This window comes from Dactylosporangium sp. NPDC049140, assembly GCF_040648435.1.
In genome coordinates, this window is sequence record NZ_JBEZDS010000010.1 from 109,190 (window position 1) to 165,532 (window position 56,343).

General features: G+C 73.6%; 48 protein-coding genes (1 of these 48 running past the window's edge). 21 read left to right on the forward strand and 27 right to left on the reverse strand.

Going from position 1 to position 56,343, the window contains the following annotated elements; genetic code table 11:
- On the forward strand, positions 1 to 677 hold the final stretch of the coding sequence (locus AB0B76_RS18820; RefSeq protein WP_360376375.1) for an ABC transporter permease. Its footprint begins 907 nt before the window's first position; only the last 677 of its 1,584 coding nucleotides appear in the window; its start codon lies off the left edge, out of view; the stop codon is at positions 675 to 677.
- 73 nt (positions 678 to 750) lie between these two features.
- Entirely contained in the window at positions 751 to 1,464 is a 714-nt protein-coding gene (locus AB0B76_RS18825; RefSeq protein WP_360376378.1) for an LPXTG cell wall anchor domain-containing protein, read from the forward strand.
- Between the two features lie 68 nt (positions 1,465 to 1,532).
- Here the strand turns inward: AB0B76_RS18825 and AB0B76_RS18830 are convergent, their stop codons facing one another.
- Positions 1,533 to 2,279, reverse strand: coding sequence for a phosphotransferase (locus AB0B76_RS18830; protein WP_360376381.1), 747 nt, complete (start codon positions 2,277 to 2,279; stop codon positions 1,533 to 1,535).
- Between the two features lie 255 nt (positions 2,280 to 2,534).
- Here AB0B76_RS18830 and AB0B76_RS18835 point away from each other — a divergent pair, with 255 nt between their 5' ends.
- Both AB0B76_RS18835 and AB0B76_RS18840 read left to right on the forward strand, forming a co-directional pair.
- A complete protein-coding gene (locus AB0B76_RS18835) occupies positions 2,535 to 3,833 on the forward strand; it encodes a ricin-type beta-trefoil lectin domain protein (RefSeq protein ID WP_360376384.1) in 1,299 nt (432 codons plus the stop codon).
- 135 nt (positions 3,834 to 3,968) lie between these two features.
- Positions 3,969 to 5,348: a cellulose binding domain-containing protein gene (locus AB0B76_RS18840; protein WP_360376386.1), complete on the forward strand. Its 1,380-nt coding sequence runs from the start codon at positions 3,969 to 3,971 to the stop codon at positions 5,346 to 5,348.
- Here the strand turns inward: AB0B76_RS18840 and AB0B76_RS18845 are convergent.
- Positions 5,320 to 5,895 (reverse strand): hypothetical protein, encoded by a 576-nt coding sequence (locus tag AB0B76_RS18845; RefSeq protein WP_360376753.1) that lies wholly within the window; start codon positions 5,893 to 5,895, stop codon positions 5,320 to 5,322. The genes AB0B76_RS18840 and AB0B76_RS18845 overlap by 29 nt on opposite strands.
- 180 nt (positions 5,896 to 6,075) lie before the next feature.
- Between AB0B76_RS18845 and AB0B76_RS18850 the strand changes: the two genes are divergently transcribed.
- Positions 6,076 to 6,966, forward strand: a complete 891-nt coding sequence (locus tag AB0B76_RS18850) for a hypothetical protein (protein ID WP_360376389.1) — start codon at positions 6,076 to 6,078, stop codon at positions 6,964 to 6,966.
- Here the strand turns inward: AB0B76_RS18850 and AB0B76_RS18855 are convergent.
- Positions 6,926 to 7,540 (reverse strand): hypothetical protein, encoded by a 615-nt coding sequence (locus AB0B76_RS18855; protein ID WP_360376392.1) that lies wholly within the window; start codon positions 7,538 to 7,540, stop codon positions 6,926 to 6,928. The genes AB0B76_RS18850 and AB0B76_RS18855 overlap by 41 nt on opposite strands.
- A 194-nt stretch (positions 7,541 to 7,734) precedes the next feature.
- Between AB0B76_RS18855 and AB0B76_RS18860 the strand changes: the two genes are divergently transcribed.
- Positions 7,735 to 8,682 carry an ATP-binding cassette domain-containing protein gene (locus AB0B76_RS18860; protein ID WP_360376394.1) on the forward strand — a complete coding sequence of 316 codons (948 nt, stop codon included), beginning with the start codon at positions 7,735 to 7,737 and terminating at the stop codon, positions 8,680 to 8,682.
- Entirely contained in the window at positions 8,679 to 9,440 is a 762-nt protein-coding gene (locus AB0B76_RS18865) for an ABC transporter permease (RefSeq protein WP_360376397.1), read from the forward strand. The genes AB0B76_RS18860 and AB0B76_RS18865 overlap by 4 nt, the downstream gene beginning before the upstream one ends.
- Here AB0B76_RS18865 and AB0B76_RS18870 read toward each other — a convergent pair.
- From AB0B76_RS18870 to AB0B76_RS18880, 3 genes are read right to left on the reverse strand one after another with little or no spacing between them, the layout of a single operon-like run.
- Positions 9,422 to 12,547, reverse strand: a complete 3,126-nt coding sequence (locus AB0B76_RS18870) for a BTAD domain-containing putative transcriptional regulator (RefSeq protein ID WP_360376400.1) — start codon at positions 12,545 to 12,547, stop codon at positions 9,422 to 9,424. The two genes, AB0B76_RS18865 and AB0B76_RS18870, sit on opposite strands and share 19 nt — an antisense overlap.
- Positions 12,544 to 13,179 carry an isochorismatase family cysteine hydrolase gene (locus AB0B76_RS18875; RefSeq protein ID WP_360376756.1) on the reverse strand — a complete coding sequence of 212 codons (636 nt, stop codon included), beginning with the start codon at positions 13,177 to 13,179 and terminating at the stop codon, positions 12,544 to 12,546. The genes AB0B76_RS18870 and AB0B76_RS18875 overlap by 4 nt, the downstream gene beginning before the upstream one ends.
- Complete coding sequence (locus tag AB0B76_RS18880; RefSeq protein ID WP_360376402.1) at positions 13,179 to 14,162, reverse strand: aldo/keto reductase; 984 nt, start codon at positions 14,160 to 14,162, stop codon at positions 13,179 to 13,181. The genes AB0B76_RS18875 and AB0B76_RS18880 overlap by 1 nt, the downstream gene beginning before the upstream one ends.
- A 46-nt stretch (positions 14,163 to 14,208) precedes the next feature.
- On the opposite strand from AB0B76_RS18880, the gene AB0B76_RS18885 reads away from it, so the two are divergent.
- The 3 genes from AB0B76_RS18885 (at position 14,209) to AB0B76_RS18895 (ending at position 18,072) form a co-directional block, all read left to right on the forward strand.
- Complete coding sequence (locus AB0B76_RS18885; RefSeq protein WP_360376404.1) at positions 14,209 to 16,098, forward strand: hypothetical protein; 1,890 nt, start codon at positions 14,209 to 14,211, stop codon at positions 16,096 to 16,098.
- A gap of 139 nt (positions 16,099 to 16,237) precedes the next feature.
- The gene (locus AB0B76_RS18890; protein WP_360376406.1) at positions 16,238 to 16,528 is read left to right on the forward strand and encodes a metalloregulator ArsR/SmtB family transcription factor; all 291 of its coding nucleotides are present in this window, start codon (positions 16,238 to 16,240) and stop codon (positions 16,526 to 16,528) included.
- A 95-nt stretch (positions 16,529 to 16,623) separates the two neighbouring features.
- Positions 16,624 to 18,072 carry an NCS2 family permease gene (locus tag AB0B76_RS18895; protein WP_360376408.1) on the forward strand — a complete coding sequence of 483 codons (1,449 nt, stop codon included), beginning with the start codon at positions 16,624 to 16,626 and terminating at the stop codon, positions 18,070 to 18,072.
- Here the strand turns inward: AB0B76_RS18895 and AB0B76_RS18900 are convergent.
- From AB0B76_RS18900 to AB0B76_RS18910, 3 genes are read right to left on the reverse strand one after another with little or no spacing between them, the layout of a single operon-like run.
- On the reverse strand, positions 18,036 to 20,921 hold the full coding sequence (locus tag AB0B76_RS18900) for a BTAD domain-containing putative transcriptional regulator (protein ID WP_360376411.1): 2,886 nt from the start codon (positions 20,919 to 20,921) through the stop codon (positions 18,036 to 18,038). The genes AB0B76_RS18895 and AB0B76_RS18900 overlap by 37 nt on opposite strands.
- 27 nt (positions 20,922 to 20,948) lie before the next feature.
- Positions 20,949 to 22,409: a M1 family metallopeptidase gene (locus tag AB0B76_RS18905; RefSeq protein ID WP_360376413.1), complete on the reverse strand. Its 1,461-nt coding sequence runs from the start codon at positions 22,407 to 22,409 to the stop codon at positions 20,949 to 20,951.
- Positions 22,406 to 22,780, reverse strand: coding sequence for a nuclear transport factor 2 family protein (locus AB0B76_RS18910; protein WP_360376415.1), 375 nt, complete (start codon positions 22,778 to 22,780; stop codon positions 22,406 to 22,408). Before AB0B76_RS18910 ends, AB0B76_RS18905 begins: the two co-directional genes overlap by 4 nt.
- Before the next feature lie 56 nt (positions 22,781 to 22,836).
- Here AB0B76_RS18910 and AB0B76_RS18915 point away from each other — a divergent pair, with 56 nt between their 5' ends.
- Together AB0B76_RS18915 and AB0B76_RS18920 are read left to right on the forward strand one after the other, a co-directional pair.
- The gene (locus AB0B76_RS18915; protein WP_360376418.1) at positions 22,837 to 23,295 is read left to right on the forward strand and encodes a metalloregulator ArsR/SmtB family transcription factor; all 459 of its coding nucleotides are present in this window, start codon (positions 22,837 to 22,839) and stop codon (positions 23,293 to 23,295) included.
- Positions 23,292 to 23,777 (forward strand): SRPBCC family protein, encoded by a 486-nt coding sequence (locus AB0B76_RS18920; RefSeq protein WP_360376422.1) that lies wholly within the window; start codon positions 23,292 to 23,294, stop codon positions 23,775 to 23,777. Before AB0B76_RS18915 ends, AB0B76_RS18920 begins: the two co-directional genes overlap by 4 nt.
- Here the strand turns inward: AB0B76_RS18920 and AB0B76_RS18925 are convergent.
- From AB0B76_RS18925 to AB0B76_RS18935, 3 genes are read right to left on the reverse strand one after another with little or no spacing between them, the layout of a single operon-like run.
- Positions 23,764 to 24,171, reverse strand: coding sequence for a VOC family protein (locus AB0B76_RS18925; protein WP_360376425.1), 408 nt, complete (start codon positions 24,169 to 24,171; stop codon positions 23,764 to 23,766). The two genes, AB0B76_RS18920 and AB0B76_RS18925, sit on opposite strands and share 14 nt — an antisense overlap.
- Before the next feature lie 9 nt (positions 24,172 to 24,180).
- Positions 24,181 to 24,612 carry a helix-turn-helix transcriptional regulator gene (locus AB0B76_RS18930; protein ID WP_360376428.1) on the reverse strand — a complete coding sequence of 144 codons (432 nt, stop codon included), beginning with the start codon at positions 24,610 to 24,612 and terminating at the stop codon, positions 24,181 to 24,183.
- A gap of 25 nt (positions 24,613 to 24,637) precedes the next feature.
- Complete coding sequence (locus AB0B76_RS18935) at positions 24,638 to 25,123, reverse strand: hypothetical protein (RefSeq protein WP_360376430.1); 486 nt, start codon at positions 25,121 to 25,123, stop codon at positions 24,638 to 24,640.
- Positions 25,124 to 25,307: 184 nt separating this feature from the next.
- Between AB0B76_RS18935 and AB0B76_RS18940 the strand changes: the two genes are divergently transcribed.
- Entirely contained in the window at positions 25,308 to 26,639 is a 1,332-nt protein-coding gene (locus AB0B76_RS18940; protein WP_360376759.1) for an ABC transporter substrate-binding protein, read from the forward strand.
- A gap of 4 nt (positions 26,640 to 26,643) precedes the next feature.
- Here AB0B76_RS18940 and AB0B76_RS18945 read toward each other — a convergent pair whose 3' ends face one another.
- The 3 genes from AB0B76_RS18945 to AB0B76_RS18955 are packed head-to-tail and all read right to left on the reverse strand — an operon-like array spanning position 26,644 to position 27,876.
- Positions 26,644 to 27,120 carry an SRPBCC domain-containing protein gene (locus AB0B76_RS18945; RefSeq protein WP_360376432.1) on the reverse strand — a complete coding sequence of 159 codons (477 nt, stop codon included), beginning with the start codon at positions 27,118 to 27,120 and terminating at the stop codon, positions 26,644 to 26,646.
- Positions 27,117 to 27,455, reverse strand: coding sequence for a metalloregulator ArsR/SmtB family transcription factor (locus tag AB0B76_RS18950; protein WP_360376434.1), 339 nt, complete (start codon positions 27,453 to 27,455; stop codon positions 27,117 to 27,119). Before AB0B76_RS18950 ends, AB0B76_RS18945 begins: the two co-directional genes overlap by 4 nt.
- Positions 27,445 to 27,876: an SRPBCC domain-containing protein gene (locus tag AB0B76_RS18955; protein WP_360376437.1), complete on the reverse strand. Its 432-nt coding sequence runs from the start codon at positions 27,874 to 27,876 to the stop codon at positions 27,445 to 27,447. Before AB0B76_RS18955 ends, AB0B76_RS18950 begins: the two co-directional genes overlap by 11 nt.
- A 106-nt stretch (positions 27,877 to 27,982) precedes the next feature.
- Between AB0B76_RS18955 and AB0B76_RS18960 the strand changes: the two genes are divergently transcribed.
- Positions 27,983 to 28,288 (forward strand): hypothetical protein, encoded by a 306-nt coding sequence (locus tag AB0B76_RS18960; RefSeq protein WP_360376440.1) that lies wholly within the window; start codon positions 27,983 to 27,985, stop codon positions 28,286 to 28,288.
- Between the two features lie 36 nt (positions 28,289 to 28,324).
- Here the strand turns inward: AB0B76_RS18960 and AB0B76_RS18965 are convergent, their stop codons facing one another.
- The 4 genes from AB0B76_RS18965 to AB0B76_RS18980 form a co-directional block, all read right to left on the reverse strand.
- On the reverse strand, positions 28,325 to 28,690 hold the full coding sequence (locus AB0B76_RS18965; protein ID WP_360376443.1) for a hypothetical protein: 366 nt from the start codon (positions 28,688 to 28,690) through the stop codon (positions 28,325 to 28,327).
- 4 nt (positions 28,691 to 28,694) lie between these two features.
- Positions 28,695 to 30,764 (reverse strand): MMPL family transporter, encoded by a 2,070-nt coding sequence (locus AB0B76_RS18970; protein ID WP_360376445.1) that lies wholly within the window; start codon positions 30,762 to 30,764, stop codon positions 28,695 to 28,697.
- Positions 30,754 to 31,638: an RNA polymerase sigma factor SigJ gene (gene sigJ, locus AB0B76_RS18975; RefSeq protein WP_360376447.1), complete on the reverse strand. Its 885-nt coding sequence runs from the start codon at positions 31,636 to 31,638 to the stop codon at positions 30,754 to 30,756. The genes AB0B76_RS18970 and sigJ overlap by 11 nt, the downstream gene beginning before the upstream one ends.
- Positions 31,639 to 31,724: 86 nt before the next feature.
- Positions 31,725 to 33,392: a DUF6461 domain-containing protein gene (locus tag AB0B76_RS18980; RefSeq protein WP_360376449.1), complete on the reverse strand. Its 1,668-nt coding sequence runs from the start codon at positions 33,390 to 33,392 to the stop codon at positions 31,725 to 31,727.
- 48 nt (positions 33,393 to 33,440) lie between these two features.
- Between AB0B76_RS18980 and AB0B76_RS18985 the strand changes: the two genes are divergently transcribed.
- The 3 genes from AB0B76_RS18985 (at position 33,441) to AB0B76_RS18995 (ending at position 35,515) form a co-directional block, all read left to right on the forward strand.
- Complete coding sequence (locus tag AB0B76_RS18985; RefSeq protein ID WP_360376451.1) at positions 33,441 to 33,782, forward strand: alpha/beta hydrolase; 342 nt, start codon at positions 33,441 to 33,443, stop codon at positions 33,780 to 33,782.
- Between the two features lie 101 nt (positions 33,783 to 33,883).
- On the forward strand, positions 33,884 to 34,657 hold the full coding sequence (locus AB0B76_RS18990; RefSeq protein ID WP_360376453.1) for an endonuclease/exonuclease/phosphatase family protein: 774 nt from the start codon (positions 33,884 to 33,886) through the stop codon (positions 34,655 to 34,657).
- 33 nt (positions 34,658 to 34,690) lie between these two features.
- Entirely contained in the window at positions 34,691 to 35,515 is an 825-nt protein-coding gene (locus tag AB0B76_RS18995; protein WP_360376455.1) for a MerR family transcriptional regulator, read from the forward strand.
- A 42-nt stretch (positions 35,516 to 35,557) separates the two neighbouring features.
- Here AB0B76_RS18995 and fxsT read toward each other — a convergent pair whose 3' ends face one another.
- From fxsT to AB0B76_RS19025, 6 genes are read right to left on the reverse strand one after another with little or no spacing between them, the layout of a single operon-like run.
- Positions 35,558 to 39,361 (reverse strand): FxSxx-COOH system tetratricopeptide repeat protein, encoded by a 3,804-nt coding sequence (fxsT, locus tag AB0B76_RS19000; RefSeq protein WP_360376458.1) that lies wholly within the window; start codon positions 39,359 to 39,361, stop codon positions 35,558 to 35,560.
- Positions 39,358 to 40,485, reverse strand: a complete 1,128-nt coding sequence (locus AB0B76_RS19005) for a hypothetical protein (protein WP_360376460.1) — start codon at positions 40,483 to 40,485, stop codon at positions 39,358 to 39,360. The genes fxsT and AB0B76_RS19005 overlap by 4 nt, the downstream gene beginning before the upstream one ends.
- Complete coding sequence (locus AB0B76_RS19010) at positions 40,482 to 42,659, reverse strand: SAV_2336 N-terminal domain-related protein (protein ID WP_360376462.1); 2,178 nt, start codon at positions 42,657 to 42,659, stop codon at positions 40,482 to 40,484. Before AB0B76_RS19010 ends, AB0B76_RS19005 begins: the two co-directional genes overlap by 4 nt.
- Positions 42,649 to 43,617 (reverse strand): MoxR family ATPase, encoded by a 969-nt coding sequence (locus AB0B76_RS19015; RefSeq protein ID WP_360376464.1) that lies wholly within the window; start codon positions 43,615 to 43,617, stop codon positions 42,649 to 42,651. The genes AB0B76_RS19010 and AB0B76_RS19015 overlap by 11 nt, the downstream gene beginning before the upstream one ends.
- A gap of 34 nt (positions 43,618 to 43,651) precedes the next feature.
- Positions 43,652 to 45,670, reverse strand: a complete 2,019-nt coding sequence (locus tag AB0B76_RS19020) for a hypothetical protein (protein ID WP_360376466.1) — start codon at positions 45,668 to 45,670, stop codon at positions 43,652 to 43,654.
- A 3-nt stretch (positions 45,671 to 45,673) separates the two neighbouring features.
- Entirely contained in the window at positions 45,674 to 47,101 is a 1,428-nt protein-coding gene (locus AB0B76_RS19025) for a hypothetical protein (RefSeq protein WP_360376468.1), read from the reverse strand.
- Positions 47,102 to 47,472: 371 nt separating this feature from the next.
- Here AB0B76_RS19025 and AB0B76_RS19030 point away from each other — a divergent pair, with 371 nt between their 5' ends.
- From AB0B76_RS19030 to AB0B76_RS19045, 4 genes are all read left to right on the forward strand, one after another.
- Positions 47,473 to 48,954 (forward strand): arabinofuranosidase catalytic domain-containing protein, encoded by a 1,482-nt coding sequence (locus AB0B76_RS19030; protein ID WP_360376471.1) that lies wholly within the window; start codon positions 47,473 to 47,475, stop codon positions 48,952 to 48,954.
- Between the two features lie 18 nt (positions 48,955 to 48,972).
- A complete protein-coding gene (locus AB0B76_RS19035) occupies positions 48,973 to 49,404 on the forward strand; it encodes a PPOX class F420-dependent oxidoreductase (protein WP_360376762.1) in 432 nt (143 codons plus the stop codon).
- Between the two features lie 214 nt (positions 49,405 to 49,618).
- Positions 49,619 to 51,034 carry a glycine hydroxymethyltransferase gene (locus AB0B76_RS19040; protein WP_360376474.1) on the forward strand — a complete coding sequence of 472 codons (1,416 nt, stop codon included), beginning with the start codon at positions 49,619 to 49,621 and terminating at the stop codon, positions 51,032 to 51,034.
- Between the two features lie 15 nt (positions 51,035 to 51,049).
- Positions 51,050 to 52,147, forward strand: coding sequence for a hypothetical protein (locus tag AB0B76_RS19045; protein ID WP_360376476.1), 1,098 nt, complete (start codon positions 51,050 to 51,052; stop codon positions 52,145 to 52,147).
- Positions 52,148 to 52,165: 18 nt separating this feature from the next.
- Here the strand turns inward: AB0B76_RS19045 and AB0B76_RS19050 are convergent, their stop codons facing one another.
- Together AB0B76_RS19050 and AB0B76_RS19055 are read right to left on the reverse strand one after the other, a co-directional pair.
- Entirely contained in the window at positions 52,166 to 56,002 is a 3,837-nt protein-coding gene (locus AB0B76_RS19050) for a hypothetical protein (RefSeq protein ID WP_360376478.1), read from the reverse strand.
- Positions 55,999 to 56,295 (reverse strand): hypothetical protein, encoded by a 297-nt coding sequence (locus AB0B76_RS19055; protein WP_360376480.1) that lies wholly within the window; start codon positions 56,293 to 56,295, stop codon positions 55,999 to 56,001. The genes AB0B76_RS19050 and AB0B76_RS19055 overlap by 4 nt, the downstream gene beginning before the upstream one ends.
- Positions 56,296 to 56,343: the final 48 nt, after the last annotated feature.

A 56,343-nucleotide genomic window follows, 5' to 3' on the forward strand; every position in this document is an offset into this window, starting at 1 on the left:
TGATGGGTGGCGCCGCCTCCGGCATCGGCAACCTCCAGTCGCCCAACCAGCAGCTGACCGACATCCTGACCCGGATGGGCGGGCGGGCCGGGCTCACCGACGCGTTCCTCGGCGCCATCTACGGCATCATCGGCCAGCTCGTCGCGGCGTACACGATCCAGGCAACGCTGCGCCTGCGCCAGGAGGAGAGCAGCGGCCGCGTCGAGGCGCTCCTGGCCACCCGCGTCGGCCGGCTCCGCTGGGCGGGGAGCCACCTGACGTTCGCGGTCGCGGGCACCGCACTGCTGCTGGCCGTTGCCGGGGTGGCGGGCGGCATCGTGTACGGCGCGCAGGTCCACGACGTCGGCGGCCAGACCGCCCGGCTGCTCGGCGCCGCGCTGGTACAGCTGCCGGCGGCGCTCGTGCTCGCCGGGCTCGGCACCGCGCTGATCGGCCTCGCGCCGCGGCTGAGCACGCTGACGTGGGCGGCGCTCATCGTGTCGGTGCTGCTGGTGGAGCTGGGGGCGCTGTTCGGCCTGAACCAGTACGTGCTCGACGTGACCCCGTTCGCGCACGTGCCGAAGCTGCCGGGCGCCGCGTTCACGGCGGCGCCGGTGGTGTGGCTGACGGTGGTCGCACTGGCCCTGGGCGCGGCGGGCCTGGCCGGCCTGCGGCGAAGGGACATGCCCGCGACCTGATCCGGGGCGGACAGGGGCCGGCCGGGCCATTAGGCTCGGCCGGCCCCATCCATCGATCTTGGAGCACCCCCGGATGCGATCATTCTTACTGCGACGCCTGGCCGCCACGGCCGGCGCCGCGCTCGTCGTCTTCGGATCCCTCGGCGCCGCACCGGCCCGGGCCGAGGAGGACGACACCTTCCCCTGGGATCTCACCATCCCCGTCGTCGACCTCACCGGTGCGGTCGGTGACGTCGTGCCGGTGACCATGACCGTGCGCAACCTCGGCCCGGGCGTGGTCCAGCCCGGCCGCGTGCGGACCGCGTTCATCCAGAAGCCCACGGGCACCGAGTTCACCGGCGACGTGTCCGCGGACTGTGACGGCACCGTCCAGCCGGAGGACCGGTACTACTGCCGGCCCCAGCAGGGGCTGGCCGTCGGGGCCGAGGTCGTCTGGACGTTCCACCTGAAGCTCGTCGACGCCCACCCCGGCGAGGGTCTGATGTTCTTCGCCGACGGCGGGGGCGAGGACCGCGACAGCACGAACGACGGCGGCTGGTTCAAGGTCACCATCAAGGCCCCGGAGACCGGCCCGACGACCGCGACCCCCACGACGGCCGCGGCCACGCCGACCGGCCGGGCCACGGCGGGCCCGGGCGCCAGTGCGGCCGCCGGCCCCGCGCTGCCGGTGACGGGCGACCGGACCGGCCTCTACGCGGGCCTCGGCGCGGCGCTCGTCGCCGCGGGGGCCGTGCTGTACGTGCTCGCCCGGCGGCGGCGCGTCGTCATGGTGACACCCGAACGGTGACACGCGGTGGGCCGATGGCGACCGACTCGCACATCGGCCCATCTCGCGGCGGCCGGCCCGGCCACGTCTCAGACACGGTCTCCGACCGCCCGGACCTCGGCGAGCCGCCGGACCGAATACTCGTCGTCCCAGCAGACGGCGGCCTCCCACGCGGCCGACGCCTGCGCGGCGACGTCGTACGCGCCGTCGTCGAGGCCGGCGGCGTTGCCGGGCAGCACGAGGTCGAGGTCGGGGACGTCGACGTGCGACTCGTCCCAGTCGATCAGCCCGACCCGGTCCGCTGTCACACGGACGTTGCCGGGGTTGTTGGGGTTGCCGTGCACGACGCAGGTCGGACGTCCGGAAAGCCGCGCCCACGCCGCCCGGCAGCGCGCGACGCTCTCGGCGGGCATCGCGCCGAGGTCGACCTTCGTCCCCGTCTCGGCGTGCAGCAGGTCGGTCGAGGATCGCCAGCCCGGGCGCTGCGGCCGGCCCCGCGTCAACCGGTGCAGCCGGCGGAGCACGCCGGCCACGCGGCGCCAGTCGGCTTCCGTCTCGGGTGGTCCGCCCTCCACGTAGGTCATCACCACCAGACCGCCGGCGAACAGCCGGCCGCCCGTCGTCGGGATCGGCACCGGCACGGTCAGGCCTTCACGGTCGAGGTGCTGGAGGAGCCCCGTCTCCCACGCGAGATCCGCGTCGCTCCGGGCGCCCAGACGGCCGACCGCGCGACGCCCGTTGACACGCACGCTCCACACGTCGTTGGCGACCCCGCCGGTGAGCGGCTCGATGCGAGCGGCGTCCGCACCCCACTGCGCGAGTGCCTCCCATCCCATCGGCCACATCCTACGCAGGCTCCGGACCGCGGTCACCCAAAGCGACACATCCCCACATCAGCGTCACCGCTATTGACAAGGATCTTTTGATTCGGCCACGATGCTGAGAGCGCTCTCACGTCCGCCAGGTGAGGGCTGAACAGGACTGCCCCGCTCCCCCGCCCCCATCTTGAGAAGGGCACAACCGCTGTGGAGAAACAACAAAAAAGCACACGTCGCGGCCGCCGATGGCTACTCGCCGGGGCCGGAGCCGCCGTGCTCGCCGCGGCCTCGTTCGCCGTTCTGCCCGAAGCGTCCGCCTCGCTGCCCGCCACGCCGGCCGGCTGGACGCAGGTCTTCGCCGATGACTTCAACGGGGCCTCCGGCACCGGCCTCAACACCGCCAACTGGCTCTACGACCTCGGCCACGGGTACCCGGGCGGGGCCGGCAACTGGGGCACCGGCGAGATCGAGAACATGACCAGCAGCACGGCGAACGTCTACCAGGACGGCGCCGGCAACCTGGCCATCAAGCCGATCCGGGACGGCTCCGGCAACTGGACCAGCGGCCGCGTCGAGACCCAGCGCACCGACCTCGCCGCGCCCGCCGGCGGCAAGCTGCGCCTCGAGGCGCGCCTGCAGCAGCCGAACGTCAACACGGGCAACGGCGCCGGCTACTGGCCCGCGTTCTGGGCGCTGGGCGCGGCGGCGCGCGGCACCGGCGCGTCGGGCTGGCCGGGCATCGGCGAGATCGACGTCATGGAGGACATCAACGGCCGCAGCTCCGAGTTCGGCACCCTGCACTGCGGGACCTCGCCGGGCGGCCCGTGCAACGAGACGACGGGCCTCGGCAGCGGCGAACGCGCCTGTGGCGGGTGCCAGACCGGCTTCCACACCTACGCCGTGGAGCAGGACCGCAGCACCTCGCCGGAGCAGATGCGCTGGTACCTCGACGGCAACAACTTCTTCACCATCAACGCGAACCAGGTCGACGCCAACACCTGGAACAACGCCACGCACCACGGGTTCTTCATGATCCTCAACGTGGCCATCGGCGGCGGCTTCCCCGACGCGTTCGGCGGCGGCCCCAACGGCTCGACCGTGTCCGGCGTGCCGATGCTCATCGACTACGTCGCGGCGTACACCGCCGGCGGCGGCGGGGGCGGCACCACCACGCCGCCGCCCAGCGGTGGCAAGGCCGTCAAGGGCCCCGGCGGCCTGTGCCTGGACGTCCGCTCCTCCAACAGTGCGAACGGCACCCCCGTGCAGATCTACACCTGCAACGGCACCGCCGCGCAGCAGTGGACCTACGTCGAGGCCGGCAGCACGCTGCGGGCGCTCGGCAAGTGCCTGGACATCCCGGGCGGCTCCACCGCCAACGGCGCCAAGCTGCAGCTGTGGGACTGCAACAGCACCGCGGCCCAGGTGTTCATCCACCGCTCCGACAACACCTACTACAACCCGCAGGCCAACAAGTGCCTCGACGACCCGAACGGGTCGACGACGGCCGGCACCCAGGTGCAGATCTGGGACTGCAACGGCAGCGGCGCGCAGAAGTTCTCGCTCCCTGCGTAACTGAGGTGCAGGTCGCGACCAGGTGCCCGGCACCTGGTCGCGACCGCTGTAACTTTCGCGGGTTCCCGCAGGTGGCACCGGCCTTCACGAACCCGCGGTTGACGCCCCCGACGCGCGGCGCGGACGTTGCTCACCATGAGCGCACGTTCGCATCGTGGAATCTGGTGGGCCCGGCTGGCCATCCCGGTCTTCGCCGCGGCCGGGGCCGCCCTCATCGTGCTGGCCCTGCAGCCCCCGGCGCGGGCCACCGTGCCGGAGCCGACGGCCCCGGTGACGGGCAACGCGACATACTTCGACGGCCTCGGCGCCCCGTACGGCGGCTGCGGCCTGCCCCAGGCGGAGCTGGAGACGCAGAACTTCGTCGCGCTCAACGTGTTCGACACGCCGGGCAGCGGCACGTTCTACCCGCGGCCGCTGTCCTCCGCCGACGCCGACAAGATGGGCATCTGGAACAACGGCCACAACTGCGGCCGCTGGGTGCGGGTGAAGATCGGCGACTACTGCACCGGGGTCAACGACGGCGCGCTCGGCCAGGCGTTCTGCCGCAGCGGCGCGTGGACGACGGACGCGTACAACGACGGCACCCTCGACATGATCGTCGCGGACAGCTGCGGCGACTCCAACGCCTGGTGCCGCGACGACAAGTACCACCTGGACCTGTCGAAGGACTCGCTGAACAAGTTCGTGAAGAACGGCGCCCCGATGCCGGACCTGTACCCGTCGCACTGGAACAACCGCCACGTCTCCTGGCAGTTCATCGCGGCCCCGGCGTACTCCGGCGACATCAAGATCGGGTTCCTGAGCGGCGCGCAGCGCTACTGGCCGGCGATGGCGGTCTCGCAGCTGCCCAACGGCATCCACGGGGTCGAGTACCTCGCGGGCGGCACCTGGACCGCCGCGCCGATGAACGGTGACATGGGCCAGTCGTACGTCATCGGCGCCACCACCTCCGGCGGCACCGACTTCCGCATCCGGGTCCGCGACTCCGCCGACGCGCTGCTGTTCGGCGGCCGCGAGTACTCCTTCTCGCTGCCGGCGGCGTGCTCGTCGCAGTGCAGCCAGGCGTACACCCAGGCGACCTACACCACGACGAGCACCACGGCGAGCCCGACTCCTTCCAAGTCCACCTCCGTCTCGCCGTCGGCCTCCGCGTCCCCGAGCCGGTCGACGTCCGCGTCCCCGAGCCGGTCGGCGTCCTCGTCGCCGGCGCCCACCGGCGGCTGCACCGCCGCCGTCACCACGACGGGCTCGTGGTCGGGCGGCGGGCAGGCCGACGTGCGCGTGACAAACACCGGCACCGCGCCGACGACCGGCTGGACGGTGCGGTTCACGATGCCGGCCGGGGTGACGATCGCGAGCGCATGGAACGCGACGATCACCCAGTCCGGGCAGACCGTGACCGCCGTGAACGCGTCCTACAACGGCACGATCGGCGCGAATGCGAGTACCAGCTGGGGTCTGGTCTTCAGCGGCCCGAACTTCGGTGTCACCGGGGTGAGCTGTTCGGCCCGCTGAGGCCCCTGGCCGCCGCGGCGGCTACCGCGGCGGCCAGGGCCTGCGATGGGGAGCCGGCGATGCCGGCTCCCCACGCCTGCCAGTCCCGGCCGCGGCAGTGCGCGTAGGCGATGACCTTTCCGGTCAGCACCGGGTGATGCTCGCTGTGCAGCACCCGCTCGGCGGCGCCGGTGACGAGCCGCTTGACCCCGGCCCGGTCCTGGCGCAGGACGACGTCGCGCCACACCGGCGCGGTCGCGGTGTACAGGTGCACGACCGCCTTGTCGAGGCCGTCGACGGCCTCGGCGGTGCGCGCGATCGGGTCGTCGCGGGCGGCGGTGAAGACCACGACGGTGACGCCGTCGGGGACCAGGTCCTCCTTGACGAGCAGCCGGACGAAGTCGAAGTCCAGGCCGCTGGCCGACGGGTAGCCGACCTCGATCTCCTTGAAGCCCAGGGCGACCATGAGCTGGAAGCCGCGCCGCTTTCGCTCGGCGTCCATGGGCTCGGCCAGCGCCTGGTTGCCGTCGCGCAGGTCGACGGGGACCCACAGCGGCGCCCGGGTCAGCCGGTTCCCGGGTCAGGAGCGATGCTGCAGCGGTACCTCGACCCGCTCGTGCGCGGGCCGGTAGTGGTGGAAGGGCATGCGGCTGGTGCGCTGCGGGTTCCACTCACGATTTGATACACGGTGACGCACAGCCGACTGCACACTGGACGTCACAGAGAGTATCGGCGCAGCTTGGAACGCATGAACGTGGAGCCGAACGAGACGTGGCTGCGGTCATACCTGTATGTCCGCATCGCAATGGTCGGCCTGCTGATCGCGCTGGGCGTGGCGGTGGGCTTCCAGACCTGGCACCAGGGCGGAGAACTGCTCTCCTCCGTGAGTGCGTACTACTACACGCCCGCGCAGGGCATCTTCGTCGGGTCGCTGGTCGGCCTCGGCGCCAGCATGATCGCGCTGCGCGGCACCACCGACGCCGAGGACGTGCTGCTCAACATCGGCGGCATGTTCGCGGCCGTCGTCGCCGTGGTGCCCACCGCCCGCAGCGACGACTACATCGACGCGGTGCGCGAGTGCCGCGAGGGCGGCGGGCGGCTGCCGAACGGGATGACCTGCCCCGACGTGCGGGCCCTGGCCGACGCCACCCGGGACAACGTGCAGAACAACATGGTGGCGCTGCTCGTGCTGGGCGCGCTCGGCATCGCCGTCACCGTGGTCCTGGCCATCGCGGACCGCCGGGCGCTGTGGGGGCCGATCGCCGTGGCCTGCGCGGTCTACGCGGCGGCGCTGGCCACGTTCCTGCTGTCGCTGGACTGGTTCATCGACCACGCCCACTTCGGCGCCGCGATCGGGCTGCTGGTGTGCATCATCCTGGTGGCCCTGGTGAACCGGCGCCGGCACAACGCGACGCCGCAGGCCCAGGCGAGGCCGGACCGGTACGGTCTGGTCGCCTGGGCCCTGATCGGCGTCGCGCTGATCGGTATCCCGCTGTGGGCGTTCGGCGTGATCAGCCTGTTCTGGCTGGAGATCGCCGTGGCCCTGCTGTTCGCGGTGTTCTGGACGGTGCAGACGGTCGAGCAGCGACCGGGCTCGCCTACGGCAGTGGCGCCTTCGGCAACGACGGCACGGAGTTGAAGGCCTGGATGCCGGCCTCGTTGTCGCCGTCGAACGGCGTCACGGGGCCACCGCCCTGGCCGAGGCAGAAGTCGTCGTCCTTCGGGTCGGCGAACCACATGCCGACGTGGTTGAGCTCCTTGCGCACGCGGTCCTTGCCGACGATCGTCGAGGAGAACGCCTCCTCCACGATGAGCTTGAGCTCGGTCTTGCCGTTGCCCTTCTTGTCGGTGTTGACGTCGCCGATGTACTCGGCGGCGCCGAACGGGCTCGCCGGCACCTCGAGCAGGAAGACGGTGAAGGAGGTGTTCGCCGGCGCGCCGGTCAGGCTCACGTCCATGACGTCGAAGCCCTTGGCGTCGGTCGTCAGGGCGACGGCCACGTTGACCTTGACCTTCGGCATGCACTTGGCGAGCTGGTCGTTGCTCGGCGCCAGCTTGAACCGGACGACGTTCTTCGCCGTGGAGGTGTAGTCGCCCACCTTGTCGAACTCGGGGACGCCCGCCCCGCCGCTGAAGGTGCTGACGCCGGCGTAGACGGCCGCACCCGCGAGTGCGCCGGCGGCCAGGGTCGCGATGCCCTTGATGATGCCCATGATGTGTCTCCCCTCCCCTTGAACGGGGCTTCCCCGCGGCTCCATCCGCCGCCGGACACAGGAGGACACGGCACCCGCCGCGGCCCCGTTCACCTGCGGCGATGTCGCCACACCGACAGCGGCAGCGGTGAACCTCAGCAACGTGAAACCGGCGTAAAACCGGGCTGAGTCCAGGGCCGCGCACGCTCTGCGGCATGACACGGGACACAACGTCCGCGGTCTCGGTGACGGGGCTGCGCAAGGCGTACGGCAAGAAGACCGTCCTCGACGGCGTCGACCTGCAGGTCGCCGCGGGCACCGTGCTGGCGCTGCTGGGCCCGAACGGGGCCGGCAAGACCACCACCGTGCAGATCCTGTCGACCCTGATCGGCGCCGACGGCGGCGAGATCCGGGTGGCCGGGCACGACCCCGCCCGCGAGCCCGACGCGGTGCGCCGCGCGATCGGCGTCACCGGCCAGTTCTCGGCCGTGGACAGGCTGCTCACCGGCGAGGAGAACCTGCGCCTCATGGCCGACCTGCACCACCTGGGGGCGCCCGGGCGGCGGCGGGCCGGCGAGCTGCTGGAGCAGTTCGGGCTCGCCGACGTGGCGCGGCAGCGGGTCGCCACGTACTCCGGCGGCATGACCCGCCGCCTCGACCTCGCGATGGGGCTCGTCGGCCGGCCCCGGCTGGTGTTCCTCGACGAGCCGACGACCGGGCTCGACCCGCGCAGCCGCCGCCAGATGTGGGCCGTGGTGCGCGAGCTCGTCGCGGGCGGGGTGACGATCCTGCTGACCACGCAGTACCTCGAGGAGGCCGACCAGCTCGCCGATCGCATCGCGGTGCTCGACGGCGGCCGCATCGTAGCCGCGGGCACCCCGGACGAGCTCAAGCGCCTCGTCCCCGGCGGGCACGTGACGCTGCGCTTCGCCGGCGCCGGCGACCTCGCGGCCGCGCGGGCCGCGGTCGGCGGCGAGGTCAGCGATCCGGACACGTTCGCGCTGCAGGTGCCCGGCGACGGAGGCACCCGCGCGCTGCGGGCCCTGCTCGACCGGCTCGACGCGGCCGGGGTCGAGCCCGCCACCCTGCAGGTCCACACGCCGGACCTCGACGACGTCTTCCTCGCCCTGACCGCCACGAGCACGATGGAGAACTCGCGATGAGCGACTCGCTGACGATGATCCGCCGCAACCTGCTGCACCTGTCGCGGTACCCCACCCTGCCGCTCTCGCTCATCGGCACGCCGCTCGTGTTCCTGCTGCTGTTCGTGTACGTGTTCGGGGCCACGCTGGGCAACGGGCTCGGCGGCGCCGGCGGCCGGGCCGGGTACCTGGAGTACGTCATCCCGGGCATCCTGATGATGACCGCCGCGGGCGCGGCCCAGACGACGGCGATCTCGGTCGCCATGGACATGACCGAGGGCATCATCGCCCGGTTCCGGACCATGGCCATCAAGCGCGCCTCGGTGCTCACCGGCCACGTCGTCGGCAGCACCCTGCAGACGGTCGCGGCGATGCTTGTCGTGCTCGGCGTCGCGCTGCTGCTGGGCTTCCGGCCCACCGCCGGCCCGCTGGACTGGCTGGCGCTGGCCGGGCTGCTGCTGCTCGTCACGCTCGCGATGATCTGGCTGTCGGTGGCGCTCGGGCTGACCGCGCAGAGCGTCGAGGTGGCCAGCAACCTGCCGATGCCGCTGATCCTGCTGCCGTTCCTGGGCAGCGGCTTCGTGCCGACCGGCACGCTGCCGGTGGGGCTGCGCTGGTTCGCCGAGTACCAGCCGTTCACCCCGATCATCGAGACCGTGCGCGGCCTGCTGCTGGGCACTCCGATCGGGTCCAGCGCGGGGCAGGCGGTGGCCTGGTGCGTGGCGATCGCGGCGGGCGGGTACTGGTGGGCGCGGAGCCTCTACTCCCGCAACCGCTGACGGCCGTTCACGAGCCCCAGCGCCGCCGCGCGCAGCCCCGCCGGGTCCAGGCCGGCGTACTCCGAGACCGCCTCGGCGTACGCCGGCCCGTCCGCGTCCCCGGCGGCGGCGCGGGCGCGGGACGAGGCCAGGGTGGGCTGGAAGCCGCGCAGGTACCGCATCCGCTCGGCCAGGGCCACCATCCGGGCCGCGGCGGAGGGGGCCGCGCCGATGTCCGCCATCGCCAGGGCGAGCAGCATGACCCCGCAGACCGGGAACTCGACGAGGTACACCGGCCGGTTCACCGGCGGCCGGGTGAGCAGCGTGACGAGCTTCTCGTGCAGCTCCGCGACGACGCCGGCGACCAGCTCGGGACGGCCGTGGCGGGCGTGGGCGACGACGGCCGCCGCCTGCGCCTCGATCGCCTCCGGGGCGAAGCCGGGGGGCTCCAGGCGGTACGCCGGCGTCTCGCTGTTGCGGATGCGCTCGACCGCCCTTCGCCACAGGTGCAGCCCGGCGTCGGTGTCGCCCCGCGCGAGGGAGATCTCGGCGCGGACCCCGAGGTCGAGCAGGTAGGTGCCGACCGCGTCCTCGGGCGAGCCGAGCGCGGCCCGGTCCCGCCACTGCTCGGCCTCGTCCAGGGCCCCGGTCTGCAGGCTCGCCAGGGCGGCGGCCCACTCGATCTGCAGCATCGCGATGTGCAGGTCGAGGGCCTCCAGCAGGCCCAGCGCGGCGCGGAAGTGCCGGCGGGCCTCGTCCGGGCGCTCCAGGGCCAGGCACAGCTCGCCGACCCGGGAGTGGGCGAGCACCATCGTCCACGGCGTGCCGCCGAAGCCCGCGGGGCCGGTGACCTCGAGCAGGCGCCGGGCCGCGGCGAGCGCGCCCTCCATGTCGTCCTCGTTCTCGGCGACAAAGCTGGCGAACGCCCGCGCGATGCCCGCGAGCAGCGGCTCGGGCCGTTCCCCGAGCTCGCGCAGCGCGGCGTGGCCGGGCGCGAAGATCTCGCGGGTGCGCAGCAGCACCGCGGCGGTGGCCCGCACCACGGTGTCGGGCGGGGCGGGCGGCAGCCGCTGGAGCGTCACCAGGGACCGGGTCGCGCGCGGCCCCTGCATGATGTAGATGATCGCGGTGAGCAGCGTGGCCGCCGTCCGGGCCACCTCCACCAGCTCCGGCTCGGGCCGGTAGTGCGACAGCAGCACCGAGGCCTCGAGCAGGATCGGCAGCCGGGTCTGGTTCGACTCGATGACCCACAGGCTGCTCAGCACCGCGGCGGTGGCGGCCGCGGCCGGCGCGTCGGCCCGGGTGACGGCGAGACCGAGGGCGTGGACGAGGTTGTCCTGCTCGGCGCGCACCAGCCGGACCGTCGGGGCGGGGTCGGCGCCGAGCAGCGCGCCGTGGTGGGCCAGGCCGAAGCCGCGCGCCCAGGCGAGCAGCCGGCCCTCGGCCCCGGCGGTCTCCCCGGCGGCCTCGCGGCGCTGCGCGGCGAAGGCGCGGACGGTCTCGAGCATCCGGAACCGGGTGCCGGCCGGGGTGTCGACGACCTGCAGCAAGGAGTGGTTGACGAGCCGCTCGACGACGCCGAGGGCGTCGGGGCCCTCGACGAGGTGCTCGGCCAGCGCCGTCGTGAAGCCGCCCGGGCCCAGCGACAGGGCCCGCATCGCCGCCTGGGCCTCGGCGTCGAGCAGGTTCCAGCTCCAGTCGACGACGGCGTGCAGGGTGTGGTGGCGCTCGGGGGCGTCGCGGGCGCCGCCGCGCAGCAGCGCGAACCGGTCCCGCAGCCCGCGGGCGATCTCGGCGACGGACATGACCCGGGTGCGGGCGGCGGCGAGCTCGACCGCGAGCGGCAGCCCGTCGAGGTGCGCGCAGAGCCGCTCGACCTCGGCCGCGGGCAGCTCGACGCGCGGGCGCGCGGCCCGGGCCCGCTGCCCGAACAGCTCGACGGCGGTGGCGAGGTCGAGCTCCGGCAGCGGGTACACCCACTCGGAGGTGAGCCCGAGCGGCGCCCGGCTCGTGACGAGCACGCGCAGCTCCCTGGTGAGCGCGACGAGCGCCCGCACGAGGTCGGCGGCCTCGGCGAGGACGTGCTCGCAGTTGTCCAGGACGAGCAGGGCCGGGCCGTCCCCCAGCGCCTGGGCGACGGCCGGCGGCCCCGCCTCCGCGGGGATGCCGAGCGCGGTCGCGACCGCGCCGGCCACGTCGGCGCCGACGCCGGCGAGCGGCACGAAGTGGACGGCCGGCTGCTCGGCGCGGCGCGCGACGGCCTGGGCCAGGCGGGTCTTGCCGAGGCCGCCGGGGCCGGCGACGGTGGTGACCCGGGACGTGCGCAGCAGGCTCAGCACGGCGGCGATGTCGTCGTCGCGGCCGAGCAGCGCGTTGGGCTCCTGGGCGACGCCGTGGCGCACGGCCGGCGCCTCCCCCTGCAGCAGCCGCCGCTGCAGGTCCTGCACGGCGGGGCCGGGGTCGGTGCCGAGCTCGTCGCGCAACGCGCGGCGGTAGCGCTCGTAGCGCTCCAGGGCCGCGGACGGTCCGGCGGTGGCGGCCTCGCAGCGCAGCAGTTCCAGCAGCACCTCCTCGTCGAGCGGGCGTTCGGCCGCGAGGGCGTGCAGGGCCTCCAGGGCCTCGGCGGGCCGGTCGAGGCGCGACCGGGCGAGCGCCCGGGCCCGGATCAGGGTCCGGTAGGTCCCCGCCCGCTCCCGCCGCAGGTCGCCGAGCGCGCCGGCGCCCCCGTCGCCGGGCTCCGGCGGCCCGAACGCCGCCAGGCCGGCCTCCGCGTGCTCGAGGGCCGCGGCGTGGTCGCCGGCGCGGGCGAGCCGGGTGGAGGCGGCGGCTCGGACGAGTACCGCCGCCGCATCGACCTGATCGTCACCGAGGGCCAGCCGGTAGCCGTTGGGGGTGCTGGCGATGGCGTCGCCGCCGAGCTGGGCGCGGGCCCGGAAGACCAGCACCTGCAGGGCCTTCGCCGGGTTCTCCGGCTGCTTGTCCGGCCAGATGCCCTCGACGAGCCAGCCGGTGCCGCAGCCGGTGCGCAGGTCCCGCGCGAGCAGGGCGAGCAGGTCGTGCAGGCGGCCACCGGTGATCTCGCGGCCGCGGTAGGCCACGCCCCGCAGGAGCGTGAGCTCGCTCGTCACCGCAGGCTTTCCGCTATCGCAGCCGACGGCGCGGACCCGGCCCCCAGGCGCGCGGCCTCGGCCAGGTGCCGATCGTCCACGCCGGAGATCGCGTCGGCCGCGGCCACCACCCGGAAGTCGCGCTCGCTGGCGCCGATGATTGCCGCGCGCGGGCAGTTCGGGAAGTTGCAGCCGGCCACGACGACGGTCGACACCCCCTGCTGGCGCAGGAACGCCTCGAGCCCGGTGCGGTGGAAGGCGCCCCAGCGCGGCTTCCACATCGCCCACTCGCCCGGCCCGAGCGGCTGGAACTCCCCGGCCAGCAGCTTGGGCGCGTCCAGCTCGGGCGCGCCCGGCGGCAGCAGCGCCGGCGCGATCTGCGAGCCCGGGCTTCCGGGCCGCACGATCGGCGCGCCCCCGTCGAGCAGCGTGCGCCGGGCCAGGTCGACGTCCTGCCCCTGGTACAGCCGGATCACGTGCACGATCGGCCGCCGGGCCCGGCGGAACGCGGCGGCGAGCGCGCCGACGACCGGCACCACGGCCGCCGTGCCCGGGATGGGGCTGGCCCCGCCCTCGATGAAGTCGACCTGCGTGTCGATCGTCAGGAGGGCGGCGCGATCCCACTCCGGCCGCGTCCAGGGGTCGGTGGTCATCACCGATTGATCATCCGCTGCATCTCCTCGGGGTACCGCTCGCCCTGGATCGTAATGCGCCGGGCGGCGTCGTCGAGGTCCGCGAGGTCGTCGGCGGTGAGCTCGACCCGCGCCGCGCCGACGTTCTCGGTGAGGCGGCCGACGTTGCGCGTACCGGGAATCGGCACGATCCACGGCCGTTGGGCGAGCAGCCACGCGAGCGCGACCTGCCCCGGCGTCGCCCCGCGGCGCGCGGCCACGGCCCCGACCAGGTCGACGAGCGCCTGGTTGGCCCGGCGGTTCTCGGCGCTGAAGCGCGGCAGCGTGCTGCGGATGTCGTCGTCGCCGAACGCCGCGCTCGCCTCGATCTTCCCGGTGAGGAAGCCGCGGCCGAGCGGGCTGAACGGCACGAAGCCGATGGCCAGCTCCTCCAGCACCGGCAGGATCTCGGCCTCGGGCTCGCGCCACCACAGGGAGTACTCGCTCTGCAGCGCCGCCACCGGCTGCACCGCGTGCGCACGGCGGATCGTCTGCACGCCGGCCTCGGACAGCCCGAAGTGGCGCACCTTGCCGGCCGCGATGAGCTCCTTGACCGTGCCGGCGACGTCCTCGATCGGCACGTCGGGGTCGACCCGGTGCTGGTAGAGCAGGTCGATCGTGTCGACGCCGAGCCGCCGGAGCTGCGCGTCGGCGACCTGGCGGATGTGCTCGGGGCGGCTGTCGAGGCCGCTCTGTTTCTTCTCGTCGAACGAGAACCCGAACTTCGTGGCTATGACGACCTGGTCGCGGTACGGCGCGAGGGCCTCCCCGACGACCTCCTCGTTGACGTAGGGTCCGTACGCCTCCGCGGTGTCGAACAACGTGACCCCGGCCTCGACGGCGGCCCGGATCACGGCGATGCCGTCGGCCCGGTCGGCGGCCGGCCCGAGCGCGTGGCTGATGCCCATGCAGCCGAGCCCGAGCGCCGACACCTCGAGCCCGTTGCCGAGCGTGCGCTTGTCCATGCTGTCCTCCTCCGTGCGGTTGCGCCCCCGACGCTAGCGTGTCCGGATGCTGGACGGACTCGACCGCATCGACTGGGGTGCGCTGGACCACGCCAACGGCCCCGCGACGGACACACCCGGCCTGCTGCGCCGGCTGCCCGACGAGGAGGCGTTGTCCGAGCTGTACGACACCATCTTCCTCCGGGGCACCGTGCACCCGGCGACCGTGGCCGCGGTGCCCTTCCTCGCGGAGCTCGCCGCGCCGGGGCGGGCCGAGCTGGTGTGGCTGCTCGGCGCGCTCGCGGACCCCGCCCACGCGGACGGCGACGTGTTCCCGGAGGTCAGCGCGGCGGTGGCGGCACACGCGCCGCTGTTCGCCGCGCTGCTGGACCACGCCGACGCCGGGGTACGCGAGTCGGCGGCCTACGCGGCGGCCCGGACCGGGGTGCCCACCGCACTGCTGACGGCGCGGCTGGCGGCCGAGGCCGACGCGGCCGTACAGGCGTCGCTCCTGCTCGCCCTGGATCTCGACGACGTACTCACGGCCGCGGTGCGGGACGGGCCGCCCGCGGCGTGCGCCGCGGCCGCGCTCGCCCGGGCCCGCGCCGGCCTCGGGCTGGTCGGTGCGGACGCGATCGTGGCGGCCCTCGACGCCGGAGCCGGCGTGGCGAACCGGTGGCGGCACCACGACGAGTGGCCGACCGAGCTCCTGACCGCCGTGACCGGGGACGAGGCCGAGGAGCTGGCGGCCCGGATGCTCCGCTCACCGGTGCCCGCCACCCGCGAGGCGGCGCTGCGGGCGATCTCGCAGCGCTGCGAGCGGTACCGCAGCGCTCCGGCCCGGCTCGTCCCACCGGCCGCGCCGGCCCTCGACGATCCCGAGCCCTCGGTGCGCGCGGCCGCGCTCCGGCTGCTGCGCCGGGCCGGGCGGGCGGCGGCGCCCTACGCCGACGCCCTGGCCGCACTGGCCGCCGAGCACCTCGACGCCGTACACACCCTCATGCTGCTGGGCGATCCGCGCTGGGTCGCCCACGACCCCGGCGACGCGTTCGACATCTTCCTCGTCCCCCTGGTGGTCGCGGCCGCCCGGGCGCGCCTGGCGGCCGACCCGGGCGACGCCGACTACCTCGCCCAGTTGCTCGCCGCATGGGGCGCGACCGAGGCGATCCCCGAGATCGTCGCCGCCGTCCCGCGAGCGGCTCTCCCGGCCGCGCTGGCGCTCCTCCGGCTCGGGCACGACGAGCCGGCCGCCGAGCCGTTGCTGCGGGCGTTCGCCACCCGCCACGGACACCTGAGCGCGGCCATGTCCGTGTGGCGGCTCACCGGCGACCCCTCGGTGATCGTCGCGGCGCTGCGGACCCGGCTGGCCGGATACGGCTGGCCCGGATGGCCCGGCATCGCCGCGCTCGCCGAGGTCGCCGGGGCGCTGCCCCCGCTGCTGCCCGAGGCCCGGTCCCTGCTCATCGGCGCGGCGGCGCGCAGCCATTCGGAGCGCGAGCGGCAGCTCGAGGCGGCGCTGATCGTCGCCGCGGCGGGGGATCCGGATGCGGCCCGGCCGACGGTCCTCGCGCTGGTGCGGCGCGGCGGCACCCTGGCCCGGACGGCGGCGGATTTCCTCGTCGAAGTCGGCGTGCCGCCCGAGGCGGTGCCGTTGCTGCGTGAGCGGCTCACCGACCCCTGGTGCCGGGTGGCCGCGGCCCGGGCGCTCGTGGCGGCCGGGGTTCCGGTCGCCGAGGTGACCGGTCCGCTCGTCGCCGGGATCGCCGGCTACACGGGCAGCTGCGGCCTGCCGGCCATTCGCGAGCTCAGGGCCGTGGATGCGGTGCCGGCGCTGCGAGCGCTCGCGGCGTCCGACGACCGCCGGCCGTGGACCAGCCTTCTCGACGGCGACGTCGTATGGGCGGACGAACGCCTGCAGGACGCCATCCGCTCCGCGATCGCGGAGCTGAGCGCGTGAACCGCACCGCACGGGGCATCCTGATCGCGATGATTCCCGTCGTGCTCCGGGGCGGCACGCCGTACCACGTGTACTCGAACTGACACACCGCCCCCTGTGCGATTGGACAGGCAAGTGCCGGCTTGCCTACGGTCGTGGCGTGAACGATGTCTTCGCCGCGCTCGCCGACGCCACGCGGCGGGCGATCCTCGACGAGCTGGGCGAGCGCGACGGGCAGACGTTGTTCGAGATCTGCGCGCGGCTGGCCAACCGGCACGGCATCGCCTCCTCGCGGCAGGCCATCTCGCAGCACCTCGACATTCTCGCCGAGGCCGGGTTCGTGCGCGCGGAGCGCAGCGGGCGGTACAAGTTCCATCACGTCGACTTCGCCCCGCTGCGCGCGATCGTCGAGCGCTGGCCCGTGCCCGGCGACGCCTCCGGAGCGCGCTGAGGCGGGGTTTACCAGTTCGTTTCACGGCATGTCTGGGCTGGTCGTGGGGGAAGTGGGATCATGCGCGCGTAACTATGCATTTACCTGGAGGTTCCATGGCCGAACGGCCGGTGGCGACACAGAGCCGTGTCGATCAGTTCTTCGAGATAACCAAGCGCGGCTCGACGATGAGCCGGGAGGTTCGTGGCGGCCTCGCGACGTTCTTCACGATGGCGTACATCGTGGTGCTGAACCCGCTCATCCTCTCCAGCGGCGTCGACAAGGCCGGCGGGCGGCTCGCGATCACCGCGCTGGCCTCGGGCACGGCCCTGGTCGCGGGCGTCATGACGATCCTCATGGGCGTGGTCGCCCGGTTCCCGCTCGCGCTCGCCGCGGGCCTGGGCGTCAACGCGCTCGTCGCCTTCGAGATCGCACCCCAGATGACGTGGGCCGACGCGATGGGGCTCGTGGTCATCGAGGGCGTGCTCATCACGATCCTGGTGCTGACGGGGCTGCGAACGGCGGTCTTCCGGGCGGTACCGACGCAGCTGAAGACCGCGATCGGGGTCGGCATCGGGCTGTTCCTGGCGCTCATCGGCTTCGTCGACGCCGGCTTCGTGCGCCGCGTCCCGGACGCGGCCAACACGACGGTGCCGGTCGGGATGGGCATCGGCGGCAAGCTCATCAGCTGGCCCGCGCTCGCGTTCGGCGTCGGGCTGCTGCTCACCGTGGTGCTGGTGGTACGCCGGGTGAAGGGCGCGATCCTCATCGGCATCCTCGCCTCCACGGTGCTCGCGATCATCATCGAGGCGATCGCCAAGGCGGGACCGTCCTTCGTGGACGGCAAGCCGAACCCGAAGGGGTGGAGCCTCAACGTGCCCACCCTGCCGGACAAGATCGTCGACAAGCCGGACCTGTCGCTGCTCGGGCACTTCAACGTGCTGCACTCGTGGCAGACGGCCGGGGTACTGGTGCCGCTGATGTTCGTCTTCACGCTGCTCATCACCGACTTCTTCGACACCATGGGCACGATGGTGGCGGTGGCGCAGGAGGGCGAACTGCTCGACGAGAACAACATGCCGCCCCGCACCCGGGAGATCCTGCTCGTGGACTCCCTCGCCGCGGCCGCGGGCGGCGCCGCCAGCACGTCGAGCAACACCAGCTACATCGAGAGCGCCTCGGGCGTGGCCGAGGGCGCGCGCACGGGCGTGGCGAGCCTCGTCACCGGCGTGCTCTTCCTGCTGGCGATGTTCTTCGCGCCACTGGTGACGGTCGTACCGTTCGAGGCGGCGTCGGTCGCCCTGGTGGTCGTCGGGTTCCTCATGATGACCGCGGTGCGCACCATCGACTGGTCGGACTACGACATCGCGTTGCCGGCGTTCCTCACCATCGTGATCATGCCCTTCACGTACTCGATCTCCAACGGCATCGGCGCCGGGGTCATCTCCTACGTGGTGGTCAAGCTGGTCGGCGGCAAGGCGCGGGAGGTGCACCCGCTGCTGTACGGCGTCGCGGCGCTCTTCGTCATCTACTTCCTGCGCGGGCCCATCGAGTCGGTGTTCTGAGCGAACCGGTCCCATCGCAGCCCCGTGATCGGGTCGGACGCGGACTGCCGCTCCGGGCCGTAGTCGAGGGTCTCGGCGATCTGGCGGGCCCGGCGCCAGGCCTCCTCGGCCGGCCCGGGCTCGCCGGCGGCCTCGTGGGCGTCGCCGAGGTTGGCCAGCAGCGCCGCGGCGTGGTGCAGGTTGCCCGCCTTCAGGCACAGCTCGATCCCGCCCCGCAGGTAGTCCTGCGCGATGTCCCACTGCCCCAGGCAGCCGTGGATCTCGGCGAGGTTGGCCACGATGGCCGACCCGCGCTGCCAGTTGCCGGTCCGGCGGTGCAGCTCCAGGGCCTGGTGGCCGAAGTCGAGGGCCTGCCCGTAGTCGCCGAGCACCATGTGCCCGTACGCGAGGCCGTTGAGGGTGATGGTCTGGCCGCGGGTCTCGCCGGTGCGGCGGAACAGCTCGAGCGCCTCCCGCAGCAGCGCGATGGTCTCCTCCGTGCGCCCCTGGCTGCCGTGGATCAGGCTCAGGTTGTGCAGGCAGTAGCCCTCGTGCACGGTGTCGCCGAGGCCGCGGAACAGGTGCAGGGCGCGCCGGAGGTGGTCCTCGGAGCGGTCGTGCTCGCCCCGGATCAGCCGCGCGTAGGCGAGCCCGCGGTGCGCGGCGGCCCGGGCGGCCGGGTTGCGGTCGCGGTTGGCCGCCTCCAGCGCCGCCTGCTGCAGCCGGAGCTGGTCGTGGAAGTGGCCCTGGCCGACCAGGAACGCCTGCAGCACCCGGGCGAGCTGCCAGGCGTGGGCCGGGAACGCGGCGACGGCCTGGACGGCCGCGGCGGCCAGCGCCGACCGCTCGGCGGCCAGCCAGGCCAGCGCGGCCTCGCTGCCGCTGAACGTCACCGCGGACGGGCCGGGCCGGGTCGTCGGCGTCGTGACGAGGTCGCTCAGCTGCGTGCCGATGGCGACGGCGGCGGCGTGCGCGGTGCTCAGGTAGTGGTCGAGCAGCCGGCGCAGGGCGGCGTCGCGCTCCTGCACGGTGTCGGTGACCTGGCCCAGCTCGGCGGCGTAGGCGTGCAGCAGGTCGTGGAAGACGTACCGGCCGGGCGTGGGCTCGATGAGCAGGTGGCCCTGCACCAGCTGGGCCAGCAGGGGCCGGGTCTGCGCCGCGGACCGCCCGGCGAGGGCGGCGGCCGCGGCGAGGCCGATGTCCGCGCCGGGTTCGAGCACGCCGAGGAGGCGGAAGAGCCGCGCGGCGTCCGGGCCCAGGATGCGGTACGACCAGGAGAAGACCGCCCGCACGTCGGTGCTCGCGTCGTCCCCGGCGAACGGGTCCAGGCGGTGCTCGGTGCGCTCCAGCTCGTCGGCGACCGCGGCCAGCGACAGCCCGGGGTTGACGGCGAGGCGGGCGGCCACGATGGACAGGGCCAGGGGCAGCCCGGCGCAGCGCTCCAGGATGCGCGCGGCCGCGTCCGGCTCGGCGTCGGCCCGCCCGGCCCCGGCGCGGCGGGCGAGCAGCTCCCGGGCCTCGCCGGCCGAGAACAGCTCCAGCGGCATCGGGCGGGCGCCGTCGGCGGCGACGAGCCCGGCGAGCCGGTTGCGGCTGGTCACGAGGACGCAGCCGCCGGAGGCGCCGGGCAGCAGCGGGCGGACCTGCTCGGCGTCGCGGGCGTTGTCGAGCACGACGAGCACCCGGCGTTCGGCCAGCAGGGTTCGGTACGCGTTCATGCGCGCCTCCGCCCCCGGGGGGATGCGCTCCGGCGGCAGGCCGAGCGCGTCGAGGAACTCGCGCAGCACGTCGAACGGCCCGGCGGGCGGGGCGACCGGGTCGAAGCCGCGCAGGTTCGCGTACAGCTGCCCGTCGGGGAACCGCTCGCGGACCCGGTGCGCCCAGTGCACGGCCAGCGTGGTCTTGCCGATGCCCCCGCCGCCGCTGATCGCGGCGATCGGCATGGCCGCGCCGTCGCCGGACGGCACGAGCGCGTCGAGCCGGCCGAGCCACGCCGACCGGCCGGTGAAGCCGGCGGTCGCGGGCGGCAGCTGGCGCGGCACGGCCGGATCGGCGTCCGCGGGCCCGGCGGCCCGGGCCGGCGAGGGCGCGGCGGCCCGGGCCGGCGGCGGTTCGGTGGTCGCCGCCGGCGGCGCGAGCGGCTCGTCGCGCAGCACCGACAGGTGCAGGTCGCGCAGCGGCGGGCTCGGGTCCAGGCCGAGCTCGCCGGCGAGGAGCCGGCGCGTCTCCTCGAACACCGCGATCGCCTCGGCGCCGCGCCCGGTGCCGATGAGGGCCCGCATGAGCTGGCCGCGGAACGTCTCGCGCAGCGGGTGCCGCCCGGTCAGCGCCCGCAGCTCGGCGACGATGCCGTCGGCGCGGCCCAGCGCCAGCTCGGCCTCGAAGCGCCGCTCGAGGGCCTGCAGGCGCAGCTCCTCGAGCCGGGCGATCTCGGCGGCGAGCACCGGCACGTCGCCGAAGCCGGCGAGCGCCGGGCCGCGCCACAGGGCCAGCGCGCGGGCGAAGGCCAGCGCGGCCCGTTCCCGGTCGTCGGCGAGCCGGGCGTCGTCGCCCTCGGCGAGCCGGGCCCGGAACCGCTCGAGGTCGAGCTCGTCGGGGCGCAGGGTCAGCACGTACCCCTCGGGCCGCCGCGCGATCCGCTCCCCGCCGAGCGCCCGGCGCAGGTGGTGGACATGGACCCGCAGGCTCGCCTCGGCCTGCCGGGTCGCGGCCCCGCCCCACAGCGCCTCGGCGAGCACGTCGACGGAGACGGGCCGGTTGGCCTGGGCGGCAAGGACCGCGGCGAGCACGCGCCGCTTGCGCCCGGCCAGCTCGGCCACGCCGCCACCGTCGGTCACGATCTCCATGGGGCCGAGCAGATCGAACCTCATGCGCACCGTTCTACAGCATGGGCCGGCCTACTTCGGCGTGGTCGGCGAGTCGAGCCAGGTGTTGATGAGCGCCGTGAAGTCCTTGCCGGTGTGCTGGTTGACGAACGCGATGAAGCCGGCGCGGTCCTGCGCGGTGCCGCGCTGCTGCCGCACCCAGTCGGTGCCCAGCGCGAAGAACGCGGCGTCGCCGATCTGCTTGTGGATCTGGTGCAGCATGAGCGCCGGGCAGATGTACACGTTGCTCTCGGCGAAGCTGTCCGCCTTGGGCTTGCCGGGCGGGCCGAGGCGCTGGCGCAGGCGGGCGTCGGCGGTGCGGGCCCAGTCCTCCCACTGCTTCACGGTGACCTTGTCACGCTCGTTGGTGTAGAGGAACTGGGCGTACTCGGCCCAGCCCTCGTTGAGCCACAGGTCGTTCCAGTTCGAGGTGGTGACCGCGTCGCCGAACCACTGGTGGGCGTACTCGTGCAGCAGGTCGCCGTCGAAGCCGGAGCGGAAGTCGGCGTCGCTGCCGTAGTCGGGCAGGCCCATGGTGATCATCTGCTGGGTCTCCATGCCGGAGGCCGACGGGACCATGAGCACGCCGCCGCTGTCGAACGGGTACGGGCCGAAGTGCTTGGTCAGCCAGTCCAGGTACTGCGGGGACTTGCGCAGGTACGGCAGCGCCTTGTCGTCGACGCCGGGCCGGTACCAGTAGCTCAGCGCCACCCCGCCGGGGCCGGCCGCGGTCTCCTGCGTGTACTTGCCGACGGCGAGCGTCGTGAGGTAGGCGGCGACCGGGGTGGCCGAGGCGTAGCGGAACAGGTTGCCCTCGTGGCCCTTCGGGCTGCCGCTCGCGATCGCCGACCAGCCCTCGGGGACGGTGACGGCGATGTCGTACAGCGCCTTGTCCGACGGCTGGTCGTTCGCCGGGTACCAGGTGCTCGCCCCGTACGGCTCCTGCATCGTCCACAGTGCACCGTCGGCGGTCACGGTGAGCCCGAGCGGCTCGGAGTCCTCGCGGTGCGAGGGCATCGGGACCGTGGCGGGGGTGCCGTGGTACCGCACCACGAGCTCCGCCGGCTTGTCCTTGGCGACCTTCCCGGCGACGGTCAGCTTGGTGTCCGCGACCGTTCCGGTCACGGCGGCGCCGTCGAGCGTCACGCCGTCGATGGTGTACGCCTTCGAGAAGTCGAGCTTCACCTCGCTCAGATCCGCGGCGGCGCGCAGCTGGACCGTGGCCGTGCCGGTGAGCGTCTTCGTGTCCGGCCGCCAGGCGAGGTCGAGTCCATAGTGGAGCACGTCGACGCCGGGGTTGCCGTAGCCGGGGTACACCGGGTCGGCGACCGGTGCCGAGCGCCCGGCCGCGTAGCGCTCGAAGTCCGGCGCGGACGGGCTCGGCGCGGCGCTCGGGCCGCGGCTCGACGCGGGGGCCGCCGGCTCCTTGTCGCCGGTGCAGGCGCCGGTCGCGAGGACGGCGGCGATGACGAACGGTATCCAGGTGCGGTTCACGACTGGAAATAATCGCGCAGCGAACGGATCTTGTCGCCCGACATTCGGAAGATCTGCACGAGCGACACCGTTGTCGAGCCGTCCGGGCCGTCCAGGACGGCGTCGATCTCCGCGATGAACACGTCGGGGTCGGCGGTGTCGTGCAGCACGTAGCCGGTCGCGCCGGCGTTCAGCGTCCCCTCGGGCCCGGGCCGCGCCTGGATGGCCCGCACCCCGGTCTCGATCGCGTCGCGGCCCACGAGCCGGAGCCCCTCGACGGGGGCCTCATAGACGCCGTCGTCGGTGAACAGGTCCGCGACGGCCGGGGGGTTCCTCGTGATCGCGCCCGCGTAGACGTACCGCTGAAAGATCTCCTGATGCGAAAGGGTCACTTTCTCCATGCTAGGACCCGCTGGCCAACGTGTAACACATCGGTTACGCTTCCCCGGTGGACGAGGTGGCCGCGGCCATTGCCGATCCCGTGCGGCGGCGGATTCTCGAGGCGCTGCGTGACGGGCCGGTCACGGCCGGGCGCATCGCGGCCGAGTTCCCGATCAGCCGGCCCGCGATCAGCCGGCACCTGCGCGTGCTGCGCGAGAGCGGGCTCGTCCGCGACAGCGTGGTGGGCCGGGAGCGGCACTACGAGCTCGACCTCGCCGCGCTCGGGGAGCTGCGGCAGTGGATCGAGCGGCTCACCGACCGGGGCGCGGCCTGGGAGCGGCGCTTCGACGCCCTGGAGACCGAGGTGTACCGCGCCCGCCGCGACCGGCGGCGGCGAGACGACATAGAGAGCGAGAGTGGCATGAACGGTACGGAGCGCAGCGGAGTGGCCGGGCATCAGGAAGCACAGCTTGACGCTCAGGTTGACGCTCAGGCCGCCGACGAGCGCAGCGAGGAGGTGGCATGAGCGGGCAGCTGATCCCGACGGATGACGGGTACGACCTCGTCATCACGCGGACGTTCCGGGCCGGCATCGACGACGTGTGGGCGAGCGTGACCGAGCCCGAGCGCAGCGCGCGGTGGTTCGGGCCCTGGGAGGGCGACGCCGCGCCCGGGCGGACGATCAAGGTGCGGATGGTCCAGGAGGAGGGCGAGCCCGTCATGGACCTGCGCATCGACGCGTGCGAGCCGCCGCGCCGGCTGGCCGTGTCCGGCGCCGAGGAGTCCGGCGGCTGGCGGATGGAGGTGCTGCTGACCGAGCGCGGCGACACCACCGAGCTGCGGTTCGTGCACCACCTCGACTCCGCGGACCAGGTCGGCGAGATCGGGCCGGGCTGGGAGTTCTACCTCGACCTGCTCGTGGCCGCCCGCGAGGGCACGGCACCGAAGACGTTCGAGGACTACTACCCGGCGATGAAGCCCTACTACGAGTCGCTCAGAGCTGGCTGATCCGCACGAGGTTGCCGGCCGGGTCCCGGACCGCGCAGTCGCGCACGCCGTAGTCCTGGTCGATCGGCTCCTGCACCACGTCGGCGCCGCTGGCCTGGACGCGGTCGAAGGTCCCGGCCAGGTCCTCGGTGGCGAGCACGATCGTGGCGTAGCTGCCCTTGGCCATCAGCTCGACGATCGTGCGCCGCTCGTCGTCGGTGAGGCCGGGCTCGATCGCGGGCGGGTACAGCACGATGGACGTCTGGGGCTGGTCCTTCGGCCCGATCGTGATCCAGCGCATCCCGCCGTAGCCGACGTCGTTGCGCAGCTCGAAGCCGAGCGCGTCGCGGTAGAACGCCAGCGAGGCCTCGGGGTCGTCGGCCGGCAGCAGGGTCTGGTGGATGATGACACTCATGGGCTCACGTTAGACGTCGCGGCCGGGCGCGACTTCTCGATTCCTGATCGGTCGCATGATCTGTTTGGCCACGCAGTGCGGGATGCCCCGGGCGTCCTCGGCGGCCTTGCGGCGGTACGTACTCGGCGACATGCCGACGAGCTCGGAGAAGCGGGTGCTGAACGTGCCGAGCGAGGAGCAGCCGACCGCGAAGCAGACCTCGGTCACCGACAGGTCGCCCCGGCGCAGCAGGGTCATGGCGCGCTCGATGCGGCGGGTCATCAGGTAGCTGTACGGCGACTCTCCGTACGCGGCACGGAACACCCGGCTCAGGTGCCCCGACGACAGGTGCACGCCGCGGGCGAGCGCCTCCACGTCGAGCGGCTGCGCGTAGTCGCGGTCGATGCGGTCGCGGACGCGCCGCAGCAGTGCGAGTTCGCGCAGCCTGGGGTCGGTGTTCACCCGACCAGGATGCCACTACGTGCGTTCAGTAGGTGCGGTGGTGGCACCAGCCGCGGGCCGCGCGGGTGTTGAGCAGGATCACGAAGAGCAGCGGGAACGCGACGGAGACGAGCGTCGCGGCGTAGGCCGCGCCGGTGACGTACCCCTGGTAGACCCCGCCGAGCACGCTCAGCCCGTTGAGCAGGGTGAGCAGCACGCGGACCCAGTTGCGGCCGTTCTGCAACTTGCGGCCGAGCACGATCGCGATGAGGCCGACGAGGCCGATGGTGCCGATGACCGTGTACGTCGCGACGGTGAGCGTGCCGGGGCGCACCGTGACGCCGCCGTAGCCCGCGGGCAGGTCCCACCCCGGGGCGACGCGGGCCGCCGCGAGGGCGAGCAGGGCGGCCGCGCCGAGCATGAGGACGCCGCCCAGGTACTGGAAGATGGCCACGACGTGCAGAGAGATCGGGGCCGTGGTGCGGACCGGGTAGGGGTGCCACGCCTGCTGCGGCTGGTATGCGTACGCCATGTGACAAGCCTGTCGCGCCCCCGGCCGGCGGGAATCCCCGATTCATGCCACGACCGGTCCGACCCATCTGGCCGCTTTCGTTTCAAGTTTTCCTCAAGGTCCGGATTGCGACCTGGGATCCGCGCGCCGGCACCGCTTAGGGTCGCCGGGGCCGTTGTCGGGGGAGGCAAAGTTCGTGGGACGTATGAGATCGATGCTCGCCGCGCTCGTCGGGGTGGCGGTCGTGGCCGGCGGGTGCGGCACGACACCGGCTAACGGCGGCGACGAGGGCCGGCCGATGGTCGTCCGCCTCTACGGCTCCGACGCGAACATGACGAACTCGCTCGCGGACAAGCTCAAGGACGCCCCCGCGATCCTGTCGGGCATGGTCGGCACCGCGCCGCTGCTCGAGCTGCCGGCGTCGTTCAAGGAGCGGCTGCGCGGCGTGGACCCGTCGCTGGCCGACTACGGCTACGCCGCCGAGGCCTACGACGCGGTGCTGCTGGCCGGGCTGGCCGCCGAGTCCGCGCGCTCCACGGACGCGCCGGCGATCGCGAAGTACATGGTCGGCGCCTCGACCTCCGGCACCGTCTGCGACGACCCGGCGGCGTGCCTGGCCCTGGCCAAGGCGGGCAAGGACTTCGCCTACCGCGGCGTGTCGATGCGCCGCAGCGGCTTCACCGACGCGGGCGAGCCGTCCTCGGCCTCCTACGGCGCGCTGCACTTCAGCCGGAGCAACACGGTCAACGACAACCTGACCGAGTACATCGGGGCCGGCGACCCGGCGAGCGCCTCGGCGGAGCCGCCCCCGCCGTACACCGCGTACCCCACCGGCAACGCGAAGAAGCGCATCGCGGCGCTGAAGGTGGGCGGGCTCATGCCGCACACGGGCCGGCTGGCCTTCCGCAGCGCCCCCCGCTTCGCCGGGGCGCGCCTCGCCGTGGCCGACCTCAACGCGGCCGGCGGCGTGATCGGCCAGCCCGTCGAGTGGGTCGACGGCGACGACGGTACCGACGAGAAGGTCGCCGCGGCGACGGTGGACCGCTTCGTGGGGCTCGGCGTGCAGGTCATCATCGGCGCGTCCTCGTCGAGCGTCACCAAGGCCATGATCCCGAAGGTCGCCGCGGCGAACCGCATCCTCATCTCGCCGTCGTCGACCTCCGACGAGCTGTCCACCGTCGCCGACAACGGCCTGTTCTTCCGCACCGCCCCGCCGGACACGCTGCAGGCCCGGGCCCTGGCCGACGTCATCATGCGCGACGGCCCGCACCGCGTGACGATCGTGGCCCGCGAGGACGCCTACGGCCTGGGCCTGCAGAAGAACGTCAAGGCCGACCTGCTCACCGCGGGCATGACGGACGCGGCGGTGGACCTGGTGTCGTACCCCACGACGACCGAGGACTATGCGGGCGTCGCGGCGCGCGTGCGCCTGAACGCCCCCGACGGCGTGCTGATCCTGGGGTACGACGAGACGGCGCTCATCGTGAAGGCGCTGGCGGCCCGGAACGTCGGGACGGCCGAGTCCCTGGGCGGCTGACCCGCTATCGGCGCAGCTCGACCGGCGCGCGCGGGACGCCCGTGGCGTTGGGCTTGCCGGTGCCCGTCTCGATGAGCCCGCGCAGGCTGTCGGTGACGTAGAAGCGCCAAGACGTGGAGCAGTCCTCGTAGCACTCGTACCGCGGGACGAGCCCCCGGTGCGTGAAGCGGACCTCGGTGCCGGTGGGCGTCGGGGTCAGGTCGAACTCGATCGTCGTGTCCACCCACTCCTGCGGGTCGGCGCCGGCGCTGAAGTAGTTCTCCAGCACGCGCCAGGCGACGCGGCGGGCCGGGACCGCCTCCTCCACGCGGATGCGGCAGCGGTGCAGGTCCTCGTAGTGGTAGGCGAACTCGTCGCCCTCGTGGACGGTCGGGCCCTCGATCTCGCTCGACCACCAGGCGTGGGGGTCGGTGATCGCGGCGTACACCAGCGGCGGTTCGCGGTCGATCGTGAACGTCTCGGTGAAGTCCTCGGTGCTCATGGGTTCCTCCGGTTGAGATGCTCGGTGAGCGCGTCGAGGCGGTCGTCCCAGTCGCGCGCGAGGGCGGCCAGGAACTGTTGCGCGATGCGCATCGGGGCGGAGCTGAGGCGGTACCGCACCCGGCGGCGCTCCCCCGGCTCGGCCGTCACCAGGCCGGCCTCCGACAGCAGGGCCAGGTGCTTGGCGATCGCCTGCCGCGTGATGGGCAGGCGGTCGGCCAGGTCCGTCGCCGTGGCCGGGCCGCCTTGGGCGAGCGCGGCGAGGATGCCGCGCCGCGACGGGTCGGCCAGGGCGACGAAGACCTGCTCGGCGATCGCCTCGATGTCAGGCGGCATTGAGGTATTCGACCAACTCACCCAGCTCGTGCTTCCACCCATCGGTGTTGCTCTCGAACGCCTTACGGTACGCATCCTCGGTCAGCTGGGCGAAGCCGGACTCGATCATCCGCAGCCGGGTGCCGGCGCCGGCGGGCTCGAGCGTGAACTCGACGTACGTGCGGCGGGGGTCGTCGGCCGCGAGGCCGTTGATGCCCCAGGTGAATGCGAACAGCGCCGGCTCGTCGACGCGCTCGATGTGCAGGGTGGCCTGGTCGCCGCTGTCCCAGGTGAGCTTGGCCTCGCCGCCCTCGCGCAGGTCGACGGTGGCGCCGTTGCCGAACCAGGTGCCGAGGCCCTCGGCGGTGGTGAGCGCGGCCCAGACCTTGGCCGGCGGCTGGACGAGCTCGACGGTGCGCTCGATGCGATCGGGAAACGCCATGACGACCTCCAGTGAGTAGCAACTCCTCGGTTGCTACTCACGCTATTGCAACCGAACGGTTGCGTCAAGGGTGCGCCAGAAGACCGCGCGCCGCTACGCTGGCGGCGTGACCGGCAGTGACGAGCCGCGGATTCACCCGGCAGAGGCGCCGCGCGCGCGGTTTTCGGTGCGGTTCAACCATGTGTACCGGTCGGAGGGCTTCGGGCACCTCGCCGTCTGGTTCGCCGGCGGGCGCGCCGGGCGCGTGACGATCCTCGTCGGGCTCGACGATCCGCCGACCGAGTTCGCCGGGGAGGTCACCGCCGAGATGCCGAGCTCGTGCTCGGCGATGATCCGGCCCGGCGAGTACTGGACGGTCAGCTACGGCCGGCGCGACAACGGCGGGTTCAAAGGCCTGTTCACGCCCATGTGACGAGCGCCCATGTGACGAGCGCCCAGGTGGTGAGCCTCAGAGGTCAAGCTCGGCGGCCAGCTCGTCGGGGGCGCGCATCCGCCAGGCGTCGGTGATCAGCTCCGCCAGGCGGGCCGCGTCGACGGTCTCCAGGCGGAGCATGACCAGCGGGAAGCCGTCGTACCCGGGGTTGGTGAAGAACCGCGCCGGCTCGCCGAGCAGCAGCGCCTGCTTCTCCGCCTCGTCGCCGACGTACAGGACGGCTACGTCGGTGCGGATGACCCTCGGCTTGCCCGGGAGGCGCTCGGGGTAGGACCAGACGAAGCCCTTGTTCGCCACCCGGAAGTCGAAGCCCTCGCTGTCGATCTCCACGACGTGCGGGAGGCCGAGCGCGATCCGGCGCACGTCGTCGGCGTCTGCCATGGGCTCACCCTACGACCCCGTTCAGCACCACCGGCGACGGCGGCACCGGCGCGGCCGCGGGCGGCGCGATCCGGCCCGGCCACCACATCCGGTCGCCCAGGTCGAGGGTGAGCGCGGTGACGAGGATCGAGCGGACGACCAGCGTGTCCAGCAGCACCCCGAACGCGACCGCGAAGCCCAGCTCGGCCGCGAAGACCAGCGGCAGCGAGCCCATCGCGGCGAAGGTGCCGGCCAGCACCAGGCCCGCCGAGGTGATGACCCCGCCGGTCGCGGACAGGCCGGTCAGCGCGCCCCGGCGGGTGCCGTGCCGGCGGGCCTCCTCCCGCACCCGGGTCACCAGGAAGATGTTGTAGTCGATGCCCAGGGCGACCAGGAACACGAACGCCAGCAGCGGGAACGACGACTCGGCCCCGGCGAAGCCGAACACGTGGTTGAACACGAGGCTGCTCACCCCGAGCGCCGCGCCGAAGGACAGCACCACCGTCGCCATGAGCAGCAGCGGCGCGACCACCGCGCGCAGCAGCAGGGCGAGGATCAGCAGCACCGTGACGAGCACGATCGGGATGATGAGCCGGTCGTCGCGGGCGGCGGCCTGCTGCGTGTCGAGGCCGACCGCGGTGTTGCCGCCCACGAGCGCCCCGGTGCCGCGCACGGCCGCCCGGGCGCGTTCCACCGTGCGCATGGCCTCGGTGCTGCCGGGGACGTCGCGCAGCTCGCCGAGGATGAGCGCGTCGCCGTCGCGGGTCACCGGCGGGGCGACCGACGCGACCCCGGGCACCCCGGCCAGTACCGCGGCCACCCGATCGGCGGCGTCGGCCCGGACCACCACGTAGACGGGGTCGCCGGCGCCGGCCGGGAAGTGCCGGGCCTGGACCGCCTCGCCGGCGGCCATCTGCGGCGTGCCGGTGAACTGGTCCTTGTTGGACAGCCCGTCGGCGCGCAGGCCCAGCACCCCCAGCGCCAGCACGGCGAGGACGAGCGCGGTGCCGGCCCACACCGCCCGGGGGCGCCGCTGCAGGGCGTGGCCCAGCCGCCGCCAGACGCGGTCGCGGGGGACCCGGGCGCCGCCGGGCCAGAAGATCCAGCGGCCGCAGATCACCAGCAGGGCCGGCATCAGGGTGAGCATCGCCACGAGCCCGACCAGGATGCCGATCGCGCACGCCGGGCCGAGGCCGCGGGTCGAGTTGAGCGAGGCCAGGGTGAGCAGCATCAGGCTCACCGCGACCGTCGCGGCGCTGGCGAGGATCGCCGGGGCCGAGCGCCGCAGCGCCACCGCCATGGCCGCGTGGCGGTCCTCGTGGCGCTGGAGCTCCTCGCGGTACCGCGACGTCAGCAGCAGCGCGTAGTCGGTCGCGGCCCCGAAGACCAGCACCACGAGGATGAAGCTCGTCTGCTTGTTGACGATCAGCCCGGCGTGCTCGGCGAGCAGGTAGATCAGCGCCTCCGCCGCGGCGAGGGCGCCCCCGGCCGTGAGCAGCGGCAGCAGGGGCAGCGCCGGGCTGCGGTACGTCAGCAGCAGGATCGCCACCACGACGATCGCGGTGATGGTGGTCAGGCCGCCCGCCTCGCCGAAGGCCTTGATGGAGTCGGAGGCGTACCCGGCCGGCCCGGCGACGTGGAACCCGAGCCCGTTCGCGTCCGCCCGGCCCACGGCGGTGAGCGCGTCGACGACGGCGCCGATGCCTTCCCAGCCGGTGCGGTCCTTGTGTACCTGCACGACGATCTGGATCGCCGCGCCGTCCGCGGACTCGTCCGGGCCCTGCGGGGTACCGACGACATTCGCGATGCGCGTGAACGCCACGGCGTCGGCCCGGGCCTTGGCGCGGTCGGCGTCCGTGACCCCGCCGGGGCGGTCGTAGACGACGACGGCGGGCAGGGTGTCGGCGGGCTGGAACTTCGCGGCCCGCGCGACCACCTCGGTCGACTCCGCGTTCGCGGGCAGCCAGGCCGCGTTGTCGTTCTGCTCGGCGTCGCCGAGCCGCCCCGCGAGCATGGCCGCGGGGATCAGCAGCAGGACCCAGACGGCGACGACGACCCACTTGGCCCGCCGCCCGGCCACGAGCTCAGCCCACATGCGACAGCTTCTCCGGGTTCGCCACGACGTAGATGCCGCAGACCTGCTGGTCGTCCGGGGTGAGGTCGAGCACGACGACGGCGTACGGGTCGTCGCCGGCCAGCAGCAGCGCCGACGGGTCGCCGTTGGTGCGCCGGTACGCGACCCGCAGCCCCGGCCCCGGGCGCGCGGCCAGCGCGGCCAGCAGCCGGGCCACCTTCTCGCGGCCCTGCATCGGGCGGCTGCCGCCGGCGCCCTGGGCCCCGCCGTCGCCCCACAGGGTCACCTCGGGCGCCAGCAGCTCCAGCAGCGCCTCCAGGTCGCCGCCGAGCGTGGCGGCGAGGAAGCGCTCGGTGACCTGCCGGCGCACCTGCGGGTCGGGCTCGTACCGCGGGCGCCGGGCCTGCACGTGCTCGCGGGCGCGGTGGGCGAGCTGGCGCACGGCGGCGGGGCTGCGCCCGAGGATCTCGGCGATCTCGGTGTGCGCGTAGCCGAAGACCTCGTGGAGCACGAACACCGCGCGCTCCAGCGGCGTCAGGGTCTCCAGCACGACCAGCAGCGCCATGGAGACGGACTCGGCGCGCTCGACCGCGTCGGCGCCGTCGGCGGTGTCGCCGGCGACGAGCGGGCGCACGATCGGCTCGGGCAGCCACGGCCCGACGTACGTCTCCTTGCGCCGGGTGATGGTGGCCCGCTGGGCGAGCGCCCGGTTGACGGCGACGCGGACCAGGTACGCGCGCGGGTTCTCCACCGGCTCCGCGCCGGCCGAACCGGCGCGGCCGGTCCACGCCAGCCAGGTCTCCTGCAGCACGTCCTCGGTGTCGGCGACCGAGCCGAGAATGTTGTACACCACCGAGAACAGCAGTTCCCGGTGGTCGCTGAACACGTCGGGCATCGTGGTGTACCTCCTGTTGCGGTTGCCTCCTGAGAGCGCCGCCGCCATCGCAGTGTGATGCCGCGGGCCGGATTGTGACCGGGGTCTCAGCCGGCGCGGTAGCCGACGCCGGCCGCCCGGAGCCGGGCGAGGTCCTCGGGGCCGATCCCGCGCCCGGCGAATCGCTCCACCGCGACGAGGCCCTTGCCCGGGCGCTCGCCGGACCGGGCGAAGTCGAGGCCGTCGAGCACCCCGTCCAGCTCCTGTGGCCACTCCTCGCGCCCCCACGGCTCGTGCTGGGCCAGGATCCGGCCGCGCTCGGCGAAGGAGAGCCGGGTGAGGCCGTTGACGTTCCAGTACATGCTGGCCGCCCGGCCCCCGGCCGACGCGGCCACCAGCACCTCCCGGTGCGAGCCCGCGTACCCGTTGTTCTCCACGGCGAGCACCGCGTCGCCGGCGTCGAGGACCATAACCTGGTCCTGCGCGTCGTCGCGCAGCGGCTCGGGCCCGTCCGGGTCGCCGCCGAACGCGCGCACCACGTCGGCCGCCGTCGCGCCGGTGACGACCGTGACCGTCGCCGCGTGCCGCAGCTCGCTGCGGCGCAGCCAGCGGTAGGCGTACTCGGGCCCCCGGACCCGCTCGGGCTCGGGCTCGCCGCGCAGCCGGTGCCCGACCCGGTCGGTGCTCCGCCAGAGGATCGGCGGCGCCGCCGGGGCGGCCCAGACGACGAGCCGGTGGTGCTCGAACTCGGCGTCCCCGTCGTCGCGCCCGCTCGCGTACACCCGCACCCGATAGTCCCCCGGCCACGGCGGCGTCTGCCGGCCCAGGCTGCCGAGCGCGGCGTGGCCCTCGGCGGCGTGCCAGCTCACCTCGGCGACCTCCTCCCAGTCCCAGCCGTCGGCCGGCTCGTCGGGGAACGGCGCCGGGGGCTCGGCGAGCACGACCAGCGTGACACGCAGCCAGCCCTCCGCGATCCCGGTCCGTACGATCGCGCCGCCGTCGGTACCGGCGACAATGCCCGTGGCCGAAAAGTCCGCCTCGCCCGGCAGGTCGCGCTCGGCCAGGGCGAACCGGTGCCCGCGCACCTGGACCGAGCCGCCCGCGCGGCGCGGCAGCAGGTACTCGGCGCGCACCTTGGCCAGCAGCGCGCCGGCGTAGGCGGCCGGCACGGGCGTCTCCCGCAGCAGCCGCGCGGCGGCGCCGAGCCCGAGCCCGACGGTCGCGGCGGCGGCGTCCACGAACCCCGGCGGGTCCACCTGGTGTACCACCGCGCCGGCGACGGCCACGCCCAGCGCGATGTGCACGGCGCCGTGGGCGGCCGCGATCGCCGCCTCGCCGCCTTCGGCCTCGCCTGCGACCGCCAGCAGGGGCGCGACGGCCGGGTCGGCCGCGAGCGCGCGGACCAGGGCGGCGATGTGGTCGGCGACGCCCTTGCGGAACCCGTCGAGCCGCCGCGCGGCCGCCAGCGCCGCGCTCTCGCCGCCGATGGTGGCGAACCCGTACTGGTGCGCCCGCGGCGGTCGCTGCACCTCCTCCCCGGCCAGGTTCGCCTCGACGGTCCAGTCATGCCGGGCGACGAACCGCTCCAGCGCGCCGAGCAGCCGCTCCGCCGTGAGCTCGTCCACGCCCGGCCCGGGCCGGCCCGGCCGCGTCCGGGGGCGCGCCGACGGATCCTCGGGCGCGTTGAGGCGGCCCAGGGCGCCGGCCGGCCCGGGCGGCACCAGCTCGACGATCGCCGGAATGGTGCGGACGGCCAGAGCAGCAAGATCATGCATCGTTCGCTCCCCGATCGCTGTGCGCCGAACGTCTGTAGATTCGGGATTATGCCGACTTTCACCACCGGAGACGGGGTCCGCCTGCACTACGAGGACGAGGGGCACGGCCGCCCGGTGGTCCTCGTCGCCGGCTTCTGCGCGCCGCTGGAGAGCTGGGAGCTGCTGCAGAGCCACGCCGAGCAGGACTGGCGCGACGTCGTCGCGCGCCTGCAGGTGCCGAGCCTGTTCATCGCGGGCCGCGACAGCCAGCTCTGGCCGTGCGAGCACGCCACCGCCGCCGCGGCGACCAACCCCCTCGCGCAGGTCGTGACGCTGGAGGACTGCGGGCACGCGGCCAACCTCGACCAGCCGGACGCGACGAACGCGGCGATCCTGGAGTTCCTGCGATGAGGGACCTGCTGGAGGGCCTCGACCGCGCCGGCGCCCTGGCCCGCCGGCCGGAATCGGCTTCGTAGCCGTTTCCCGCTGGCGCCGGCCCGGCGGGAGCGTGTATGGATCGTGATGTGGAACTACGGCTGCTGACCTTCAACGCGCTCTTCAAGGGCGATGTCAGGCCGCGCATCGAGGCCATCGGGGCGCGGCTCGAGGGCTCCGACTACGACGTCGTGTGCCTCCAGGAGGTCATGGCGCCCGGCATGGCCCGGCTGCTCGCGCGGCTGGCGGGGTCGTTCCCGCACCGGCAGTACACCGGCGGAACACTGGTCAAGGGCGGGCTGGTGCTCCTGTCGCGCCGGCCCATCGCCGAGCGGCGGTTCGTCCGGTACCCGTTCACCCGCCCGCTGCGCCCCGAGCTGCTCATGCGCAAGGGCGCCCAGGTCGCGCTCCTGCACACCGCGGCCGGCCCGTTCGCGGTGGTCAACACGCACCTGTCGGCCAACCGCGACGACGACTGGTCGCCGGGGAACCGCTACACCGCCGTGGCCCGCCGCGAGCTCGCCGCCCTCACCACCACCCTGGCCGCGATCGATCCGTCGGTACCCACCGTGGTCTGCGGCGACCTGAACCTGCCCCGCGGCGCCGGGGCGCTCGCGGAGTTCTGCGCCGCGGCCGGCCTGCGCGACGCCATGGCCGGCGACGAGCGCCCGACCTACCGCCCGACGCCGAAGTGGCCCGGCCCGCCCGCGTTCGACCACGTGCTGCTGCGCGGGGCCGGGCTGACGGCGTCGTGCCGGCTGGTGCTCACCGAGGACTCCGTCACGCTGCCCGACGGGCGCTCCGTGTACCTGTCCGATCACTACGGGGTGGCGGCGGACCTCGGCGTTTGACCTTCACCCCGGGTCAAGGCGCATGGTTTCGAGGTGGACACGAGCGGCCTGCTGACCATCGGGGTGTTTGCCCGGCTCACCTGGCTCTCGCCGCGGGCGCTGCGGCTGTACGAGCAGCAGGGCCTGCTGGCGCCGGCACTTGTCGACGAGCGGACCGGCTACCGCTGGTACCGCCCGTCGCAGCTGGACGCGGCCCGGCTCGTGGCCCGCCTGCGCCGGCTCGACATGCCGCTCGCCCGCATCGCCGCGATCGTGGCCGCGCTGGACGAGCCGGCCGAGGCCGTCGCGTTGCTGGACACCTACTGGAGCGACGAGGAGTACCGGGTCGCGGCGCGGCGCGAGCTCGTGAGCCATCTGCGCATCCGGCTCCTCGGCGAGGAAGGAGACCTGTCGATGTACGACATCCAAGTGCGGGACGTGCCCGAACAGCTGGTGCTGACGGAGCAGCGGCACGTGAAGGTCCAGGACCTCAAGGACTGGATCGACGAGTGCATCGGCCGCCTGCTCAAGGCGGCCACCGGCCACGGCGACGGCATGGTGGGGCCGTGCTTCATCATCTACCACGGCGCCGTGAACGAGGAGTCCGACGGACCCGTCGAGATCTGCCTGCCGGTCGAGCCGGGCGCCGGCCTCGCGGCCGCGACGCGCATCGAGCCGGCGCACCGGGAGGCGTACACCCGCATCACCAAGGCCCAGGTGGCCTTCCCGCAGATCCTCTCCGCCTACGACGCCGTGCAGTCGTGGACCGGGCGCGAGGGTGTCGCGCCGCTCGGCTCCCCGCGCGAGGTCTACTTCGCCGACTTCGGCGCGGCCGGCCCCGACGACCCGTGCTGCGACATCGCCCAGCCCATCGAGTGACTATCGCCTGCGCGGCGTCCGGCCCGCGTCGTTCGGCGTGAGTCAGAGCGGATGGGCCTCGAGCGTGCAGAACACGAGCTGGCCCGCGCGGAAGGCCTCGACGGCCCCGTGGTGCTCCCCGAACGCCTGCACCATCCGGCGGTCCAGCGCCGCCGTGTCGCGGGCACCGCTCACCGAGGCTTCGAGGTTGACCACGTTGGACTCGACCACGAGCGTCAACGGATGGTCGGGGCCGAGCGCGGCGGCGATCGCGGTCCGCACGTCGCGCAGGGTGTGACCGGCCTCGTCCCGGGCGGATCCGGCCTGTACGACCCCGTGGTTGGCCCTCGCCAGCAGCGAGTAGGGGTGGTCGGGGCCCACCGCGGCGGCCAGGCCCTCGACGGCGCGGCGGCTGGCGGCGTCCTGATCGTCGAGCGCGGCGACCAGGTTGGCGGCGCACACCAGGGTGACGGGGTGGTCCGGGCCGCGGCTCGTCGCGAAGGCCTTGTGCACCGCCTGCAACTCATCGCGCGCGGCGTTCACGTTGCCCGCCGTCAGCAGCGTCTGGGCCCGGCTGAGCCGGGCCATGAGCGTGTCCGGGCCCTGGCCGCCGCCGACCTCGGCCAGCTTCGCGTAGGCCTCGTCCGCCAGGGCCGTCGCGTGGTCGACGCGACCGGCCGCCCGCAGCGCGGCCGCGAGGCTCACCTTGGCGTTGAGAGTGGCGGTCGCGTCGGCGCCGAGGACCGACTCGAACCGCCCGACGATCGTGGTCAGCAGCGCCACCGACGCCTCGTACTCGCCGGCGTCGCGCAGGTCCCGGGCCAGGTCGGCGCCGGCGGCGACGGTCGCCGGGTGGTCCGGTCCGAGGATGACCCGATTCCGGTCGTAGACCTCGGCGTCGTGGCGCCGGGCCTCCCGGAAGTCGCCGATCAGCCGGTAGGACGTGGCCAGCCCGCTGCGGGCGGCGAGCGTGCGGGTGTAGTCGTCGCCGAACGCCTCGGTCCAGGCCGTGAGGGTGCTGCGGTCGAGCTCCAGGGCCTCGTGGTACCGGCCGAGGGCGCGCAGGTCCGCGGCCAGCCCACCGGCGGTCATCAGGGTGTGCGCGTGCTCGTACCCCAGCAGCTCGCGCTGAGCCCCGAGCACTTCGGTGTCGAGGGCGTACGCCTCGTCCACCCGGGCGAGCTCCCGCAGCACGATGGCCCGGTGGTAGCGCAGATGCAGTAGCTGACGGCGCGCGGCATGCCGCCGATCGGGGAACTCCGCCCCCAGCGCGTCGGTCCAGGCCCGGTCGATCTCCTCGGCCCGCTCGCGCGCGCGCTCGAGCGAGCCCTGGAGCCGCAGGAAGCCGACCTGGTCGATGAGCAGTTCACGGACGAGCTCGTCGTGGCAGGCGAGCGCGTCCGACGCGTCGAGGTGCGGCCACAGTATCCGGTACCGCGGCCACGTCGCCGGATCCTCGACGGCTCCGTTCGGCCGGGCCTGGGCAAGCACCCGGTGCACCTGATGCCGGGCCTCGGCGAGCTCCTCCTCGGACATGCGGCTGCGGACGATGGCCTGCAGCAGGCGGTGCACCTGGACCACGCGGGAGACGGTGTCGAGCTTCAGCAGCGCAAGCCGGTTCACCTGTTGGACCAGCGAGCCCCGGTTGACCCGGTCGACAAGCGTCGGATCGAAGTCCCGCAGAGCGCTCGCGAACTCGTCACCGTAGAGGAGGTCGAGGGCGATCTCCGAGGACATCACCGAGCACAGCTGCAGCATCCGGTAGGCGGCCGGCGAGCGGTCCAGCAGGCGGTGCAGCGACAGGTCCCAGGTCGCGCCGATCGCGAGATCGGGCCGGTCGAGCCCGCTGAGGTACTGGTCCGGCGAGGCGCCCGTGTCGGCGAGCCAGGCGCCGGCCGCGGCGATGCCGATCGGCAGGTCGCCGAGGGCGTCGGCCACCCGGTCGGCCTCGGCCGCGGTCATGGATGGCACCCGCATGCGCAGATGGGCGACGCTCTCGCGCCGCAGGAACACGTCGACGTACTGCTGCTGGGCCCGGTCGTCGCCCCAGTACGAGTTGCGCGAGGTCAGCAGGACGTCGCCGCCCCCCTGCGGCAGCAGGCCTTCCACCAGCGCCGGGTCCTCGGCGTTGTCGAAGATCAGCAGCCAGCGGCCGTACGGGTTCCCCTGGCGCAGGGCGGCCAGCGTCGCGCGCATCGCCTCCGCGACGCTCGGCCGCGCGGGCAGCCCGAGGTGCGCGCCGAGGTCGGCGATGGCCATGTCCACGAACTGGGCCGGGTCCGCCGGCACCCACCACACCACGTCGTAGGCGCCGGCGAAGCGGTGGGCGTACTCGATTGCCAGCTGGGACTTGCCGACGCCGCCCATGCCCTGCAGGACCACCGGCGCGCCGCCGGGCTGCGCCCGGAACAGGTTCCGCAGCGCGGTGAGGTCGTCGTCCCGGCCGGTGAACCGGGTGTTGCGGACGGGCACGTTGAAGACGGCCGGCCGCGTGCCCGGGTAGCGCATGGCCAGCTCGCCGGCGTCGAGCACGGCGTCGCGGTGTCCGACGAGACCGAGGACGCGGTCCACCGCGGCCTGGGGCGGCAGGCCGGCGAGGAAGACGGAGCCGCCCAGCGGCAGCTCCGGCGTCGGGCGCAGGTCGTCGACGTAGACCGACAGCGGATCGGGCTCGCCGCCCGGCCGCCTGGTGCCGTCGCGCGCCTCGAGCCAGGCCCGGGACACGATGACGAGCCGACGGGTGATCGTGTTCTCCGTGCTGCCGCCGCCGGCCGGTTGCGCGACGCGGATGCCGACGGTGGCGAGCAGCCGCTCGACCCACTCCGCCCAGAGCTGGTCGGACGGGTGATGATCCAGCCGGACCTCCGTCTCGGCCTCGGGATCGGACGGGTTCACCGGGCGGATGAAGCGGCGCATGACGCGGAGCCGGACCGACTCCTCCATCGGCGGCAGCCCCACGACCTCGCCGTTGGTGAGATAGGCGGTCAGCGCCTCGTACGCCGCGAGCATCGAGGTGCGCGAACCGGGGAGGTCGCCGAACGTCGCCAGCATCTCCTCGTAGGCGTAGAACGTGCGGTAGGGCACCTCCACCCGCAGCCAGTACTCGACCCGCTCCTGGCTCGTCATCAGGGCCGGCAGCCCCCGGAAACGCCGGATCGCGAGCGTGCGGCCGGCGTCGGCCCGCTCCTTCTCCCCCTCGTCGACCCGCATGGGCACGGGCAGGACGCGGATGGGGCGGCGTTGGTCGACGACCATCTCGGCGACGGCGGCGGCCCCTTCGATGCCCTGCTCGCTGAACGTGAAGCAGTCGACGAGTACGTCCGGCAGGTGCAGCGTGCAGATGTCGGCTACGTCGCTCAGGCCCGAGCGGCTGTCGATGAGCACATAGTCGTACTGGCGCTTCATGTCCGCGCGCAGCGCGTCGAGAAACGCCCCGCCACCCCGGTTGTAGAAGTTGTCCCAGTCCAGACCGGACAGCGTGACCGCGTAGTCGGCCGTGCGGCGGCCGGTCGACAGCAGGTCGAGGCTCCCGCCCGAGGGGAAGTCCCACGACAGCGGCAGCGCGTACCTCGCGGTGCGGGCCAGCTCCGCCGGCCAGTCCGGGCCGCGGGGAGCCTCGCGGGTGGTCTCCCACTCGTACCCGCGGACCAGGTCCACGACGCCGGGCGACTGGGCCACGTCGACCGGGCCGAGGAACGGTGTGAAGTAGCGGTGCAGCCCGGGCGACTCGAGGTCCCAGTCCGCGGCGAGGACGCGCTTGCCGTTGGCCGCGAGGATCCAGGCGACGTTGGCCAGCGCCATCGTCCGACCGGTCCCGCCCTTGTACGAGTAGAAGGTGATGACCTTGCCGGTGCGTCCGTCGGTCATCGCCGTGCCTCCTCGTCGGGCGGGCTCCAGTGGCCGCCACCGGACAGCCGGAGGCGCTCGGGGAACGGGCCCATCGGGGGGAACGCCGGCCCCCGGCTGAGGTACTGCCGGCTTGTCTGGGCGACGAGTTCTGGCATCAGCGTCCTGACCTCCTCCACGTCCAGCAGCTCCTGCACCCGCCCGGCACCGGCGGCAAGCAACCTATCCTGCACCTTCGACAGCGCCTCGGCGCCACGCTCGGCGCCGCGGGGGTCATGGCGGTCCAGCACCAGCACCGGCGTCACCCACGGCTTGAGCGACTGCCCGACCGCGACCATCAGGTCGTCGCGGCCGGCGGCGACCCACGGGTCGATCAGCAGGATCGTGGGCTCGAGGCCGAGCCGCGGCGGCGCGGCGTGGATGTCGAGCACCACCGCCGCCAGGCCCATCCGCTCCACCGTGGCGGCGGCCTCCGCGGTGATCGACAGCGTCGGCCGGGCGCCGCAGGGCCGCCAGTGCTCCGGGCCGTTCGCGCCGGCGAGCACGGCGAGCGTCAGCGTTCTGCCGGTGGCGATCGTCCTCGCCGACGCCTCGATCGGCATCGGCGGCGAGCCCGGCAACGGCGCCTCGGCGACGACCCGGGCGATGACGTGCGCCAGGCGATCCACGATCGCCTCGTAGGGGCGGCGGTACATGCGCAGCATGCACAGCGCCCGCAGCCCGTTCTCGGCGTACTCGGGCACGCCGTCGCCGAGGTTCAGGGCACCGCCCCGGTCGGGGAAGTCCTGCCCCCGGGGAACCGGTGTCCACAGCACCGCAACGACGTGCATCCGCGCGCGGTCCGCCCCGAGGCCGGCCCGTTCCAGCCGGCGGGCGAAGGTCGCCCGCTCCCGCATCGGCCACGCGTTGCCGAGGTAGCCCGGGGAGTACAGCGGCACGAACACGTGCGTGGCGGCGATCGCGGCGGCCAGTTCCTCGTTCCAGTCCGCGCTCGGGTCGATCAGCTCGTCGATGAAACCGACCGGCTCGCCGGGGCCGGCGCCGACAAGGTCGGCCACCCGCTGCGAGAGGTCCTGGAACAGCACCCCGGCCCAGTGGTCGCCGGCATGCGCATGGCTGATCAGGAACAGGGTGCGGGCGCTCACGGTTCCCGCCGCCCGAACGTCGGGTCCAGGTCGTCCGCGTTGCTCAACTGCAGCGGCTCCGCCCGGTACCGGTAGTACAAGCTGGTGATCTGCATGGCGAGCCGCCAGACGACCAGGTCGAACTCGCCCTCGCGACCGGCCCGCAGCAGGCCGAGCAGCCCGTCCTCGAGGTATCGGCGACCGATGTCCTCCGCCTGCGGGCCGCCGGGCATGAACCGCTGGATGCTCGCGACGGCCGGCGGCAGGGGTGAACGCAGCGGGGCCCACACCACCGGGACGATCATGACGTTGCCGGCGGGCTCGCCCGACTCGCGGTCGCGTACGGTCCGGCGGGTCATCAGGTCCCACTCGCGGGAGCACCACGCGCTGTTGAGGTAGGGCTCGGAGACCAGCCCGACCATGACGTGGCAACGGCCCAGCGTGTCCAGGAACGGCCACCGGTCGCCGCCGGCCGGGGCGCTGTCGAGGAAGCCGGCGTCGCGGCCCGGAGCGAGGTAGACCAGCTCGCTGATGTGCACCGCGAGCCGGTCGAACAGCCGCCGCTCGGGCCGATCGCGGTCGGATCGGGTCCGGGCGTGGCTGAGGACGAAGACCGGGGCGGCCGGGTCGTCATCCGGAGCCGGGGCGGGCGCCTCGGGCCGGGGGGTCACGATCGCGTCGCCCGAGAGCGAAGGCGGGGTCTCCCGCGTAATCAGGCCGACCTGCCGCAGCGCCGACTCGGGGGCCTCGCCGATCGGCGTGCCCGTCGGCGGCAGGCTGAGGGCGCCGTCGTCCTCCGGCACGAGCACGGTGAACCGGCCGCCGCTGCCGGCCTGCGTCGCCGCGTGGCGGCTGATCGTCTGGTACCGCTGCCAGGCGTCGGTCGGGGTCTGCAGGGAACGCAGCCGTTCCCGCACCCCGGGCCGGAACCGCAGCAGCGGCTCGCCGCCGGTGGGGACGGGGTCGAGGAGGCCGCCGGTGAGCACGGCGGCGAGGTCGTCGGCGTCGGCCTCGGGCACCAGCTCCCGCCGGAGGAGGTGCAGGTAGGACATTTTCAGCGCATCGTCGTCCTGCAACGCGCACAGCACGGCCAGCCGCAGCGCGCGCGGCGAGGCACTGAGCCGCAGGGCCTCGACCGGCGACGGCGGGGGCCAGTCCTCGTCGTCGGGTTCGGCGCCGTCCGGCTCCGGTGCCCGGCCCCCGGCCGGGACCAGCGCGCCGTCGCAGCCGTCCGGGTCGGTGTTCATGAGTGCCCGCGCCCAGCGGCCCAGCGCGTACGGGTCGAGCGCCGGTATCGGCAGCGCGGTCACCGCCCCGGGCGAGGCCCACCCGGCCGGGCGCAGATCGCGGCCGAACCCGCCCGGCACGGTCGTGGTCAGCCGCGCGGTGGGCAGGTCGAGGGCGGTGCGCCGCCAGGCCGTGGTCGGCAGCGGGTTGATCAGGACCGTCGGGGTGTTGCCGGCCCACTCCCGCAGCCGCAGCCACGGCCGGGGAGTCCGCCACCACGGTGCGGCGCAGTCGGAGAGCACCACGACCAGCCGCCGCCCGTCGGGGGCGTGCAGGGCGCGCCCGGACATGACCCGCCCGTCGGGTGCGCGCAGCCCGCCGTCGGCGCCGAGGCTCCACCGGCGGACCGCCCGGAACACGCCCAGGCCGGCGAGCAGCGTGCCGAACTGCTCGGTGGCGTCCGCCCAGACCTCCATCGATGCCGCGCCGTCGACGACCACCTCGACGTCGAACCAGCGCTCCGAGGCCGGGCGGAAGTACGGCACGACGCTGCCGGACGCGGCGTAGCCGTCGACCGTGGCCGGCACGTCCAGCTCCGTGCGCCGGCCGTCCGGCCAGCGCCGGCGGAACGGCCGCAGCGCCCGGCCCAGGCTCAGCGTGTCGAGGGAGGCGCGGACCCGGTACGGGAACGCCGGGGAGCCGGACGGGCCGTGGGTCGCGTCGCCGTCACCGCCGTACAGCGGCAGCATGCGATCGCCCGCGTCCCCGTCCTCGTCCGCGCCGTCCGGATGCGCGTCCGGCCCGCGCGATCGTTGCGCCCGGTGCTGACCGGCGGCGTCCGGTTCGGCCGCCGGGCCGGGGCCGCCGGGCGCGGTCCAGAGCCAGAGCGCCTCGGCGACGCCGACCGGGTCGAGATCGTACGTCTGCGCCAGGTGGGTGATCAGCCGGTCGAGCGCGTCAGGAGGCATCCGTCAGCTCTTGCAGCAACAGCTGGTTGATCCGGCCGCGGTCCTCCGGCTCCGGCGCGGCGTCACCGGTCAGCAGATGTACGACGTTGAGCAGCTGGTCGACGGCGAGCGCGGACCCGGTCCGCAGCTGCTCCTCGAACTGCGAGATGAGCTCCGTGGCCCGGCCCGCCGCCGCGGCGCCGAGGTGGGCGCGGACGATGTCGGTCAGCAGCTCGGTCGTCAGCGGCGGCATCGTGAAGCGGACACAGCGGCGCAGGAACGGCGCGGGAAAGCTCCGTTCGCCGTTGCTCGTCAGCACGATGAAGGGGAAGACCTCGCACCGCACGCGGCCCCCGGCGATGCGGTGCTCGTCGATGCGGTGCTCGTCCCGGCCGGCGTCCTGCTCGCGGATCAGCACGTCCTGGTCGCGGTGGCGGACCAGCTCCGGGATCTCGAACTCGCCGCGCTCCAGCACCTCGAGCAGGTCGCTCGGCAGATCGAGGTCGCCCTTGTCGATCTCGTCGATCAGCAGGGCCCGGCGCTGCCCCGACGCCAGGGCGGCACCGAGCGGGCCGAGCCGCAGGAAGTCCGTGATGTCGTCGGTGACGGTCTCCTCCCGGGCCCGGGCCAGCTGCTGGGCGTGGATGCGGCCGAGGACGTCGTAGCGGTACAGCGCGTCGGCCAGCGTGCTGCGGGAGGTGATGTGCCAGCGCAGGACGGGGCCCAGCCGCAGCTCCTGGGCGACCGACTCGATAAGCGTCGACTTGCCGGAGCCGGGTGGCCCGGTGACGAGCAGCGGGCGGCGCAGGACCAGGGCGGCGTTGACGGCCTCGACGAGCCCGTCCGGCGGCCGGAACCGGGCGCCGTCAGCGGCGGCGGGCCGCGGGAAGGTCCGCCAGGGCGGCGGCTCGGGCAGGTCGACGGGCACGTCGGCGTCGCCCTCGGCGCCGTCCCCGCGGTAGTACGTGTTCCAGGTCATCGCGGCAACCCGTCCGTGTGCTGGCTCATCTCGTTCACTCCCCGGCGTACCTGCGGCAGAACCGCAGCCATTCCTCGTCGTCCCAGACCGCGCGCAGCCCGGCGAGCGGCCGGGCCGGACCGGGTATCCGGTCGCGGTACGCCTCGACCAGCGCGCCGGGCACGTCGGGCCAGCACTCGTGCAGTTCCGCCTTGATGGTGTCGACGACCGCGCCGCGGTCCGGCCACAGCAGGACCGGAGCGTGGTCGAGCACCGTGCCCAGCAGCGGCTCCTGCCGCCGCGGATGGAATGCCAGCCCGACACCACCCTGGTACTGCGGGCCGTCGCGCAGCTCCCCCGTGAGCTTTCCGAGGTTGGTGGTGCTGCGCTTCTCCAGCCAGGCGACCGACTTGTCGAACGTGCCCGCCCTGATGGTGCGCCACCGCTTGCGGGCCAGGCGGGTGCTGTTCCTCGACAGCCGGCCGCTCCACCGGGTCGTCACGTCGTAGAGCCTGATCAGCCGGCCGGTGGCGTCGCTCTCCTCCGGCCGCCAGAGCATCAGCAGCCCGGTCGGCACGGCGATGTCCACGCGCTTCAGGTCGATGCCCTCGTCTCCGGCCAGCTCGTCGGCCCACTCGACCAACCGGCCGATGGCATGCTCCAGGCCGGCCCGGTCGTTCGAAGGGTTCGGCTCGTACCTCGGGTCGCTCGGCTGCCCGTCGAGCAGCCACCAGCCGACGACCTGCGGCGGCCAGTCGTCGGCCACCGCGCCGTGCAGGCTGATGAGCAGCCGGGCGCGGGCGTTCCGCCGCTCCTCGCCCACGGTCCGGATCATGTCGTTGAGGTCGACGACCAGGCCGGTGTCGCGGGCCCACCGGCGGGCGGCCGCGGTGTCGAGGCTGACTTCGGACTCGGTCGCCAGCCGCACCACGAAGCTGGCCAGCCACCGGTGCATGCCGAGCCGCTCGCCGTGGTGGTGCAGCGCGATGTGCTCGAGGTACTCGGTCAGGGTGTGCAGGTCCGCGGGGCGCGCGGCGGGCGGCTGGCCGGGTTCCCGCCAGGCCCGGCGCAGGGCGTCGCTGTGCAGCGCCGACGCCATCGAGCCGGTCAGGAACTCGGTGGTACGCAGCGTGTCGAGCAGGTCGGCCAGGGCGTCGGCGACCCGCGGCGCCATCTCGTGCCCGGAGGCGGCGACGATGCCCTGCAGCCGCTGCAGCTTGGCCGCGGTGAACCGGCCCGGGCGGGCGAGGCCGAGGGTCTTGAGCATCTCGGTCAGCCGTCCGGTGCCGTGGACGCCGAGCACCGCTTCGGCGGCGCGGGCGGCATCGGCGGCGCGTTCGCCGGGCAGGCCGATCGGGTAAGGGTGCATCGCCTTGTCGGGCCGCAGGTGGAAGTACACCGGGTCGACCAGGTGGTGCAGCTGCCCGCGCACCAGCTGGTCGTAGCCGAGCCGGACGGCGTCGGGGAAGTCCAGCGGCCCCGGCGGGCCCTGCGCCCGGTCGGTGCGGCTCAGGCCGGTGCACTCGACCAGGACGTACCGGCCGTCCTGCCCGGTCTCACGGATGGCCCGGTCGAGCAGCACCGGCTTGCCCTTGAGCCGGTCGGCCTGCAGCCCCTCACGGAGCAGCTCCTCCTCGCCGGGCACGATCCCGTTGCGCGGCGCGGCGTCGTCGACGCCGGTGGCGAGCGCGACGGCGACGAGCATGTGGTCGCGCAGCACCACGATGATCGGCCGCAGCCCGGCGTGCTGGCAGATCCCGGCGAAGACGAGGCTCAGGTCGAGGCAGCTGCCGCCGTCGGCGCGGACCTCCTCGGCGGTGCGGACCGTCTGGGTGCCGGGCCGGTGGTCGCCGAAGTCGATCGCGGTGCGGTCGTAGCGCAGATCGAACGCCAGCATGTATCGGTACAGCCCGGCCACGAGCTCGAACCGGTCGGCCCCGCCGACGTGCGACAACCGGTCGGGCGCGGCCGGCGCCTCGGCGAACCAGGCGGCGATGGCCCGCGGATTGATGTACCGGGCCAGCCGGTGGGGCTCCAGCTTGTTCCACTTCTCCCAGGCGGGCGGCGGTGACACGGCCTACCCGATCTCGAACACGTCGCTGACCGAACGCTCCCCGGCCGTCACGGTCACCGTGTACGTGCCGTCGGGCAGCCCCTCGCCGGTCCACACCACCCCGTCGTCGCCGCGGTCGGCGGTCCCGGCGAGTGGCGTGCCCCCGTCCACGGTGACCGTCACGGGCCGGTCGCGCAGCTGCGGCGGGATCGCGCACCGCACGACGACCGGCTCGCCGGACTCGAACACCTCGTCCACCTCGAGGCCGAGGGCCGGCTCCCACTGCGGGCCGCCGGTGAGCACGGGGTACTGCTGATCGGCGAGCTCGGCCCCGTAGCGGGCGAGGCCGAGCACGATGCGAGTGACGGGCGTGTCGTGGCCCGGGAGGATGCCGTGGGTCTGGTTCTCCAGGTTGCCGCCCGCGGTCTCCGACAGCTCGACCGGCAACGCCGACAGGGCCGGGACGGTACGGTCGCCGCTGAGATACCACGGGTTGGTCTCCCCGGCCCGGGCCGGCGCGACGGCGCAGCGCACCCGGCCGGCCCGGTCGAGGACGGCCGACTGCAGCGTCGGGTGGCCGTAGCCGATGACCGGTACGACATCGACGAGATGGTGCAGCGGGGCGCCCGCGTGGGTGGACCGGTCCGGGTCCATCATCCGGTGGAAGTCCTCCCGCGCGGCCTTCGCCCGGTGCAGATCCAGCCCGCCGGGCGCGGTCGCGAGCTCGGCGACCCGCAGCGGCGCCGCGCCGGGCCCGGCCTGCTCGTCGATCAGCACCGGATAGCGCGGCAGCAGCTGGTACACGCTCGTGAACCGCCGGGCCAGCGCGGACAAGGCGCCGAGCTCGACGCCCGCCTTGCGCACGCCGTTGGCCAGCACCTCGAGCGCCTTCACCGACCCGCGGAACGGCGTGCCGAACGTGATGAGGGCCCGGGCGTGCCGCCAGCCGTCCAGGGCATCGAGGTAGTACTTCGCGACGAGGCCGCCCATGCTGTGCGCGACGAGGATCACCTTCGGCTCGCCCTCGCCGGCGGCCGCCGACCACCGGGGCAGCTCGCGGTCGACCAACCGGCGGAGCCGGGCCGCGTTGACCCGGTTGTCCCGCCGCCAGTCGTAGGCGAACTCGAAGTAGTTCGCCGGTGGCCCGCCGCCGTCCGGGTCGCCCATGGTCAGCGCGAACGTCTCCATGAGCCGCCGGCGCAGCCGCCGGTAGGCCGTGACGCCGCCGAAGCCGGGCACCGCGACCGGCAGCCCGATCAGGCCCGCGGGGGTGATGGGCTGGGGCGCGTCGGGGTCGTCGAGGGAGTCGTCGCCGGCCAGCTTCTCGAGCAGGTCCTGCCGATGCCGGACGGCGCGCCAGATGCTGCCCGCGGACGCGGCGAACACCGCGCCGTCGCGATCGCTGAGCGTGCTGCCGCCGATCCCCGGCAGCACGATCACCACGTCGGTCATCGGCAGCCGGGCGGTCAAACCGGCCGCCGGAGTCGATCGCTGCCCATACCCGGCACCATATGCGGCGCCCCCGGACATCAATAGCCGAAGATCGCGATTCCAGCCGAACGACCGTGCAACGGTGTGCGATCGGACGGTGGACTCCGGGCCGCCCTGAACCTTTCACGGCCTGCCCGCGGCCGCCGCCGACGTGCTTGACACCATCGATGTTAGCGATAACACTCGTTGGCACGCGCGACATCCCGCTGCCACGGGATGGTTAGCTCCCGTGCCCCGCACGGTGGCTGGAACGAATTGTGAGCGTTAACAGCCCCCGCCCCGGCAGCGCTCCCCCGACGCTTTGCGCTGCCCACACCCCGAAAGGCCAACCCATGCGCCTCAAGTCTTGGCGAACCACCCTCGCCGGCGCCGCCGCGGCCGTGCTCGGCATCGCGGCGCTCGTCGCCCTGCCCGGCACCGCCGAGGCGGCCGGCACGCTGCCGTGTGACATCTACTCCAGCGGCGGCACGCCCTGCGTCGCCGCGCACAGCACCACGCGCGCGCTGTTCGGCTCGTACAACGGCTCGCTGTACCAGGTGCGCCGCTGGTCCGACGGCGCGACGTCGAACATCGGCGTGCTCAGCGCCGGCGGCTACGCGAACGCGGCCGCTCAGGACTCGTTCTGCAGCGGGACGTACTGCACGATCGTCCGCATCTACGACCAGACCTCGCGGCACAACGACCTGACCATCGCCCCCGGCGGCGGCGCCAACCCGACCGGCGACCAGGGTGCGAACGCCGCGGCCCTGCCCGTGTCCGCGGGCGGCCACAAGGTCTACGGCGTCTACATCTCGGCCGGCAACGGGTACCGCAACAACTCCACCAACGGCGTGGCCACCGGCAGCCAGCCCGAGGGCCTGTACATGGTCACCGAGGGCACGCACGTCAACGACCGGTGCTGCTTCGACTACGGCAACGCCGAGACGAACAACAACGACACCGGCAACGGCGACATGGACGCGATCTACTTCGGCAACCTGTGCTGGTTCTCGCCGTGTGCGGGCGGGCCGCGGGTCGCCGCCGACCTCGAGAACGGGCTGTTCGCCGGCGGCAACGGCTCGAACACCGCGAACACCGGCCGCAACAGCGCGTTCGTGACCGCGATGCTCAAGAACAACGGCACCACGACGTACGCCATCAAGGACGGCAACGCCCAGTCCGGCGGCCTCGCCACGCGGTACAACGGCGGCCTGCCGACCCAGTCCGGCTACAAGCCGATGACGAAGCAGGGCGCGATCATCCTCGGCATCGGCGGCGACAACAGCAACGGCTCGGTCGGCTCCTTCTTCGAGGGCGTCATGACCAGTGGGTACCCGTCCGACGCGACCGACAACTCGGTGCAGTCGAACATCGTCTCCGTCGGCTACAGCAAGAGCGTGACGTTCCCGGTGAACGGCGCGGCGTACCGCCTCACGAACCTCGCCGGCGGCAAGGTCCTCGACGCCGTCAACTGCGGCACGGCCAACGGCACCGGCATCCAGCTCTGGCAGAACCTGAGCAACTCCTGCCAGCAGTGGCGCTTCAACAGCGTGGGCGCGAACAAGTGGACCATCACGAACGTGAACTCGGGCAAGGTCCTGGACGCGGTCAACTGCGGCCTGGCCCTGGGCACCGCCACGGACCTGTGGCAGTCACTGGGCAACACGTGCCAGCAGTGGGCGGTCATCCCGGCGGGCAACGGGCGGTACGAGCTCGTGGTCGAGAACAGCGGCATGGTCCTGGACGACCAGAACTGCGGCACCGCGAACGGCACCAAGGTCCAGATGTGGATGTGGCTGAACAACACGTGCCAGCTCTGGTCGTTCTCCTCGTAACCCCGCCCGCGGGGCATGATGGGGATCGTGACGTTTGATCCCCACGCTCTCCTCGAGCAAAGCCGCCTCGGCGTGCTGGCCACGATCAAGCGGGACGGGCGGCCCCAGCTGTCGCCCGTCCTGCCGTTCTACGACCGCCCGGCCTCCGTGATCCACGTGTCGATCACGGAGGGCCGCGCGAAGACGGCCAACCTCCGCCGCGACCCGCGCGCCACCCTGGAGGTCACGAGCCCCGACGGCTCGGCCTGGGCGACCGTGGAGGGCACGGCGACGCTGATCGGCCCCGGCACCGACCCGCACGGCCCGGAGGTCGAGGCGCTTGTCGCCTACTACCGCCGCGCCGCCGGCGAGCACCCGGACTGGGACGAGTACCGCGCGGCGATGGTCGCGGACCGCCGGGTGCTCATGACCATGACCGTGGAGCACGTGTACGGCCAGCGCCTCCGCTGACCACCGCTCGTCGTCGAACGTCGTCGCTGTCGCAGGTCCGGATCACCGTGAGCCACCGCCCGGCCACCCACCCGATCGGGTGACCGGCGCGGTCGAACGTCCGCGAAGGTCCGGCCGGCGGGTCGGTACGATGGACGCGACCGCCACGGTGGCGACCATGCGCCGGGCCGGACCCCTCGTGGGAGCGTCGCGCCCGGCCCGGACCGGGAGACTCATGAACGCCGAATCGACTGCATTCCGTGCCGCGTTGGAGACCGTCCGCGCCGTTGAGCCGCGGATCGCCGACGCGATCGCGAAGGAGCTCACCGATCAGCGCGAGTCGCTGAAGCTGATCGCGAGCGAGAACTACGCCTCACCCGCGGTGCTGCTGGCGATGGGCAACTGGCTGTCGGACAAGTACGCGGAGGGCACGATCGGCCGGCGCTTCTACGCCGGCTGCCAGAACGTCGACACCGTCGAGGCCGTCGCCGTCGAGCACGCGAAGGCCCTGTTCGACGCCCCGTACGCCTACGTGCAGCCGCACTCCGGCATCGACGCCAACCTGGTCGCGTACTGGGCCATCCTGGCCGACCGGGTCGAGGTGCCGCACCTGGCGAAGTTCGGCAAGCGGCAGGTCAACGACCTCGACGACGCCGAGTGGGCGCAGCTGCGGGCCGCGTTCGGCAACCAGCGGATGCTCGGTATGTCGCTCGACGCCGGCGGCCACCTCACCCACGGCTTCCGCCCGAACATCTCCGGCAAGATGTTCGACCAGCGCAGCTACGGCGTCGACCCGGCCACCGGGCTGATCGACTACGCCGCCCTGCGCGAGACCGCGCGCGAGTTCAAGCCGCTCGTGATCGTGGGCGGTTACTCGGCGTACCCGCGGAAGGTCAACTTCGCCACCATGCGCGAGATCGCCGACGAGGTCGGCGCCACCTTCATGGTCGACATGGCGCATTTCGCGGGCCTGGTCGCCGGCAAGGTGTTCACCGGCGACTTCAACCCGGTCGAGCACGCCCACATCGTGACCACCACCACGCACAAGAGCCTGCGCGGCCCGCGCGGCGGCGCCGTGCTCGCCCGGCCCGAGCTCGCCGACCAGGTCGACCGCGGCTGCCCGATGGTCCTCGGCGGCCCGTTGTCGCACGTCATGGCCGCGAAGGCGGTCGCGTTCGCCGAGGCCCGCCGCCCCGAGTTCGCCACCTACGCGCAGCAGATCGTGACAAACGCCCAGGCGCTGGCCGAGGGCCTGAGCCGCCGCGGCGTGCGGCTCGTGTCCGGCGGCACCGACAACCATCTCGTGCTCATCGACGTCCACCCGTTCGGGCTCACCGGCCGCCAGGCCGAGCAGGCGCTGCTGGACTCCGGCGTGGTCACGAACCGCAACGCCATCCCGAGCGACCCGAACGGCGCGTGGTACACCTCCGGCATCCGCATCGGCACGCCGGCGCTGACCAGCCGCGGGCTGGGCACGGCCGAGATGGACCAGATCGCCGAGCTCATCCACACGGTGCTGACCGGCACGTCGCCCGCGGAGGGCTCGAAGGCGAAGTACCAGCTCGACCCGGCGCTGGCCGACCGGGTGAGCAAGCAGGCGACGGAGCTGCTGGCGCCGTTCCCGCTGTACCCGTCGGTCGACCTGGGCTGAGCCTAGAATCTGCGGATGGCCCGCCGCGCCGCCGCCGCGCCGGTGCCGACCCTGCTCAAGGACATGAGCGGTCGGCGCCGGCGGCGGGCCGTGGCCGCGGCGGCCGCGCTCGAGGCGCTCTGGGACGAGGACCCGGCGTCGCGGGCGCGGATCTGGCGCGACATCTGGTACCGCGACGACTACGACCCGGCCGCGGCGGCCGGGTTCCTGCTCGGCGGCGAGCCGGCCCGGCTGCTGGCCGGGCTGTCGCTCACCGAGCTGGTGGCGCTGGCCGAACGCCACCCCGGCCCGCTGCGGGCGCTGCTGCACAGCGCCGGCCCGGGCCCGGCGGGACCGACCGAGCGGGTGCTGCTGCTCCTGCTCGCGGGCCGCGCCGACCGGCTGGCCGGCGAGGAGCCGTCACCCGCCCTCGACACCCTGCTGCGCCCATGGCCGCCGGTGCTCCGGGAGGCCTGCGACCGCGCCCTGGCGACGCTCCCGCCCGGCCCGCTGCGCGAGGAGCTCTGCCAGCGCTGCATGGACACCGACGCCGACCCGGCGGCCGTCGACGCGGTCATCCGCGGCGGTTTCCGCCCCGCCGACCCCGACGAGGCCGCGTTCTTCCTGGTGGCGACCCGGCAGTGGAGCCGGTTCACCGAGATCGACCCGCAAGGGCGGCAGTTGTACGCGTACAGCCTCGCGACCGGATTCGCCCGACCGGCCCGGGCCCGGCGCGCCGTCGACACCCTGCTGCGCCTGAACGGCCACGCCCCCGAGGCCGCGCGCACCGCCGCCGCGCGGGCCCTGCACGACGCGAAGGCCCAGGCGCGGGAGTACCTCTGCACCCTCGCCCTGCAGGGTGACCCGGACGCGACCCGGATCGTCGCGGCGGCCGGGCACACCCCGAAGCCCGGCCGCGCCCTGCCCGCGTTCCTCTTCCTGACCGGGCAGTGGGAGCGCTACGACGCCGCCGACCCGGGCGGTTCCCGGCTGCGCCGGCACGCCGAAGGGCTCCCCGCCTGGGACCCCGGACGCGACCGCCTGTGCGCCGCCGCCGCGCGCGCCGGCCGCCCCTCCCCCTGCGCGCCGACGGCCCCGTGGCCCGAACCGGCGGAGCGCGTACAGCCGGCCTAGACCGGCCGGGCAACCGAATCACGCAGACCCGAGTTCCCAGAGGATGATCGCGCTGTCGTGGCCGCTGGTGGCCAGGACGTGGGTGTCGTCGGCCTGGGGCACGGGCTCCAGCGCCCACACGAGGCTCGTGTGTCCCGTCAGCACGGCGGCCGCCTTGCCGGTTCTCGGGTTCCACAACCGCACCGTGTGATCGTCACCGGCCGATGCGAGCAGGCAGTCGCCGCCGGGGCGCGGGATGGTCCTCAACGCGAGAACCGCGCCTTCATGGCCCGTCAGCTCGGCGATCATCCTGGCATTGGCCGGATCCCACAGCCGGACCGAGCCGTCGTCACCGGCTGAGGCCAGCGCGTGCGTCCCGTCGGGCATCGGAACGACCGCCAGCGCCGAGACGGCACCCTCGTGACCGGCCAGCGCCGCGACGAATCGCCCGCTGTCAGGCTCCCACAACCGAACCGTGCGATCGTCACTGGCCGATGCGAGCAGGCAACCGCCTCCGCGTCGCGGAACCGCCTCGAGGGCCCAGACGTCCCTGGTATGACCGCGCAGCTGCGCGATCGACCGGCCCGTCCCCGGCTCCCACAACATCACGATGCGGTCGTTGCCGGCCGATGCCAGGCGGTGCGTGCCGTCCGGCATCGGAACGACGGCCAACGCCAGCACCGCACCGGTATGACCGGCCAGCTCGGCGGTGTTCTCACCCGAGCCGGGATCCCACAGGCGCGCCGTGTGATCGTTCGAGGCGGAGGCCAGACGGTGGCTCCCGTCCGGCAGCCGAACCGCGGCCAATGCCCGCACCCAGCCCTTGTGACCCGTCAGCTCGGCGACGAGCCGGCCGGTATCGGGATTCCACAACCGAACCGCTGTGTCGTCACCCGCCGAGGCCAGCAGCCAGCGGTCGCCGGCGACCGCGACGGCGGTCAGCGAACGGACCCATCCCGTGTGGCCGGTCATCTCGGCGACGAGCCGGCCGCCCTCCGGATCCCAGAGGCGCACGGCCCGATCGGCGCCGCCGGACGCAAGGAGCTTGCTCTTGGCGAGGTGCGGAACCACGGCCAGCGTCGTGACGGCACCGGCGTGGCCGCTCAACCCGGCCGTGAGCTGGCTCGCGTCCGGGCTCCAGAGACGCACGGTACCGTCGTCGCTCGCCGATGCGAGCAGCCGGCCGCCGTCCGGTTGCGCAACCGCGGCCAGTGACCACACAGTCCGGCCGTGCCCGACCAGCGTGGCGGTGGAGCCTTCGGCCGTGTCCGGATTCCAGAGCCGGATCGTTCGATCTTCACTGGCCGAGGCGAGCACGGACGTGCCGTCGCGCTGCGGCACGACGGTCAGCGCACGCACCCCACCGACATGGCCGTTCAACTCGGCCACGAGCCCGCCCGAACCCCAGTTCCACAACCGCACGACACCGTCGTCCCCGGCCGAGGCAAGCAACGCCGCACCGTCGCGCCGCGGCACCACGGCCAGCGCGCGCACCCCACCGACATGGCCGTCCAGCTCGGCCACGAGCCTGCCCGAACCCCAGTTCCACAACCGCACGACACCGTCGTCCCCGGCCGAGGCAAGCAACGCCGCACCGTCGCGCCGGGAAACGACAGCCAGCGCCCACACGCTGCGCGCCCGGCCGGCCAGAGCCGTCACCGGCTGTCCGGTGGCGACGTTCCACACCCGGGCGGTGCGATCATCACCGCCCGAGACGAGCAGGTCGTCGCCGTCGTCGCGAGGGATCGGCACCAGCGTCGACACCGCCGCCCGGTGCCCGACCAGCTCGGCGACGAGCTGGAAGCTCTTCGGATCCCACAGTCTCACGACGCCGTCATTGCCGGCCGAGGCGAGCAGGCGGGTGCCGTCGGCCCGGGAAACGACGACCAGGGAACGGATCCAGCCGGCGTGCCCCGCCAGCTCCGCAACAGGCCGCGCCGCGCGCGGATCCCACAACCGCACGACGCCGTCGTCGCCGGCTGACGCCAGGAGGTGCGTGCCGTCGTCCCGCGGCAGCACGACGAGCGAACGGACCCACCCGGCGTGGCCGGCCAGCGCCGCGACGGGCTGCCCCGCGTGCGGATTCCAGAGCCGCACCGTGCCGTCCTCGCCGGCGGAGGCGACCAGGTGCGGTCCGTCCGGTTGGGCGATGCCGGCCAAGGTGAGCACCGTGCCGGTGTGCCCCGCGAGCTCGCGATGGACGGTACCGGTCCAGAACACCGATCTGATCGTCGCAGACCCGAGGCCGAGCTCTTCGATCGCATCGACGATCGCCTTGCAGTGCATCTTGTGCGCCGAGACGTACAGCCACTCCAGCTCGTCACCGGCCGACCAGGAGTTGGCCGCCAGTTCGAGGGCGCCGAACGCGGTCCGCCCGGCAACGGTGGCCAGCCGGTGCCGGTTCGACAGCAGTTCACCGACCGACACACTGAGCAGAAATCGCGGCTCCAGGGCCAGTTCGTCGAGAACCTCGCCCGCGGCGGCATGTGCGGCGAGATGCAGCCGCGTGTACTCGTCGATGTCGCCGCGCCGATGCATCGTCGAGCCTCTCGGCGGTAGGAGCGCCCGGCAGATCCGGTCGTGCGCCTTCCGGGTCAGTTCGGCGAGGTCGTGCATCAACTCCGCGATGCGCGGCTCGTCGGTCCGAGCCGGGAGATCACCCGCACAGAACTGGCGGAAGCTCTGATGACGCAGGCCGTACAGGTAGGGGTCGCCGCCCGGGCGGGTCAGCAGGAACGGGCGCAGAATCCCGCGCAGCCGCGTCCGCACGACGGCCGTCGGCAGACCCGCCCATTCGGCGATGCGCTGCCCTGACTGCGGTTCGCGGGCCGCGGCGAGCGTTGCCAGCAGCGGCAGGCCTGTCTCGGCCCACTCGGCGGGGGCGGCGGCCCGCCAGCGATCGATGTTGTTGGTGTAATAGGCGGCCAGGCCGACCGGGAGGTTCGTGACATCGGTAGCCGGCCGTCCGTCGCGTATCTGGTCCAGCACCATGACCGCATAGATCCAGACTCCGGCCGCCGCCTCCGACAGCCGTGCACAGAACGCCTCAGGAGTCATGTGCGCGTCCTCGATGGCGGACGCGATCTGCCGGTCGCGAGCGGTGATGTGCTGGAGGTACTGCTCCAGATCTCCGCGGTTGAGGTCGTTTTCCACCTCGATCCGCTCGGTCCGGCCGACCTGGACCGGCAACGCCAGGCCCGGACGGGTCGTGGCTATCACCGCGCATCCGGGCGGCAGCTGCAACGGCAGCCCCAGTGGCATCTCGCCCCCGGCGGCCGGCGGGGCCTCGTCGAGCCCGTCGACCAGCAGCACCACCGGCTGGCCGGGTTCGCTGCGGTCCCGTCGCGCGGCGGCGTCACACATTCGCTGGTACAGCCACAGCGTCGTGTCGTGATCGGCCGGTAGCACCCCGCCCGGCGCGGCATCTTCGAGCTGCCATCGGGCGATGAGTTGCGCGGCCAGGTTGACGCGCGCCGCGGCCGGCGACGCACCGCCCGGGAGCCGGGTGGCATGAGTCGGCCAGAACCTGGTGAATGCCAGGTAGGTGGCCAGGGCGGACTTCCCCATGCCGGCTTCGGCCTCGACGAACAGGTAGCCGCCGGCGCGCTGCCGGACGCAGCCGGCGACGAACGCGTCGATCCGGTCGAGCAGCCAGTCCCGCCCTCGGAACAGCCCCAGAAGGTCGTTCGGGTCGTCCGGATCGATCAGGCCGACGTCGGACGGGAGGAGACCCATCGGTATCACGGCATCGCGCAGGGACGCGTAGGGACCGATGAAGTACTGGTGGATCATCGTGCCGTAGTTGACGCCGACGGCCTGGCCACCCGGCGCTTCCACATGATCGACCCGCTGACGGTGCTCCCCGCCGCCGGTCACCGATCGCGCTCCTGCCGCATTTCGCCGTAGTTGACCCCCGCGGCCTGGCCACCGGGCGCCGAGACCTCGCCGATCTGGATCGACGCCGCCGAACGATCATCGGCGGCGGCGGCGCGACGCTCCGCAACCGCACGAGATCCGACCCAGCCGGCCTCCACGGCCACGGCCACCGCGAACATCGCGCCGATCGGCCACCTCCAGCCGTCGGCAAACGCGTTGCCGAGCAGGCCGGCGGCCGCTCCGAGCACCACCGACACCCCGGCCGGCAGCCCATGGCGCCACAAACGCGTCACGGCGCACCCCCCAGCGCGATGCCCTCGCATCCGACATGCCCATCACAT

Excerpts from the sequence above, each read along its gene's own strand:
- AB0B76_RS18950 (WP_360376434.1), bottom strand. The coding sequence starts at position 27,455 with ATGCCGCCTGACATCGAGGCGATCGCCGAGCAGGTCTTCGTCGCCCTG.
- AB0B76_RS19040 (WP_360376474.1), top strand. The coding sequence starts at position 49,619 with ATGAACGCCGAATCGACTGCATTCCGTGCCGCGTTGGAGACCGTCCGC.
- AB0B76_RS19045 (WP_360376476.1), top strand. The coding sequence starts at position 51,050 with ATGGCCCGCCGCGCCGCCGCCGCGCCGGTGCCGACCCTGCTCAAGGAC.
- AB0B76_RS18985 (WP_360376451.1), top strand. The coding sequence starts at position 33,441 with ATGCCGACTTTCACCACCGGAGACGGGGTCCGCCTGCACTACGAGGAC.
- AB0B76_RS18840 (WP_360376386.1), top strand. The coding sequence starts at position 3,969 with ATGAGCGCACGTTCGCATCGTGGAATCTGGTGGGCCCGGCTGGCCATC.
- AB0B76_RS18860 (WP_360376394.1), top strand. The coding sequence starts at position 7,735 with ATGACACGGGACACAACGTCCGCGGTCTCGGTGACGGGGCTGCGCAAG.
- AB0B76_RS19030 (WP_360376471.1), top strand. The coding sequence starts at position 47,473 with ATGCGCCTCAAGTCTTGGCGAACCACCCTCGCCGGCGCCGCCGCGGCC.
- AB0B76_RS18935 (WP_360376430.1), bottom strand. The coding sequence starts at position 25,123 with ATGGCGTACGCATACCAGCCGCAGCAGGCGTGGCACCCCTACCCGGTC.
- AB0B76_RS18855 (WP_360376392.1), bottom strand. The coding sequence starts at position 7,540 with ATGGGCATCATCAAGGGCATCGCGACCCTGGCCGCCGGCGCACTCGCG.
- AB0B76_RS18990 (WP_360376453.1), top strand. The coding sequence starts at position 33,884 with ATGGATCGTGATGTGGAACTACGGCTGCTGACCTTCAACGCGCTCTTC.
- AB0B76_RS18925 (WP_360376425.1), bottom strand. The coding sequence starts at position 24,171 with ATGAGTGTCATCATCCACCAGACCCTGCTGCCGGCCGACGACCCCGAG.
- AB0B76_RS18850 (WP_360376389.1), top strand. The coding sequence starts at position 6,076 with ATGAACGTGGAGCCGAACGAGACGTGGCTGCGGTCATACCTGTATGTC.
- AB0B76_RS18895 (WP_360376408.1), top strand. The coding sequence starts at position 16,624 with ATGGCCGAACGGCCGGTGGCGACACAGAGCCGTGTCGATCAGTTCTTC.
- AB0B76_RS18900 (WP_360376411.1), bottom strand. The coding sequence starts at position 20,921 with ATGAGGTTCGATCTGCTCGGCCCCATGGAGATCGTGACCGACGGTGGC.
- AB0B76_RS18970 (WP_360376445.1), bottom strand. The coding sequence starts at position 30,764 with ATGTGGGCTGAGCTCGTGGCCGGGCGGCGGGCCAAGTGGGTCGTCGTC.
- AB0B76_RS18865 (WP_360376397.1), top strand. The coding sequence starts at position 8,679 with ATGAGCGACTCGCTGACGATGATCCGCCGCAACCTGCTGCACCTGTCG.
- AB0B76_RS18945 (WP_360376432.1), bottom strand. The coding sequence starts at position 27,120 with ATGAGCACCGAGGACTTCACCGAGACGTTCACGATCGACCGCGAACCG.
- fxsT (WP_360376458.1), bottom strand. The coding sequence starts at position 39,361 with ATGACCGACGGACGCACCGGCAAGGTCATCACCTTCTACTCGTACAAG.
- AB0B76_RS19025 (WP_360376468.1), bottom strand. The coding sequence starts at position 47,101 with ATGACCGACGTGGTGATCGTGCTGCCGGGGATCGGCGGCAGCACGCTC.
- AB0B76_RS18830 (WP_360376381.1), bottom strand. The coding sequence starts at position 2,279 with ATGGGATGGGAGGCACTCGCGCAGTGGGGTGCGGACGCCGCTCGCATC.
- AB0B76_RS18885 (WP_360376404.1), top strand. The coding sequence starts at position 14,209 with ATGCTGGACGGACTCGACCGCATCGACTGGGGTGCGCTGGACCACGCC.
- AB0B76_RS18875 (WP_360376756.1), bottom strand. The coding sequence starts at position 13,179 with ATGACCACCGACCCCTGGACGCGGCCGGAGTGGGATCGCGCCGCCCTC.
- AB0B76_RS18920 (WP_360376422.1), top strand. The coding sequence starts at position 23,292 with ATGAGCGGGCAGCTGATCCCGACGGATGACGGGTACGACCTCGTCATC.
- AB0B76_RS19015 (WP_360376464.1), bottom strand. The coding sequence starts at position 43,617 with ATGACCTGGAACACGTACTACCGCGGGGACGGCGCCGAGGGCGACGCC.
- AB0B76_RS18980 (WP_360376449.1), bottom strand. The coding sequence starts at position 33,392 with ATGCATGATCTTGCTGCTCTGGCCGTCCGCACCATTCCGGCGATCGTC.
- AB0B76_RS18965 (WP_360376443.1), bottom strand. The coding sequence starts at position 28,690 with ATGGCAGACGCCGACGACGTGCGCCGGATCGCGCTCGGCCTCCCGCAC.
- AB0B76_RS18955 (WP_360376437.1), bottom strand. The coding sequence starts at position 27,876 with ATGGCGTTTCCCGATCGCATCGAGCGCACCGTCGAGCTCGTCCAGCCG.
- AB0B76_RS18825 (WP_360376378.1), top strand. The coding sequence starts at position 751 with ATGCGATCATTCTTACTGCGACGCCTGGCCGCCACGGCCGGCGCCGCG.
- AB0B76_RS18880 (WP_360376402.1), bottom strand. The coding sequence starts at position 14,162 with ATGGACAAGCGCACGCTCGGCAACGGGCTCGAGGTGTCGGCGCTCGGG.
- AB0B76_RS19035 (WP_360376762.1), top strand. The coding sequence starts at position 48,973 with ATGGGGATCGTGACGTTTGATCCCCACGCTCTCCTCGAGCAAAGCCGC.
- sigJ (WP_360376447.1), bottom strand. The coding sequence starts at position 31,638 with ATGCCCGACGTGTTCAGCGACCACCGGGAACTGCTGTTCTCGGTGGTG.
- AB0B76_RS19010 (WP_360376462.1), bottom strand. The coding sequence starts at position 42,659 with ATGCCTCCTGACGCGCTCGACCGGCTGATCACCCACCTGGCGCAGACG.
- AB0B76_RS18940 (WP_360376759.1), top strand. The coding sequence starts at position 25,308 with ATGAGATCGATGCTCGCCGCGCTCGTCGGGGTGGCGGTCGTGGCCGGC.